At 47.3% G+C, this 57,671-nt stretch carries 49 protein-coding genes and 1 tRNA gene (1 of these 50 running past the window's edge); 37 read left to right on the plus strand and 13 right to left on the minus strand.

The window, feature by feature from the left end:
- Positions 1–234: 234 nt before the first annotated feature.
- From ACTCCX_RS01640 to ACTCCX_RS01660, 5 genes are all read left to right on the plus strand, one after another.
- Positions 235–471, plus strand: a complete 237-nt coding sequence (locus ACTCCX_RS01640) for a FeoA family protein (RefSeq protein WP_200831798.1) — start codon at positions 235–237, stop codon at positions 469–471.
- Positions 471–2,600 (plus strand): ferrous iron transport protein B, encoded by a 2,130-nt coding sequence (feoB, locus tag ACTCCX_RS01645; RefSeq protein ID WP_463274425.1) that lies wholly within the window; start codon positions 471–473, stop codon positions 2,598–2,600. The genes ACTCCX_RS01640 and feoB overlap by 1 nt, the downstream gene beginning before the upstream one ends.
- Before the next feature lie 18 nt (positions 2,601–2,618).
- Entirely contained in the window at positions 2,619–2,882 is a 264-nt protein-coding gene (locus ACTCCX_RS01650; protein WP_463274426.1) for a hypothetical protein, read from the plus strand.
- A 129-nt stretch (positions 2,883–3,011) separates the two neighbouring features.
- The gene (locus tag ACTCCX_RS01655) at positions 3,012–3,389 is read left to right on the plus strand and encodes an SRPBCC family protein (protein ID WP_463274427.1); all 378 of its coding nucleotides are present in this window, start codon (positions 3,012–3,014) and stop codon (positions 3,387–3,389) included.
- 208 nt (positions 3,390–3,597) lie between these two features.
- Positions 3,598–4,092, plus strand: a complete 495-nt coding sequence (locus ACTCCX_RS01660) for an NAD(+) diphosphatase (RefSeq protein WP_463274428.1) — start codon at positions 3,598–3,600, stop codon at positions 4,090–4,092.
- A gap of 181 nt (positions 4,093–4,273) precedes the next feature.
- Here the strand turns inward: ACTCCX_RS01660 and ACTCCX_RS01665 are convergent, their stop codons facing one another.
- From ACTCCX_RS01665 to ACTCCX_RS01695, 7 genes are all read right to left on the minus strand, one after another.
- On the minus strand, positions 4,274–4,870 hold the full coding sequence (locus tag ACTCCX_RS01665; RefSeq protein ID WP_463274429.1) for a 50S ribosomal protein L25: 597 nt from the start codon (positions 4,868–4,870) through the stop codon (positions 4,274–4,276).
- A 398-nt stretch (positions 4,871–5,268) separates the two neighbouring features.
- Positions 5,269–6,243 carry a serine hydrolase gene (locus ACTCCX_RS01670; protein ID WP_463274430.1) on the minus strand — a complete coding sequence of 325 codons (975 nt, stop codon included), beginning with the start codon at positions 6,241–6,243 and terminating at the stop codon, positions 5,269–5,271.
- A 45-nt stretch (positions 6,244–6,288) separates the two neighbouring features.
- Positions 6,289–8,163, minus strand: coding sequence for a carbohydrate-binding domain-containing protein (locus tag ACTCCX_RS01675; RefSeq protein WP_463274431.1), 1,875 nt, complete (start codon positions 8,161–8,163; stop codon positions 6,289–6,291).
- A gap of 89 nt (positions 8,164–8,252) precedes the next feature.
- Positions 8,253–8,927 carry a DUF4956 domain-containing protein gene (locus ACTCCX_RS01680; RefSeq protein WP_463274432.1) on the minus strand — a complete coding sequence of 225 codons (675 nt, stop codon included), beginning with the start codon at positions 8,925–8,927 and terminating at the stop codon, positions 8,253–8,255.
- 86 nt (positions 8,928–9,013) lie between these two features.
- Positions 9,014–9,700, minus strand: coding sequence for a polyphosphate polymerase domain-containing protein (locus ACTCCX_RS01685; protein WP_463274433.1), 687 nt, complete (start codon positions 9,698–9,700; stop codon positions 9,014–9,016).
- Positions 9,701–9,941: 241 nt separating this feature from the next.
- The gene (locus ACTCCX_RS01690; protein ID WP_463274434.1) at positions 9,942–11,369 is read right to left on the minus strand and encodes a sensor histidine kinase; all 1,428 of its coding nucleotides are present in this window, start codon (positions 11,367–11,369) and stop codon (positions 9,942–9,944) included.
- Positions 11,366–12,067 carry a response regulator transcription factor gene (locus ACTCCX_RS01695; protein ID WP_463274435.1) on the minus strand — a complete coding sequence of 234 codons (702 nt, stop codon included), beginning with the start codon at positions 12,065–12,067 and terminating at the stop codon, positions 11,366–11,368. The genes ACTCCX_RS01690 and ACTCCX_RS01695 overlap by 4 nt, the downstream gene beginning before the upstream one ends.
- A 214-nt stretch (positions 12,068–12,281) precedes the next feature.
- Between ACTCCX_RS01695 and ACTCCX_RS01700 the strand changes: the two genes are divergently transcribed.
- The 3 genes from ACTCCX_RS01700 to ACTCCX_RS01710 all read left to right on the plus strand — a co-directional run bounded on the left by ACTCCX_RS01700 (position 12,282) and on the right by ACTCCX_RS01710 (position 14,845).
- On the plus strand, positions 12,282–12,782 hold the full coding sequence (locus ACTCCX_RS01700; RefSeq protein ID WP_463274436.1) for an N-acetyltransferase family protein: 501 nt from the start codon (positions 12,282–12,284) through the stop codon (positions 12,780–12,782).
- Positions 12,783–12,927: 145 nt separating this feature from the next.
- On the plus strand, positions 12,928–13,821 hold the full coding sequence (locus ACTCCX_RS01705; protein WP_463274437.1) for a GRP family sugar transporter: 894 nt from the start codon (positions 12,928–12,930) through the stop codon (positions 13,819–13,821).
- A 115-nt stretch (positions 13,822–13,936) separates the two neighbouring features.
- A complete protein-coding gene (locus tag ACTCCX_RS01710) occupies positions 13,937–14,845 on the plus strand; it encodes a patatin-like phospholipase family protein (protein WP_463274438.1) in 909 nt (302 codons plus the stop codon).
- A gap of 248 nt (positions 14,846–15,093) precedes the next feature.
- Here ACTCCX_RS01710 and ACTCCX_RS01715 read toward each other — a convergent pair whose 3' ends face one another.
- Both ACTCCX_RS01715 and ACTCCX_RS01720 read right to left on the minus strand, forming a co-directional pair.
- Positions 15,094–16,194 carry a 5-methyltetrahydropteroyltriglutamate--homocysteine S-methyltransferase gene (locus tag ACTCCX_RS01715; protein WP_463274439.1) on the minus strand — a complete coding sequence of 367 codons (1,101 nt, stop codon included), beginning with the start codon at positions 16,192–16,194 and terminating at the stop codon, positions 15,094–15,096.
- A gap of 411 nt (positions 16,195–16,605) precedes the next feature.
- Positions 16,606–17,577, minus strand: a complete 972-nt coding sequence (locus ACTCCX_RS01720; RefSeq protein ID WP_463274440.1) for an aromatic acid exporter family protein — start codon at positions 17,575–17,577, stop codon at positions 16,606–16,608.
- Positions 17,578–17,815: 238 nt separating this feature from the next.
- Between ACTCCX_RS01720 and ACTCCX_RS01725 the strand changes: the two genes are divergently transcribed.
- From ACTCCX_RS01725 to ACTCCX_RS01755, 7 genes are all read left to right on the plus strand, one after another.
- On the plus strand, positions 17,816–18,490 hold the full coding sequence (locus ACTCCX_RS01725; protein ID WP_463274496.1) for a deoxynucleoside kinase: 675 nt from the start codon (positions 17,816–17,818) through the stop codon (positions 18,488–18,490).
- A gap of 170 nt (positions 18,491–18,660) precedes the next feature.
- Positions 18,661–19,251: an Ada metal-binding domain-containing protein gene (locus tag ACTCCX_RS01730; RefSeq protein ID WP_463274441.1), complete on the plus strand. Its 591-nt coding sequence runs from the start codon at positions 18,661–18,663 to the stop codon at positions 19,249–19,251.
- Between the two features lie 161 nt (positions 19,252–19,412).
- Entirely contained in the window at positions 19,413–19,877 is a 465-nt protein-coding gene (locus ACTCCX_RS01735; RefSeq protein ID WP_463274442.1) for a CopY/TcrY family copper transport repressor, read from the plus strand.
- A 1-nt stretch (position 19,878) separates the two neighbouring features.
- Positions 19,879–22,344 carry a heavy metal translocating P-type ATPase gene (locus ACTCCX_RS01740; RefSeq protein WP_463274443.1) on the plus strand — a complete coding sequence of 822 codons (2,466 nt, stop codon included), beginning with the start codon at positions 19,879–19,881 and terminating at the stop codon, positions 22,342–22,344.
- Positions 22,345–22,375: 31 nt separating this feature from the next.
- A complete protein-coding gene (locus ACTCCX_RS01745) occupies positions 22,376–22,585 on the plus strand; it encodes a heavy-metal-associated domain-containing protein (protein ID WP_463274444.1) in 210 nt (69 codons plus the stop codon).
- Between the two features lie 474 nt (positions 22,586–23,059).
- Positions 23,060–23,130 (plus strand) — tRNA-Gly (locus ACTCCX_RS01750).
- Positions 23,131–23,631: 501 nt separating this feature from the next.
- Positions 23,632–24,426, plus strand: a complete 795-nt coding sequence (locus ACTCCX_RS01755) for a cell wall hydrolase (RefSeq protein WP_463274445.1) — start codon at positions 23,632–23,634, stop codon at positions 24,424–24,426.
- Positions 24,427–24,665: 239 nt separating this feature from the next.
- Here the strand turns inward: ACTCCX_RS01755 and ACTCCX_RS01760 are convergent, their stop codons facing one another.
- Positions 24,666–25,196, minus strand: a complete 531-nt coding sequence (locus ACTCCX_RS01760) for an HD domain-containing protein (RefSeq protein WP_463274497.1) — start codon at positions 25,194–25,196, stop codon at positions 24,666–24,668.
- Between the two features lie 246 nt (positions 25,197–25,442).
- Between ACTCCX_RS01760 and ACTCCX_RS01765 the strand changes: the two genes are divergently transcribed.
- From ACTCCX_RS01765 to ACTCCX_RS01860, 20 genes are all read left to right on the plus strand, one after another.
- The gene (locus tag ACTCCX_RS01765) at positions 25,443–26,264 is read left to right on the plus strand and encodes an aminotransferase class IV (RefSeq protein ID WP_463274498.1); all 822 of its coding nucleotides are present in this window, start codon (positions 25,443–25,445) and stop codon (positions 26,262–26,264) included.
- A 128-nt stretch (positions 26,265–26,392) separates the two neighbouring features.
- Positions 26,393–27,385 (plus strand): biotin--[acetyl-CoA-carboxylase] ligase, encoded by a 993-nt coding sequence (locus ACTCCX_RS01770; RefSeq protein ID WP_463274446.1) that lies wholly within the window; start codon positions 26,393–26,395, stop codon positions 27,383–27,385.
- Position 27,386: 1 nt separating this feature from the next.
- On the plus strand, positions 27,387–27,914 hold the full coding sequence (locus tag ACTCCX_RS01775) for a biotin transporter BioY (protein WP_463274447.1): 528 nt from the start codon (positions 27,387–27,389) through the stop codon (positions 27,912–27,914).
- A 316-nt stretch (positions 27,915–28,230) separates the two neighbouring features.
- Positions 28,231–28,788: an NADPH-dependent FMN reductase gene (locus ACTCCX_RS01780; RefSeq protein ID WP_463274448.1), complete on the plus strand. Its 558-nt coding sequence runs from the start codon at positions 28,231–28,233 to the stop codon at positions 28,786–28,788.
- Between the two features lie 197 nt (positions 28,789–28,985).
- On the plus strand, positions 28,986–29,672 hold the full coding sequence (locus ACTCCX_RS01785; protein ID WP_463274449.1) for a DUF554 domain-containing protein: 687 nt from the start codon (positions 28,986–28,988) through the stop codon (positions 29,670–29,672).
- A gap of 101 nt (positions 29,673–29,773) precedes the next feature.
- Positions 29,774–30,349 carry an SOS response-associated peptidase gene (locus ACTCCX_RS01790; RefSeq protein ID WP_463274450.1) on the plus strand — a complete coding sequence of 192 codons (576 nt, stop codon included), beginning with the start codon at positions 29,774–29,776 and terminating at the stop codon, positions 30,347–30,349.
- A gap of 275 nt (positions 30,350–30,624) precedes the next feature.
- On the plus strand, positions 30,625–31,623 hold the full coding sequence (locus ACTCCX_RS01795) for an ABC transporter substrate binding protein (RefSeq protein ID WP_463274499.1): 999 nt from the start codon (positions 30,625–30,627) through the stop codon (positions 31,621–31,623).
- Positions 31,624–32,157: 534 nt separating this feature from the next.
- Positions 32,158–33,714: a 2-isopropylmalate synthase gene (locus tag ACTCCX_RS01800; RefSeq protein ID WP_463274451.1), complete on the plus strand. Its 1,557-nt coding sequence runs from the start codon at positions 32,158–32,160 to the stop codon at positions 33,712–33,714.
- Between the two features lie 18 nt (positions 33,715–33,732).
- The gene (gene leuB, locus ACTCCX_RS01805) at positions 33,733–34,779 is read left to right on the plus strand and encodes a 3-isopropylmalate dehydrogenase (protein WP_463274452.1); all 1,047 of its coding nucleotides are present in this window, start codon (positions 33,733–33,735) and stop codon (positions 34,777–34,779) included.
- Between the two features lie 15 nt (positions 34,780–34,794).
- A complete protein-coding gene (leuC, locus tag ACTCCX_RS01810) occupies positions 34,795–36,183 on the plus strand; it encodes a 3-isopropylmalate dehydratase large subunit (RefSeq protein WP_463274453.1) in 1,389 nt (462 codons plus the stop codon).
- Positions 36,170–36,757: a 3-isopropylmalate dehydratase small subunit gene (gene leuD / locus ACTCCX_RS01815; RefSeq protein WP_463274454.1), complete on the plus strand. Its 588-nt coding sequence runs from the start codon at positions 36,170–36,172 to the stop codon at positions 36,755–36,757. The genes leuC and leuD overlap by 14 nt, the downstream gene beginning before the upstream one ends.
- Before the next feature lie 349 nt (positions 36,758–37,106).
- On the plus strand, positions 37,107–38,318 hold the full coding sequence (locus ACTCCX_RS01820; RefSeq protein ID WP_276647900.1) for a saccharopine dehydrogenase family protein: 1,212 nt from the start codon (positions 37,107–37,109) through the stop codon (positions 38,316–38,318).
- A gap of 21 nt (positions 38,319–38,339) precedes the next feature.
- Entirely contained in the window at positions 38,340–39,467 is a 1,128-nt protein-coding gene (gene nspC / locus ACTCCX_RS01825) for a carboxynorspermidine decarboxylase (RefSeq protein WP_463274500.1), read from the plus strand.
- Positions 39,468–39,804: 337 nt separating this feature from the next.
- Complete coding sequence (locus ACTCCX_RS01830; RefSeq protein ID WP_463274455.1) at positions 39,805–40,983, plus strand: CapA family protein; 1,179 nt, start codon at positions 39,805–39,807, stop codon at positions 40,981–40,983.
- Between the two features lie 847 nt (positions 40,984–41,830).
- A complete protein-coding gene (locus ACTCCX_RS01835) occupies positions 41,831–46,699 on the plus strand; it encodes a SpaH/EbpB family LPXTG-anchored major pilin (protein ID WP_463274456.1) in 4,869 nt (1,622 codons plus the stop codon).
- A gap of 256 nt (positions 46,700–46,955) precedes the next feature.
- A complete protein-coding gene (locus ACTCCX_RS01840; protein ID WP_463274457.1) occupies positions 46,956–47,852 on the plus strand; it encodes a class C sortase in 897 nt (298 codons plus the stop codon).
- A gap of 48 nt (positions 47,853–47,900) precedes the next feature.
- The gene (locus ACTCCX_RS01845; protein WP_463274458.1) at positions 47,901–48,743 is read left to right on the plus strand and encodes a class C sortase; all 843 of its coding nucleotides are present in this window, start codon (positions 47,901–47,903) and stop codon (positions 48,741–48,743) included.
- Positions 48,744–48,787: 44 nt separating this feature from the next.
- Complete coding sequence (locus ACTCCX_RS01850) at positions 48,788–49,885, plus strand: sortase (RefSeq protein WP_463274459.1); 1,098 nt, start codon at positions 48,788–48,790, stop codon at positions 49,883–49,885.
- 35 nt (positions 49,886–49,920) lie between these two features.
- Positions 49,921–50,031: an LPXTG cell wall anchor domain-containing protein gene (locus ACTCCX_RS01855; RefSeq protein ID WP_160117068.1), complete on the plus strand. Its 111-nt coding sequence runs from the start codon at positions 49,921–49,923 to the stop codon at positions 50,029–50,031.
- Between the two features lie 179 nt (positions 50,032–50,210).
- Entirely contained in the window at positions 50,211–50,870 is a 660-nt protein-coding gene (locus ACTCCX_RS01860; RefSeq protein ID WP_463274460.1) for a hypothetical protein, read from the plus strand.
- Between the two features lie 81 nt (positions 50,871–50,951).
- Here ACTCCX_RS01860 and ACTCCX_RS01865 read toward each other — a convergent pair whose 3' ends face one another.
- The gene (locus ACTCCX_RS01865) at positions 50,952–51,575 is read right to left on the minus strand and encodes an HAD family hydrolase (protein WP_463274461.1); all 624 of its coding nucleotides are present in this window, start codon (positions 51,573–51,575) and stop codon (positions 50,952–50,954) included.
- Between the two features lie 223 nt (positions 51,576–51,798).
- Between ACTCCX_RS01865 and ACTCCX_RS01870 the strand changes: the two genes are divergently transcribed.
- On the plus strand, positions 51,799–52,929 hold the full coding sequence (locus ACTCCX_RS01870; protein WP_463274462.1) for a carbohydrate kinase: 1,131 nt from the start codon (positions 51,799–51,801) through the stop codon (positions 52,927–52,929).
- A 218-nt stretch (positions 52,930–53,147) separates the two neighbouring features.
- On the plus strand, positions 53,148–53,561 hold the full coding sequence (locus tag ACTCCX_RS01875) for a universal stress protein (protein WP_463274463.1): 414 nt from the start codon (positions 53,148–53,150) through the stop codon (positions 53,559–53,561).
- Positions 53,562–53,637: 76 nt separating this feature from the next.
- Here the strand turns inward: ACTCCX_RS01875 and ACTCCX_RS01880 are convergent, their stop codons facing one another.
- On the minus strand, positions 53,638–56,697 hold the full coding sequence (locus ACTCCX_RS01880) for an AAA family ATPase (protein WP_463274464.1): 3,060 nt from the start codon (positions 56,695–56,697) through the stop codon (positions 53,638–53,640).
- On the minus strand, positions 56,698–57,671 hold the 3' portion of the coding sequence (locus tag ACTCCX_RS01885) for an exonuclease SbcCD subunit D (protein ID WP_463274465.1). 157 nt of this gene lie beyond the right edge of the window; 974 of the gene's 1,131 nt are visible here — the last part of the coding sequence; its start codon lies off the right edge, out of view; the stop codon is at positions 56,698–56,700.

Here is a 57,671-nt window from a genome sequence, read left to right on the forward strand (position 1 = left end):
TAGATACCCCTTATACTTTTGGTTTGGTTGCTAACAAGTATATCGTATCTACATGATTTTTTCGTTTATTTCCTTATGCATTTCATTTTACAATTTACCGATATATAAAAATAAGTTAAAATGCACGAATTTTCTTGACCTGAAGGCGTCTATGCCTTAAGCTATGACTTAATGAGAATGGTTCTCAATTAGTGGTGGGAAATTACTGAATCTGAAGGAATGGAGGGGACGATTTTGACGAATGTAAGGGATTTGCCGATCGGTGTATCGGCAATTGTGAACAAAATAACAGGCCAAGGTGCTACCCGCAGAAGGCTGATGGACATGGGAATCACGAAAGGCACTGCCATTTATGTCAGAAAAGTCGCTCCATTGGGAGATCCTATCCAAGTGATGGTGCGTGGATATGAATTATCGATACGCAAAAAAGATGCCGAGATGATCGAAGTTACGTTCGGGGAGGAAAAATGATGGGGAAAACCATAGCACTGGTCGGAAATCCCAACAGCGGGAAAACGACCTTATTCAACCATTTGACAGGTTCCACCCAACGTGTCGGCAACTGGCCTGGGGTGACAGTCGAACAGAAGGCCGGGACTTTGCTGCATGACGGCGAGACACAGGTCATCGATCTGCCCGGCATCTATTCGTTATCCCCTTATACAATTGAGGAAATCGTCACGCGCGATTATCTGACGCTGGATGCGCCAGATCTGATCATCAATATCGTCGATGCCTCCAACCTGGAGCGGAACCTTTACCTGACGACCCAATTGATGGAATTGCACCTGCCGATCGTGGTCGTCCTGAACATGATGGACATCGTCGAAAAAAGGGGCGATCGACTGGACGTTGCTGGCTTGTCGCGCGCGTTCGGTATGCCGTTCGTGACGATTTCGGCTCTGAAGGAAAGCGGATTGGAAGAGTTGTTCAAGGCCATCGCTGAACCTACATCTGTAGTAGAACCGATTACGTACAGTATCGTCGTGGAAAGCATCCTTGATACGATCGAAGAGATTATTGCGCCATTGGTTCCGAAAAAATTGCGGTGCTATTACAGCATCAGGCTTTTCGAAAGGGACGGACAAACGAGCGGAAAGCTTGCGGTTTCTGAGGAAGGACTGGCTGTCATAGAAGGGCTGCTCAGCCGTTATGAAACGGAATTGGACGACGATTCCGAAGCGATCTTGATCAATGAACGCTATAAATTCGTTACAAAAATTACCCGGCAAGTGCTCGTGAAGAATAGCGACAAAGCGTCTTTCTCGGTGCTGATCGATCACATCGTAACGAACCGTTGGCTTGGGCTACCGATTTTTGTCCTGATCATGTATGCAGTCTACTACTTCGCCATCACGACGGTAGGGACTTGGGGGACCGATTGGGTCAACGATGTGTTGTTCGGGAGCATTGTGCCAGGAGCCGTTCAAAGTTTCTTCGACAGCATCGATATCCATCCTGCAGTCAGCAGCCTTGTGATCGATGGCGCCATCGGAGGGGTTGGGGCAGTGTTGGGCTTCTTGCCGCAAATGGCCGCTTTGTTCCTCTGCTTGACCTTGTTGGAGGACAGCGGATACATGGCCCGGGTCGCCTTCGTGATGGACAGGGTTTTCCGCGGCTTCGGCTTGTCGGGTAAATCGTTCATTCCGTTGCTGATCGGTTCCGGCTGTTCGGTCCCGGGCATCCAGGCTTCCCGGACGATCGAGAATCTGCAGGACCGCCGCATGACGATCCTGACAACTTCTTTCATCCCGTGTGGAGCGAAACTGCCGGTCATCGCCCTGATCGCCAATGCCATCTTTGGCGGCGCATCTTGGGTTGCTTTGTCGATGTACCTGTTGGGGATTGCGACGGTCATCTTTTCCGGCGTGCTGCTGCGTAAAACAGCCATTTTTTCCGGGGAAGCATCGCCATTCGTCATGGAATTACCCATGTATCACTGGCCACAGTGGAAAAGTATTTTCCGCGCGGTTGCCACCCGCTGCATGGCTTTCGTGAAAAATGCGGGGACTGTCATTTTCCTCAGCTCTAGTTTCATCTGGTTTTTATCTTCTTTCAATTGGCAGCTGCGGATGACTGCCGAAAGCGATCAAAGCATCTTGGCTCAGATCGGCGGTGTGGTTGCTGTTTTCTTCGCACCCTTGGGCTTCGGGTCCTGGCAAGCGACAGTTGCGACCATCCAAGGGCTGATCGCAAAGGAAAATGTTGTAGGCACATTTGGTGTCCTGATGGGGGCGACCGGTTCGGAAACCGAGGTGGCCGCCGCGTTCAGTACGCTGTTCAATCCGGTCAGTGCGGTAGCGTTCCTCGTCTTCAATATGATCTGTATGCCTTGTTTCGCGGCTGTCGGAGCGATGCGCACTGAATTCGGCAGCGCCAAATGGACGCTTTTCGGTGTCTTGTATCAGACGACTTTGGCTTATGTTTTGGCCTTCATCATCAACCAGCTTGGCTCAGTAATCGTGTTGGGTACGCCTTTCGGAGCAGGAGCCAGCATAGCTTCTGCAGTAGCGGCGATATTGGTGTTCCTGGTTGTAAGGCCCGCGCCTAAAACAGCTTCACCGATGTGGGGCAGTTTGGCGAAGCCGATGATCAAATAGGGAGAGGAGGAGTAAGTGATGAATATGCAATCTTGGATCGTTTTGTTGTTGTTTATGAGCCTGATGGGTTACATCTTATTCCGCCAGATCCGTTTGATCGCGAGCGGAAGAAAAAAATGCAACGCCTGCACTGTAACGGTTTGTCCGATGAATGAGCCTGCTTCGGTAGAAGCGGAGGCTGATTGTATTGCCGGTACAGCATTGATGGTGCAATTTGGTGTTGTGAAAGAGGGCGCGACGGCAGAAAAGCACTGCCCGACCTCCCAAATCATCAAAGACTAATAGGAGCAGCAAAAAAGTCGGTGACTCAATCGTTTTTTGATTGAGTCACCGACTTTTTGCCTGAAGAAATAGCGGTATCTCCGGCGTAGAGTGCGTTCATCGGACAAAAGCTGCGAACACAGGAGTATAATGAAGACGAACAGGAAAAGTGTCCGAATTTCCGAACCGGAAAGCGTCAGCGGAAAAGGTGAGGTGGGCACCATCGTCAAATCGAGCTATTCCATGATGGGAATCCATTTCCCAATCATCATCGAAGTAACGGAGAGCCAGCTAACAGATGAGGGCGCAATCTGGAAAGGGAACATCACCGGGAGTTTTCCGACCGAGCAAACCAGCCGCTACGTCGCCAAAGATAACGGAACGGAGTTGACGTTTGATATCGACAGCGTCCCGCCTGAAACCTTATTCACGAAAATCCTCGACAAACTCGTAACGGATAAGATGGAAGAAAACTCAACCCAGCATACACTGGAAAACATCAAAGCCATCTGTGAATCAGCGCAGTAAAAAGAGACAAGCTATCACTGATGAATCAAACCCGAATGGCTAGCATTTTTTTTCGGATGTTCACTATTCGGGTTATTTTTGTCCAATCAGCATGAAAGATAAAGATGGCGTGCTATAATATTCCATATTGTCCTATGAGTTTTGCAGTGGGGTAACAGCTTTGACGGAAGTGAACGGAATCAGAATCTTAATAAGGGGTACTAAACAGATGAATTATTGCATGGAATGCGGAACAGAACTGGAAGCGAAACATCTGGAAAATGAAGGAAATATCCCTTATTGCAATAGTTGTGAGGGGTATCGATTCCCAGTGTTCAACACGGCAGTAAGCATGGTCATATTGAACAAGGAGCAAAACAAAATTTTGTTGATCAAGCAATATGGCAGAACGGATTATATTCTCTGTGCGGGATACGTCAACAAAGGTGAAGACGCAGAACAGGCAGCCGCTCGTGAAATCGCCGAAGAGCTCGGGCTGCAAACAGTTGGATTGCGCTACAATAAAAGTGAATATTTCGAAGGAAGTAATACGCTGATGCTGAATTTTTCCTGCATCGTCGCGAGCGAGTGCCTCGCTGGCATGACGGATGAAGTGGATCAGGCGGAATGGTTTTCCATCGAAGCTGCGCAGGCTAACATCAAAAAAGACAGTTTGGCTCAACGCTTCCTGGAAAACTACTTGGAAAAAAGCCACGGGTTATAGTCATTTACTGCTTTGAAGATTTCTAAGCAGCAGGGTTCAGATAGTTATTTTGTAAACAAAAAAGTTTCGGTTTTTGACGTTCAAAACCGAAACTTTTTTTGTTTTGTTGTGTAGGTAAGTCTAAACTTGATGAAACCTGCAAGAGTGCCAATCAAGGTTTTAAGCTTAGCTGATTTAAAAATTACTCAGTGACTTTTTCAGCTTCTTCGGTTGGAGCTTCTTCCTCTTTTGCTATTTCTGCAGCAGGTGCTGCTAAGATGACGACTGCTGCTTCTGGATCCGTAAGGACCGAAACACCGGCATCGACTTTGATATCGGCAACCGCTAGCGTATCACCAATGGTCATTTCATTCACAGCGATTTGGAATTCGGTTGGAACGTGCGTCGCATCGGTTTCAATTTCCAATTCGTTCAAAGTTTGGGTCAAGACACCTTCTTTGACGTCTTCGCTGCCGACTAAGTGAATCGGAACTGTCATCGTCAATTTTTGACCTTTTGTGATCACTTGCAATGCCACGTTTTGGATCTGGTTCTTCAGGGAAGCCTGTTGGATGTCCTTGACGATGACTTGCGTCGTTTTCCCGCCGGATAGGCTGACTTCGAATATCGCGTTTTTGCCTAGTTGCTTGAGCACCTCGTCAAAATCTTTTGCGTCAAGTAATACTGGAGTGGCTTCAAAATCTTTACCATAGATGACTGCAGTGAGTTTCTTGTCCATGCGTGCACGCTTCGCTGCAGATGTCCCAACTTTTTCGCGTTTCTCTACTTGTAATTTCATGTGTTTTCCTCCTGAAAGGTTACTTGTACTGCCTTGGATTTGAGCTGGCTATAAATAATATAACGTCAGCAAATGGATAGTACCTCTATACCTTACCGCAAATCCGGAACGATTGCCAACGATAAGCCTTTTGCTGCTTTGATACATTGCTGAATCACGGATAAAACCACTGAAAGTAACGGGTATTTCCGCGAATTCCGGTTAACGGAGGCTTCGCCGGAGAACAAGCCTAAATTTACCGGTGTCCTACGGCGAGTGGAGCCCCGCCGGAGCTGCGGACGGATTCCGGCGCTGTCCTCCGACGAGCGGTCACCACCAACTGGCAGAGAGGCTGAAGCTGTGTCGGATGAACAAAAACAGGAAGTGCTGTCTCGGCTAGAGGCAGCACTTCCTGTGCCTTATTGTGCGTACAAATAGGTCATAACAGCTGATCCGACTGCTTCGAAGACTGGTGTGGCGTCATCGGTTGCGTCCTGCCAGCCATCCGTCAAGACGGCCACGATATAATTCTGGCCGTCCATCGACAGGATGCCCGCATCATGGGATACGTCAGTCAACAAGCCGGTTTTATGGGCAAAGCTTACTTCATCATTCAGTCCTGTGTTCAATGCATAGACAAGTTGCTGATCGCCCAACAGTCCCAGAAAGTAAGCGGTGCTGGATTCTGAGAGTAATTCGCCATCCAACAGGCGTTCCAACAAGAAGGCCACTTCGGCGGGGGTTGTCTCCAAATCGCCGTTGTAATAAACGCCGTCGGATTCCAAGTAAGGGTTAAAACTCGTTGAGACGAATCCCTGATCATGGATGAAGGTTTCGATGTTTTCCCATCCAATCAAATAGGCGAGTTCTTTGGCCGTTTCATTTGCCGAAACGGTGATGGTGCTGGTCAGATAAGCATCTATGGTTGCACCGTCAGCCATTTGATCTTCCAATGAGAGACTGCCGGCATCGACTTGCGTGAGGATGGCATACGTCAAAAATAGTTTGTAGAGGCTTGCGCTGGTGAAGACGCGTGATTCATTGGTCGTAATGGTTTCTCCAGTCTGCTCGTTGATGAGGACAAAACCAAGCTGATCAGGATAAGCTGTGTTCAGCTCTGCCACATCTGCCGCTAAGTCTTCGCCGGATTCGGATAAAATCGTACTGCTCTGGAGAATCGCATTGGCTTCAGCCAGACTATCCTGATCTACTACTCCCTGAACTTCTTCATCAAGCGGGTTTGCGACATCTGTCATCAATGTCTGCGCAGATGCGGAACTTTCTCCTTCTTGGGAATTGCCTAAGTCCCACAGAAGGAGTGTGACGCAGCCTACAAGGAAAAGGGTGGACAGGAAAAGCGCATATTTTTTCTTCAATTTTTTTCTTTTTTTCATTTCAAATCCCTCGTTTATCGCTAATGAATGGTGTTGAGCTGTGCCTTATTTTACGGATGCACCGGATACGGGCATGGAATTACCGCCTATGGATCCGCCCATCTGTCCGCCGCTCGCTTCAGTCGTTGCGCTGATTTCAAAGGTGGAGGATCCGCCGCTGAAGGACGAATCTTCATAAATGCCGGTAGTGGAGTCGCCGGAAACCGTGCCGCCGGTCGTGATCGTGTACGCAGAGCCGTTGACCAAGTCAGGGCTGGAGAATACTAGGGATTGGGCGGTTGTCGAGGCTTCAAAGGTCAGGATTACTTCTCCATCTGGACCTGTGATCTGGATGGCCTCATCCGCCGACAGCGGAAGCGAAGAAGTGAACAGGAAGCTTTGTGCGGAGCTTGAAGAAGGAGTCATCGCCATTCCGGAGCTGCCGACCCCAATCAGGGTGCCGCCATTGATGTTGAAGGTGCTGTCGTAATCCAAAGTTCCGTTCATACTGTCGGTCGGGCCGTTGACGATTACAGTGCCATCGTTCATTTCGATGCTTCCGTTGCTGTCGAGGCCGTCACCGCTCGCATTCACGACCAGTGTACCGCCGTTGATGGTCACGAGTCCTGCACCTTCAGCAGTGGAAGAAAAGGTGTTTTCGCCAGGGCGTCCGCTCACGGCTGACGCATCGTTTCCACCTGCAGCATTGAGGCCGTCATCTGAGGATGTCAAAGTGATGTCCCCGCCGTTCAGCGTGATTTCGGTCGCTTCGATGCCTTCATAACTTTGGTTGATGTTAATGGTTCCTTCATCGATTCTCAAAGAATTATCGGCATGAATACCATCGTCCCCTGATGCGATTGTAAAGTCGCCGCCTGTGATTTGGATCGTATCATTCGTATGGATGGAATCATCGGATGTGTCCAATAAGAAAGTACCGCCGGAAATCGCTATTGAACCTGTCGCTTTCAACCCTTTGGCACTGGTTGTTTCCTCAGTGGTAGTGGTTGCTTCTTCAGTAGGAGCTGCCCAAGTTCCCCATGCCTCGCTCGCTGTACTGCTGTTCGCACTGCCGCCGCCGGTTGTGATCGTGAAGTCGCCTCCAAGGATCTGCAGGTCGGTTGCGGCTTGGATACCGTCAGAAGCTGCAGTGATTGCAAAGGTTCCGGATTCGATCGTCAAGGTACCTTTGCCTTCTTCCTCCTCATTTGTGGACTGCAGTCCGTCGCCTCCAGCATCAATTGTGTAGGTACCAGAACTGATGAAGAGCGAATCGCTACCTTTGATGGCATCGCCGACAGAAGTGATCTCATAGGTTCCTTCTGCGATGGTCACATCATCCTTGCCTTTGATGCCATGGGCATAATTGGCATCGATGACCAACGTTCCCGTTCCGTTCAGGATGAGGTCGGATTTGCTGAACAGAGTCGCGTTCGGCTCATCTTCGCTGTCTTCGAAGGTATAGGTTTCTCCGTCGCTCAGCGTATTGATCGTTCCTTCAGCAAGTGTAATGGTCGCAGAGTTGGCGCTCTTGACGAAGATGGCGGCTCCTGTGGAATTCGTGATGGTAGCCCCGTCGAGAACGATTTGGACATCAGCTTCATCGGCTGTTTCGACACGGACTTGTCCGTCGCTCAAGGTTCCGGACAAAATATACGTACCTGGCTGGGTGATGGTCAGGATCGAACCGTCTGCAGTTGCACCGGAGCCATCGACTGTGATCGCTTGATCGGAAAAACTGACAGCAGTACTGTTGCTTTCTGAATAGCTGGAATCTGATACGAGGGAGGATGCAACGGTAGCCTCTATGGTTGAGCCGTCACTGGATGCTGTAGTGGTGCTTGCTTCAGTCGAGCAAGCGGTCAATAAGGCAAGGGTGCCTGACAAGGCGAGCATTTGATTCAGAGGTTTATTCTTTAGGTTTATTATAGTATTTTTCATGGTTTTTTTCTCCTATTCGCTTTTGTTTTTTAGTTCCTGTTTATTGTCAGTAGGTGGTTTCAGAACGGAACGAACCCGTTCAGCTTTTCTTATCCGGCTTGGTTGCCGTTGTAGCTTACCAACGTGGCGTTCTGGACGCCTTCGATGGCGCTCAATTCGTTCATGAAGCTCGTTTCGTTGTTTTTTACTTTAACTTCATAGATCAATTCCGGTTGGCCGTCCGTGATGCTCTTGGATTTTACGATGACTTTTCCGAAACGGTTTTTGATGATTTCGGTTGCCTGCAACTCGGCATTTTCATTCTCAAGCTGGAGCATCAAAATGTAAGGTGCCGATGAATCGACTTTTCCTGTCAGAACGAGCAGGATGACTGTTATGAAGAGTGAGCCCAGGAAGGCCAAGGAATACAAGCCAGCGCCCAGGATGATGCCGACGCTGATTGACCAGAAAAGGAACACCAGATCAAGAGGCTCCTTGATGGCGGTACGGAAGCGGACGATGGAAAGAGCACCGACCATCCCCAGGGAAAGGACTACGTTCGAGGTCACAGCCAAGATGACGAAAGTGGTCAGAACCGTCAGCAGCACCAAAGAGGTATTGAAGGGTTTTGAATACATAACGCCGGCATAAGTTTTTTTATAGATGAAGAAGATGAACAGGCCGATGAAGAGGGCCGATAGCAGGGAAACGGCAGCTGCCGCGATGGAAAAATCGGACGTTTCCTCCAAAAAACTGTTTTTTAAGATGTCTGTAAATGTTGTCATTTCAATATTCCTCCTGGATATGTTTTAAAATAATATTTTTTTCTTAATATGATGGCCAGCTTCAAGGGTAAGCCGTGAAGCTTTTCTTATATTTGGTTTAAGTGTCTTCCGATGACGTATTTGGAATGCGAGGTGCTGGTTGTTTCTTCTGTCTGCACCAGGCTTTGAATCCATTCCGGCAGATAGTTGTCGAATTTGACTTCGAGCACACAGTCGATTCCGGGCTCCCTTATGCCGATACGTCCATCATGGAAGAAAGAGGATACCTGGGTGCTGGCGTGCATATCAAAATCCAAGGTGATGCGTGTATTGCCGGGGCCATAGGCGAAGGCTTCCCGTTCGTAGGTGATGATCACTTTCGGTTCCATGCATTGGCTTTTGCACTTCGCGTAGAACTCCTGGAGCAGGGGATGCGTCGCTTCAGCCAGACAGTCATATTTTTTTTGGATGAGTTGATCGGCCATTTCTTTCGTGATGCAGGCACTTTGTTTGTATCCGACTGCGCCATCCTTGACTTTTTTTTCGAGACGGATAAAGGATGAATCATTGTTGTAGTAACGAATACGGAATTTTTCGCGGTAGCTTTGGCCATCTTCCTTCTCCCAGTAAGCATCGTCATAAATCGTGTCAAAATAGAGACTCCTGATGCTGTAACTGTTGCCTACTGAATTCTCGTCATGCTTCAGGAACTTTCGCAATCGGCTTGTGAGGATGACTTTATTCTTTTGGGAAATTTCGTGTTTGAATTCATTTCGGTAGCAGATTTCGCTCATAACGCTCGACCTCGTTTCTTGTTTGTTGTTTTACTTGATGTCCTTATTCTATGCCGATTCTGGTAACAATTCTCCGTAAACAGGGCAGAGAGTTGTTGCAAAAATGGAGCAAAGTGAGCGTAAAGATGCGTAAAGATGCCTAAAGATTCGAAAAGCTGAAAGAATGCCACTTCCAACCGCAAAAAAAGACTGAAACGCTGGTCTATAGGGCGGTCAGCGTTTCAGTCTTGGGATCGCATATTCAATTAGCGGGTTGTTGCGGCAGGATGATCGTGAAAGTCGTGCCTTTCGTGGAGGACATGACTTCTATGCGCCCGCCGTAGGACTGCACAATCGATTGGACGATGGAAAGTCCGATGCCATGCACGCCTTTATTGCCTTTGTAGAAGCGGTCGAAAATATGAGGCAGGTCAGCCTTTGAAATCGGTTCGCCATCATTGTGGATGGTGATCATGATCCGGTTGTCTATCTCTTTGCAACCCAGACGGATGATGCCTTTAGCGTAACGCAAGGCATTGGAGATAAGATTCTGGAAGGCTCGTTCAAAATCCTTCTCGTCATAATGGAACAGGACCGGTTTTTTCTGGAAATCGAAGAGCACCTGCAGATTTTTTTGATCGCTGACGCTAGCGTAGCGTTCAGCAGTGTAGGCCAAGGTCTCGCGGATATCATTTGTGGCCACCAAGCGGTCCGTGGAACGGGTCTCCAGTCGCGACAAGTAAAGGATATCCTCCACGAGTGTGCCCAGTTTGTCGGTCTCGTTTTTGATGGCGATGGCGCCTTTTTTGTCATCGATGATGCCGACTTCTATGCCTTCCGCATTGGTCTTGATGATCTGCAACGGAGTCCGCAGTTCATGGGAAGCATTCTGGAAGAATGTGCGTTGATCGGCGTCGTACAGCTTGAGCTTTTTGGTGGTTTCGTTCATGGTTGTCTTGAGTTCATGGAGCTCCAGGTCGACGAACTCCTCATCGATTGTCTGATAGTTTCCTTCTCCGATTTCATTTGCGAACAGCGCCAACGTCTGCAAAGGCTTCGTGATCCTTGAAACGATCAGGTAGGTGATAGTGGCAATGGTCACCAATCCAATCAGCATGATGATCAAAAGGATTTGATTCAGGTTCTGCTCGAAGACAAACAGATCGGACATGTTCAGGAAGAATACTGCGTAGGTCCCTTCTTCCTCGGCATTGGGCGCAATCGAGTAGTAGTAAAGGTTGTCATCCAATTCCAACTTCCCGTCGGCTGTCAATGCCAACGTGATGTCGGAATTTTCCAGTCCGGAAACGAAATTCGTCAAAGCATCATCATCACTGAAACCCGTATCCTGAATCTGCGGGAACAGGATTTCGAAATCTTCGGATATGATCGTTTTCTGGACACTGGATGCGAAGGCCGTATGCGGCTCCGGATTTTTGTCCCGCGGCTCATCGATAGCCGTTGTATCCGATCCAGCCGGGTCCGGTTCTAATTTTTTGTCTTCATCGAAAGGCCGTTCGATATAATTTTGCCTCGCTTCGGCTAACAAGGAGTCGGCCGTCGTTTCGATGTACTGGGTAAAGAAAAAATTAAAAACCAGGTAAATGAAGGCGAAGACAGCCGCCAGCAGCAACGTGATAGTCGTCAGGAGCCGAATCTTCAAACTTTTTTTCGAAGTCTTCATCTTCATTCTGCAGACGACTCCTTCACGGTAAATCCGAATCCCCAAACAGTCTCGATCTCAACTGTTGAGCCGGCCAGTTTTTTGCGCAGGCGCCGGACTGTATCGTCGCAAGCACGCGTCTCGATATCCTTGCCATAGCCCCAGATCGAATCCAAAAGCTCGTCCCTGGAAACGGCACGATTTTTGTTTTCTATCAGATAGACGAACACATTGTATTCATTCGGTGTCAGGTTAAGAGGGAGTCCATTTTGTTTAACGGACATGGCAGCCAGATCGATTTCGATATCTCCAATCTGTAATAGTGCTTCTTCCTGACGGGCCGGCAAACGTTCCTGATCCATCTTGATGCGGCGCAGCATCGCCTTCACGCGCATATTCAGGGCGATGGCGCTGAAAGGTTTCGTGAAATAATCATCACTGCCGAGGTTGATGCCCGTCGCGTAATCCATATCACTGTCTTTTGCGGTCAGGATGATGATCGGCACCGAGCTGATGTCACGGATTTTTTTGGTGATTTCGAAGCCGCTTGATCCGGGCATCATCACATCCAAGATGACCAAGTCCGGCTGCTTGCTGAGGAAGGCCTCGAAAAGCAGGTCGCCATTGGGAAAGTCGGAGACCAGATAGCCCTCGCTCTCCAGAAACGTCTTCACCGTCAAACGGATGCCATCTTCATCTTCTGCAATATATATTTCTTCATTCATAATGTTATCCACCCCATTCTTATTTTCAGTATAACCGATTTTCATTGGGAAATTTACGAAAAACTGCGGCAATCCTGCAGAAATTGCAACAGCCACACATGATTTGTGCGCTCTTCAGAAAATAGATGGCACACAGCCGTGACAAACTGGTAAAATAGCGTATAGTCCTTCGAGAAGTCGGGCTGTGAATTTTGGATTTTTGGAGGAATAAACGATGACCCTTACACATAGAAACGCAACTTTGGACGATGTCGAAGAGATTGTCGCCATCTACAATCAGACGATCCCCAGCCGGATGGTGACGGCCGACTTGGAACCGGTGACCGTCAAACAAAAAATGGGCTGGTTTTTGGACCATTCACCCAGTTACAGACCAATCTGGGTTTTTGAAATGGACGGGAAAGTTTGTGCTTGGCTGAGCTTTCAGGCTTTCCATGAGCGCGCAGCCTATGACAAGACTGCAGAGTTGAGCATCTACATCCATGAAGACTACCGCGGTAAAAAATTGGGCAGCCAGATTATGGAAAACGCTTTGGCGGCCTGCGAAGAGCTGGACATCACGAATCTTGTCTGTCTCATCTTCGGACACAATGCACCAAGCATCGGACTGATGAAAAAATTTGGCTTCGAACAGTGGGGATATTTACCTAGAGTAGCTGAACTCGATGGCATTGAACGCGACCTCGTCTATATGGGCAAAAGAGTGCGCGATTGACTTTTTCAGCGACAATATTGCATGCGACTTACGATAAGTCTATCAACATATTGATAACATTGCGTTATTTTTATTGCGGCATCCATCCTTTTAGTATAATTAGTAAGCAAGTTTTCGAAATTATTTTATAAAGGATGGATGGAGCATGTGGTTTTTATTTGCGATTGTTTCCGTGTTGGCTTGGGGTACAGCGGATTTGTTTTATAAAAAGGGGAGCGATCCGAAAGATAAATACAGTTATCTGAAGATCGTCATCATGGTCGGAGCGGTAATGGGTATCCATGCGGTCTATGTCATGTTGACCTCGGGCGTTGTCTATGATCCGAGCAACATGATCACGTATCTGCCGGTATCGGCCTTGTACATTTTATCGATGGCAGTCGGCTATGCCGGTCTGCGTTTTCTGGAACTGTCGATCTCTTCACCGGTACAGAACTCTTCCGGCGCGGTATCCGGCTTGTTAACTTTTATTTTCCTAGGGCAATCGATGACTGGAATCCAGTTTTTTGCGGTTGGCCTGATCACAATCGGTGTCATCCTGCTGTCGGTGTTCGAGCAACGGCTTGCCGAGGCGGAACGCAAAGAGAATAAGGAAATGGTTGACCGTAAGTATAAATACGGCGCAATCGCTTTGTTGTTCCCGTTGGGGTATGCACTGATTGATTCTCTCGGAACTTTTGCTGATGCATGGGTCTTCGACAGAGGAATGGATGAGATGCAGGCGAACATTTCCTATGAACTGACTTGGCTGATTGTTGCCGTGTTGGCTTGGGTTTATCTGGTTTTGATCAAAAAGGAGACCTTCGCTTTGCGTGATCAGAAAGACCGAGGCTTGGCGGCCATATTTGAAACGTTGGGGCAATTCTTTTATGTTTTTGCGATCAGCGCGAATGCCGTCATCGTAGCACCACTGATTTCTTCCTATAGTATGGTTTCCGTCATTCTCTCGCGCATCTTCCTGAAAGAAAAACTGACCGCCAAACAATATGCGGTCATCGCGATGATCATGGTAGGGATCTTCATCTTGGGATTCGAATAGGATTCAAACTGAAAGCGGCCGGTGGGTCGCTTTTTTGCGTGGTACTTTTTTTGTGGTTTGCGGTAAAATAAGCGATAATGAAAGCAGAAATCCGCTTTGAAGGAAGGGAACGCATATGATATTGCCGCAACAATCAGAAAAAAGAAATGGGTTGTTCGGGCTCAGCCTTGCAGGCGGGGGCTTGAAGTCCTTTTCGCAAATCGCCGTCCTGCAGGATCTGGAGAAGCACCAGGTTAAAATCGATGCCGTCGCCGGCACCTCGATGGGCGCAGTCATCGCGGCTTTGGTGGCCTGCGGGATGACGGCATCAGAAATCGAAGCAACGTTGTTGGATGAAGAGAAGGAATTTGCCGATCGTGGTGTCTTCAGCCGGCCCGCCTATCTGCTCCTTCAGCACGTCCGGGATCACAATAATGGCTTCGTGGAATTGCAGAGTCTGCAGCAGATGGCCTGCCAATTGTTTGAAAAAATCGGTTGCCGGATGCTTTCAGACTGCCGTTTGCCTGTCGCAATCACGACAGTCGATATCCGTACGAGCGAACTGATTGTATTCACGAACCGACCGGAATTTTTCACAAGCACGACCGGGGATTGGCTCATTTACCCTCATGATATCGAATTGGGTAGGGCTGTGGCCGCATCCTGCGCTTTTCCGATGATTTTTTCGACGGCATCCATAGACGGGAGGCAGTTGGTTGATGGCGGGGTCATGATGAATTTGCCGATTCCGCTATTTGACCGTTCCCGTTTCAGCACGCTGCTGTCCGTTTCGATGATCTATGACGCGGTTGACCGTCAACTAGAATCACCGTTCAATGTCGCAATCCAAAGTTTGGATATTCTGATCCGGCAGATGGACCGCCAATTGACGAAGCAGGCGGATATCCAGGTGAACTTTCCGCTTGAACCACAGCTTGTCTTTAAAGTGGGGGCCGGTCAGGAAGTCATCGTGACGGCAAAAGAGATGCTGCGGAATCATCCAATCGACTACAATCTGTTGGAGAAGCATCGACAACAGGTATAATGCGGAATGCAGCTGGGATGAGCAGCCAGCCGGGAGGAGGACCGCAACTCCGGCGAGAGAACTCTTATCGGAGCTCACGACAGTAAGGATTCCTGAACGCCGGTGAACAACGCCTAGCCGGAGGACACAGAAGAAAATCACGCTGACCTCCGGTGAACAGCTACCTCACCGGAGGTCAGCCTCACAGCTGACGCTGCAATAAAAAAACGCACAATCATCAGCTGATTGTGCGTTCTTTTAGTCTGCTTTTAGTCTTCCGGCCAGACTTCTTTGGCGATTTCCACAACGTGGCGCACTTTCGCCCATTGTTCTGCTTCCGTCAGCAAGTTGCCTTCTTCAGTGGAGGCGAATCCGCATTGCGTGCTCAACGCCAACTGATCCAAAGGCACATATTTGCTGGCTTCTTTGATGCGGGCCTTGATTTCTTCTTTGTCTTCCAACTCAGCTGTTTTCGAAGTAACCAGCCCTAAGACGATGCGGCCTTTGCCTTTGAAGTAGGCAAGTGGTTCAAAACCGCCTGAACGATCGGTATCATACTCCAGGAAGTACCCGTCGAAGTTTGTTTGTCCGAATAATTCTTCTGCAATCGGATCATAAGGGCCTTCCAATGAGTGGTGGGACTTGTAGTTGCCGCGACAGACATGTGTCGTCAAGACAAGGTCGGCAGGTTTGGCATCGATGATGGCCTGTACATTTTCAGCGGCAATCCGTTTGTCAGCTTTGTATTCTTCTGTGTCGCTCACAAAGTTGCACAGGAAGCCCCAGTGCACATCGTCCAATTGCAGGTAACGGCAGCCCAGATCGTACAAAGCCTGGACGGTGTCGATGTAGGCTTGCTGTACATCAGCTTGGTAAGCTTCCACCGAAGGATAAATCTCTTCGTTGCGGTAGCCTGGATAGAAAACTTCATTCGGACTAGGGATCGTGAACTTCGCCACGCCTTGGTCACCGACGATTTCGTTCAATGATTTGAAAGCAGCCAGGAAAGGGTGGTTCGGGTTGAAGGAGATTTTGCCGACGTTGCGGAAAGCGTACTTGCGGACTTCAACATCCCCGAAATCGTAGCCATGTTCCGGCACATAGCCTTCAAATCCGTTCAGATTTTCGATGAAATCGATATGCCACCATGAACGACGGAATTCGCCATCAGTAAAACCTTTCAAACCATTTTCCTTTTGATCTTTGACAAGTTTCGTGATTTCTTCCGTTTCCACTTGGTCCAAAGCGGCTGCATCGATTTCTCCGGCTGCAAATTTCAGGCGTGCTTCCTTCAAAGGTTCTGTACGCAAAAAGCTCCCTACGTGGTCGGCTCTGAATGGTAAAGTTGTTGTTTTTTGTGCTGTTGTCATGTTGTTTTCCTTCTTTCCATTTTTATTTTTTGCCAAACAAGATAATACGGTAAAAAAAAATACGCCCCTGCACATTGCTGTGCAAGGACGTATGATTGCTCATCGTGATACCACCTTGGTTCAGGGTATGCTCACGCATGCCCCCTCAGTCAGTACGCAAGACAATCGTTCGGTCTTGTTATACTGCGGCATTGTAACGTATGCTTACGTGGCTTGCTGAGGCCGTATGGCGTTCGCAAACCAATCACTCTAAGACCATTTTCTGGATGACTTTCCTGTCCTCTTTTCAGCTACCGAGGTTCTCTGTGCATTTCCGTTATCCGTACTCTTCTTTTCACCGTGAGGTTGTTTGAAATTAAATACATAATAACAGGACGATTAGTAAGTGTCAAATGATTTCTCACGATAAATTCATTTTTTTGTTTGTATTTCGGTTGCATACTCTTCGTAGAAGTCTTTTTTTGTCTGGATGAAACGTCTGAAGTCATTCAACAACTGGAACAGGATAGCGCGGTTTTCGAACTCCGCTCGAGTGGCCGGCAACTCGCTTTCGCGGAACGTTTGCAATAAAGAATCGATATCATCCATCAGATAGATACCGGTGTTCTGCTCATGCAACTGAGCTGCAGTCAGGAAGAAAAGGCCAGCCAAAATCTTATTTTCTCTTGTCGGCAGGGTGCATAATCTTAGGTTTGCAGCCATATATTTCAGGATGGTGACTTGCTCGCTGCGCATGTCGAAATAGCGGATATTATAGGTTGATTGGTCCAGCAACTGATTGTCGAACTCAGCGTAGACGACTTTTCTGTATTTTTCCAATAAATGATCGAGATCGCCGAGCAGGCTGATTTGATTCTGATCCTCACCTTCCTGGAGGATCTCGCTGAAACTTTGGAGCACGTCTTTCATTTTTGCTTCAACTTGTTCACGCAGAGAGATGATTTGGCTGGCTTTCGAAGGCATATAAAGATTAAACAGAATTGCTACACCGGCTCCGATCATCATCAAGGCGAGCTCGTTCAGAAGCCACGAGAAACTCGTTTGCTTTTCAAGCAACAGATGCGTCACCAGCACTGAGCAAGGTGCGATGCCGGACTGAAGGGTAAAGCGGTAGGCCAACGGTACGTAGAACAGTAGATAAATACCGAACACGATGATATGGAATCCGAAAAGACGGAACAGGATCGTCGCGATTGTCAGTGCCAGCACAGTGGAAGCAATCCGCTGCAGGGCTGTAAGAACGGAGGATTTTTTTGTGTCCAGCACACTCAGGATCGCGATGATCCCGGCTGAAACGGAATAATCCAACTGGAAAAATTGCGCGATCAGAATCGCGATAACGGTCGCGAATGCGATTTTGATGGTGCGGTGGCTCAATGTCAAGGGCTTCCCTCCTTTATTTCTAGCATAGTGCATTTGAGGGGTTTTGACTAGTGTTTTTGGGAGCAGAAACCAGTGATCGGTTTTGCGCTGATAATGGATTTTCTAATCAAAAAAACACTATATCTCGTTTACTCGCCGTGGTATGATACTAAATGTTGTTCCGTTAGTAAGCGGATCGGGAGTTGCATAAAAATATGGAAATAATCAGATAACACCAAAGGAAGGGATATGATTGAGCGTGCTGGTAATGGCAGGAATGATAGGTGCAGGGAAATCGACTTATACCGAAATGATTTCAAGAAGATTGGGGACGGAGGCCTTTTTCGAAAGTGTCGATTATAACCCAATCCTGGATAAGTTTTACGACAACCCGCAGAAATGGGCGTTCAGCCTTCAAATATATTTTTTGAATACGCGTTTCCGCAGCATCAAGGCTGCATTGACTGACGACAATAATGTCTTGGATCGTTCGATTTATGAAGATGCTTTATTCACGCGGGTCAACCATCTGCAAGGCAATATTTCAAAAGAAGAGATGGATATCTACAACGACCTGTTGGCCAACATGATGGAAGAACTGGAAGGCATGCCCAAAAAAGCGCCAGATTTGCTGATTTATCTGGATGGTTCTTTCGAGAAGATTTTGGAACACATCCGCAAACGCGGCCGCGAATTCGAACAGATCGAAGACGATCCGGAGCTGTTGGCGTACTATGAATTGCTTTACAATAACTATGAACAGTGGTTCCAGGAATATGACCAAAGTGCCAAAATAAAAATCGATATAGATGCGTTCGACATCGTCAATAATCTCGGGGACGAAGAGAATGTCATGGCCATCATCGAAGCAGCCCTGCTGGAAGTGCGCGGTGAAGGGGCTGGGTTGACTTGTGCCGGAAGCAGCAACGGGTAAGTGAAATAAGAGATGAGCCATCATCCAAAAGCAGCAGTGCCGGTGCAGGTGCTGCTGCTTTTTGCATACAACAGCCTGAAGTTTTTGTGGCAAGCTAAAGCAAATCCAGCTTTTCTGTACTATAATAGTAAGCGGATATAAATGACGGTTGAAGAGGATGGAACCAAACAATGGCGGCGGATAAGGCAGAACAAACGGTGAATGTGGAGCAATGGCAAGCAATAAATGAACGGGATACGTTTTTTGATGGAGAATTCTATTACGCGGACAGGAATACGCAATTGTATTGCAAGCCGTCCTGTCCTTCCAGACTGCCGAAATTTAATCAGGTCTGCATCTTTACTTCAGCCGAGGCTGCGGAGGAGTATGGCTGTAGTCCTTGCCGCAGATGCCGGCCGAACGGTAGGGAAGTTACGGATCTGGAGTGGGCCGGTCAAGCCGAGCGCTTTATCAACAGCCATTACCAAAATCCCTTGAGCCTGAATCGGATTGCCGAATCCTGTCACGGCTCCTCATCGGAACTGCAGCAGATTTTCATCCGGATCTACGGCGTTTCGTTGATGGACTACCTCGACCGCGTTCGGATGGATCAAGCGCGCTATTTGCTGATGCATTCGGGACGCTTCATCAAGCAAATTTCCGAATTGGTGGGAATGCCCTCCGTTTCTGAGTTTTCCCGCAAATTTAAGGAAAAGGAAGGTATGACACCGACTTTATATCGCCGACGCGTGCGTAAGCGTGAACGAAACCAACAATCCTGACGATATACTGAAGAACAGAAAAAATAATTCCGTGCAAAACAGCAGGTTCACCGTTCAACGGTAGCGGCTGTTTTTTTTTTGATGAAAATCATTTGACATAAATCGTCTACAAATGTAAACTATGTTTAGAAGCAAGAATCAACAACGAAAGGGTGAAAGAAATGACCGAACTGGCACAGAAGAAGATCACCGATGCCGAATGGGAAGTCATGCGCGTCGTCTGGACAAACGGGAAAGCGACCAGCCGGGAAATCTTTTCGGTTCTGCAGGAAAAAATGGATTGGAAACAAGCCACCGTCAAAACTCTGATCGGAAGACTCGTCGATAAAGGTTTGTTGGAGACAGAACCGATCGGCAATAAATTCATCTACAGCGCAATCGTAACCGAACAGGAAAGCGTCGGCGGTGCTACTGAAGATCTTTTGGCGCATGTCTGCACAAAAAAAGTCGGCCGCACGATAGCAGAACTGATCGAAAGGGCTACGTTGAGCCATGCGGATGTGGCGCTGTTGGAAAAGGTGATTGCCGCCAAAAAGCTGATGGCAGTCGCCGAAGTGAAGTGCATGTGTACGCCAGGACAATGCAACTGCAAGCAGACCGGTTGCTTACATGAGGAGGAATCGTAAGATGGAAAATAAAAGTTATGACATAGAAGGCATGAGTTGCGCCTCGTGCTCGCAAGCCGTGGAAAAAGCGGCCGCCAAAGTCGCAGGCGTCAAGGAAGCGACAGTCAATTTGGCTACCGAGAAACTGACGGTCGCTGTCGATGGGAACCATTTTTCCGAAGAAATTCTGAAAAAGGCAGTCGATGATGCTGGCTATGTTTTGGTGGCAAACAAGAAAGAAAAGACGTTTCTGATCGAAGGCATGAGCTGCGCCTCATGTTCCCAAACCGTGGAAAAAGTGACCCGGGCAGTTGCCGGTGTATCCGATGCATCGGTGAACCTGGCAACCGAAAAGATGGTTGTTTCCTACGATCCGACAGTGCTTCATGCGGGCGATATCGAAAAAGTCGTGGCTGAAGCCGGCTACAAGGCGATCGAAGAGAACGCTACAATAGAAGAAAGCGACCAAAACCAAGCAAAGAAAGAACAGCACATCAAAAATATGTGGCGGCGCTTCTGGCTCTCGGCTGTATTCACAGTTCCGCTTCTGTACCTCGCGATGGGTCACATGTTGGGATTGCCGTTGCCGATGAGCCTTCATCCGGATATGCATCCCGTCACATTCGCGCTCACGCAGCTTGTGTTGACGATCCCGGTGATGATACTCGGGACGAAATTTTTCACTGTCGGCTTCAAGTCCCTGTTCAAAGGACACCCGAATATGGATTCGCTGGTGGCTTTGGGAACAAGCGCGGCCTTTCTGTATAGCCTGTATGGCACATTTGCAGCAATCGGAGGGAACAACGAGCTTGTCATGAATTTGTATTACGAATCGGCAGCCGTGATTCTTACCCTGATTACCTTAGGGAAGTACTTCGAGGCCGTCTCAAAAGGCAAGACTTCGGAGGCCATCAAAAAATTGATGGGCTTGGCACCTAAGACAGCCCGCGTCATCCGTGACGGCAATGAGCAGGAAATCAAACTGGATGCCGTCATGGTCGGGGACATTTTGGTTGTCCGTCCCGGCGAAAAAATGGCGGTTGATGGAAAAGTCACGGAAGGCCTGACGTCCGTCGATGAATCGATGCTGACAGGAGAGAGCATGCCGGTGGAGAAAAAGGCGGGCGATGCCATTATCGGTGGCAGCATCAATAAAAACGGCACCATCCAGTACCGGGCAGAGAAAGTCGGGAAAGATACGGCGCTCGCTCAAATCATCAAATTGGTTGAAGATGCACAAGGGTCAAAAGCGCCGATTGCCAAGCTGGCTGACACGATTTCGGGCTACTTCGTTCCGATCGTTATCGTGCTCGCTGTTTTGGCTGGACTGGCTTGGTACTTCTTGGGACAAGAATCCTGGATTTTCGCGCTCACCATCACGATCTCTGTTTTGGTTATCGCCTGTCCTTGTGCTTTGGGTTTGGCAACACCGACCGCCATCATGGTGGGTACAGGCAAGGGTGCCGAGAACGGTGTGCTGATCAAAAGCGGAACGGCTCTGGAAGTGACACATAAAATTGAGACAATTGTTTTCGACAAGACTGGAACAATCACCGAAGGCAAGCCTAAAGTGACGGACGTGCTGGTACGTGATGGGATCGATCCGGATGAACTGCTGCTGTTGGCGGCTTCGGCCGAAAAAGGGTCGGAGCATCCGCTTGGAGAAGCCATCGTCCGCGATGCTGAGGAAAAAGGGTTGTCTTTATCGAAACCATCCGCTTTCAATGCGCTGCCCGGTTTCGGTATTGCTGTCACAATCGATGGGAAAGAGTTGCTTTTGGGAAATGAAAAGTTGATGCTGAACCATGCAATCGGACTCGGTTCATTTGCCGAAACTTCTCACTCGCTGGCTGAACAAGGAAAAACACCGATGTACATCGCAATGGATGGGCAACTGGCCGGAATCATTGCTGTTGCCGATACGGTGAAAGCAAGCAGTGCCGCTGCAATCAAAAAATTGCGTAGTATGGGCATCGAAATCGCGATGATCACAGGCGACAACAAACGTACCGCACAAGCCATCGCCAATCAGGTGGGCATCGACCGTGTCCTGAGCGAAGTGTTGCCTGAAGACAAAGCGGCTGAAGTGAAGAAGCTTCAGAAGGATGGCCGCAAAGTAGCTATGGTCGGAGACGGCGTCAATGATGCACCAGCATTGGCCCAAGCTGATATCGGCATCGCTATCGGATCGGGAACGGACGTAGCAATCGAGTCGGCGGATATCGTTTTGATGAAGAGTGACTTGATGGCGGTTGCCACAGCCGTCGAACTCAGCAAGGCCACCATCAAGAACATAAAGGAAAATCTGTTCTGGGCATTCGCCTATAATGTCCTGGGCATCCCTGTTGCGATGGGCATCCTGCACGTCTTCGGAGGCCCTTTGTTGAATCCGATGATTGCTGGAGCAGCGATGAGCTTCAGCTCGGTGTCGGTTGTGCTGAATGCATTACGTCTGAAAGGGTTCAAACCCTCCGTTTCAAAACGGTAAGGGAATATCATACAGAAAAGAGGAAAAGATAATGGAAAAAGAATTGATGTTAGAAGGAATGAAGTGCGATGGTTGCGTAGCAACAGTCCAGGAGAGATTTTCTGCGATTGCAGGAGTGGAAAAGGTAACTGTTGATTTAGAAGGAAAGAAAGCGACAGTCCAAATGAACCAAGATATTCCCGAGGCAGCTTTTAATGAAGCGCTAGCCGACACGAAGTTCAAAGTAACCGGCAGCAAGTAAGCGAAAAAAATAGCGCGACTCCTTCAATAGCGCTCAATGTCATTAACTTCAGCAACTTTACAACTGTAAAAAAGCGTGGATGCATGATGCATTCCCGCTTTTTTTGAGTGTGAGGCCAAATCGTTGAATGTTCCTTAGCTATTCGATGATTTTGGTTCGTCATGAAGTCGAATTATTGGATGTTTCTGGACATTCGATAATCTCGGCTTAATCGGGAATCAAATTGTCGGATCTACCTCATCTATTCGGCAGTGTTGGCCACTGGGTTGAGCAGTTCTTCTGAACTCTGATCGCTAATCTCCTCTGATTTCCACCTGTCCTTTGTTTGTCAATGCCATCAAGCTAATGAGATTGAGTAAGCTCTGAGGGAGCTTTCCTCATATATATATTTGTACATTTTTTCTGTTTAGCTATTGTCTTGAACACAATTTAGGAGTAAAATGGTACATGCAGTCCGGTTGAAAAGACCGATATGCGGGCGTAGTTTAGTGGTAAAATGCGACCTTCCCAAGGTCATGTCGCGGGTCCGATTCCCGTCGCCCGCTTTCTATAGTGCATGTATCTTAACCTTACCGATAAATTCGGCAAGGTTTTTTTTTATGTTTACAACAAGCAAATGTTTTGTAACAATCTTTGGCCAGTATTATCAGGGTTGAGCGGTAACGATTGAGAAATGACACATATTGATTGGAATGTTACAGCGTAAATCGTTTATAAATCAAAGATTTACATACTTTTTGACACAGACTTTGTGAAAAAACACATCTGTCGTGCTAATTGTTACAAGTTGATTTTCTATATTACGACAGTGTAATATTTGACTTATGTTTGTAAGATAAACAGTTATTTGAGACAGTGACGTTAAGATGGAATAACAAAGAAGGGATTTTTAACTTTACCGGTTTGATTCGTGTTAGGATTGTCTCTGTTGAAAGAACTCCAATCGAGACCTGGATAAATACTTCATTTATCAAATAAAAAAGGTCATGAAGAGTATAAATTGCAATACGGAAACATTGCGAAGAGAAGAAAGGGACAAAACACACATGAAAAACTTCAAATCTAGATTATTCGTAACGAGCGCAACTTTAGCAGCCATCGGTTTTATGGCAACAGCGAATCCTACACAAGCACAGGCAACAGAATATACTTCATCCACTTGGACAGCACGTACGGCAGATCAAATCAAAGCGGATATCCAAAACTTGGAGAACGGCAGCAAATATACTTTCCAATGGGGCGACACTTTATCCGCAATCGCATTGGCGACTGACGTATCAGTGAATGCCTTAGTTGATGTCAACAGCATCGGAAATGCAGACATGATCATTGCAGGAAACTCGATCGTATTGTCAGCCGACCACAACATCGTGACTGTTGAACAAGGCTCAGAAGTGAAGAGCTACGATGTCAGCTCTGAAGAAGTTGTTGAAGTCGAAACACCTGTGGAAGTAGTTGAAGAAGTTCAAGCAGCTGCACCAGTTGTAGAAACCTATGTTGAGCCGGCTCCAGTAGCGCAAGCGTCATCAACGACTTACCAAGCCAGCTACTTCTTGTATCAAGTAGTCCAAGCTGAAGCAGGTCCAAGCTACCAAGAAAAATTGAATGTTGCTTCTGTTATTATGAACCGCGTTGAATCCGGAATCTGGGGCGGAACGACAATCGATGCTGTCTTGTATGCACCGTATCAGTTCTCGGTAGTTTCGAACGGAGCTGCAGCAGCAGAAGTGCCTACTGCTGACACGATCCAAGCTGTAAACGAAGTATTGAATGGTTACCGTTCAACATCAGCTCAAAGCTTCCGTGCTTCAGGTGATGGCGTAACAAACGTCTTCTACTAAAAAAATACAAACTGTAGGAATAGTACAAACAAAAAACTGGGCCCATGACGGGCTCAGTTTTTTTGATGAGATCCTGTAAATGGCAGCCCCGAGCAGGCATAGCTCCGAGGATGTCGGATAACCCGGAAGTATCCGACATCCAGCTCTTATTAATTTCTTTTGGCATTCTCCAACGAACCGAAAAATGAAAAAAAGCAAAGAAGAGGCTACCTCATTTTGGAGGCAGCCTCTTCTTTGCTTTAAATGTTGATGTTCAGGTTTACTGGGCTCAATTTGGAAACCAGACCGCGTAGGCGAGCACCTGCGATTTCTTTTATCGGCTCGACGACCTCTCTGATTGCGACATATTTGTCCACGTAGGTTACAACAAAACTTTCTTTGTAACGCGGCAGGCCACAACGGCTTACTAGGAACATGTGCTTAAGGATGATGTCGCGCTCCAAAGAGCTGATTTCAGTTATACGGCAAGCATTTTCACAGGCAATTTTTGGATGGGCATCTGCATGAGAACCGATTTTCAGCTGCGCGACAGCATCGCGGTCTTCATGGAAGAAGTCATGCAACAATCCGGCACGTGCAGTGGATCGGGCGTCTAGATTCCATTTTTTGGCAAGTTGATAACTCTTATAGGATACGCGGATAGAATGCTCCAAACGATTGGTGAAGTGGTGGTGGGTAATGGTCTCCATATGCAATAATTCTTCGTGATAGATGAGATCTTCGACCAAAGCAACATATTCAACATCATTTTTCCAATGGGATTGTGGCATCTGCATGCTTATTCTATCATCCTTTATGTAAGTAGATTTGTTTGTATTTTTCATGATGCCCATACTATACACCCACCGCAGAAAAAAGGGAAGGGAGTCGTTGTGTTTTTTTACCTTTTACAAATTTTTAAATTGTTTGTCATTTTGCTGTCACATCCGCTCTTTTGCGAATTGGCGTGTACTTCTTGGGATTACGGAGTAAAATAGGGGATATAAGAACAGGAAGGAGCGATGAATTTGGAGATAGTGGAAGGACCTTACTATTTATTGAATGAGGAACTCATCAAGAATGAGGATGGCGGAAAACATCCGGAATTTGAAGGTCGAACGGTATACGAAGTCATCCGTGTTCAAGATGGGATTGCGATATTTTTGGAGGATCATCTGGATCGTTTTTTCCGGTCCGCGGCTTACTTGGATTTGCCGTTGCCTGCTACTGCTGAAATGATCGAGGACCGCGTCTATCGCCTGATAGCCGCCAATCAGGTTGGGGAGCAGAACCTTAAGTTCATCCTTGGCAAAACGGCTGAGGGCGAGAGTGTGTTATGGATCTTTTTCGCCCAGAGCCTCTACCCTCCAAACAGCTACTATGAAGAGGGTATCGCGACGAGCCTGTTCCATATCGAACGGTTGGACCCGAACATCAAGCTTGTCCGCTCGGATTATCAAAAAGCGGTCCTGCAGGAACGGGCGGATAAAGGGGTCTATGAACTGCTGCTTGTGGATGCAAATGAGGAGATCACGGAAGGCAGCCGCACGAATGTCTTTTTTGTGAAAGGGAATGAGTTGTATACTCCGCCAGCAAAGGCAGTCCTGTTGGGCATCGTCCGCAAGAAAGTGTTCGAAATCTGCGCAAACCGGAAGATTCCGATCAATGAAACGGCCATCCCTGTCGCGTGGATAAAGGATGCTGAAGGAGCATTCGTTTCCGGTACTGGTAATAATGTGCTGCCGATTTCGAAAATCGGCTCGGTTGCGATTCCAACGATGGATAATCCAATTGTGCAGACCATCATGGCAGATTATGCCGAAATGGTCAAAGCTTATAAGCAAGAAAGAAAACACTAGAAAATTTGTTACCCTAATTTTTATTAAGGTTGACAAAGGGCGAACCAACAGTTAAACTGAATACAGCATTGAGACCATCGCTTCGGTTCAAGCGGTGGTTTTTTTATAGAAGAGAATGGAGGTAAAGGATGTCAACAAAAGAGAAAGTTCTGCAGTATCTGGAGCAGCATAAAGGGGAAAGTGTTTCCGGTCAGGATTTGGCTGATCAATTGGAAGTTTCCAGAACATCTGTATGGAAAGCAATCAATAGACTAAAAAAGGAAGGCTATCAAATAGAAGCGACTACGAATAAAGGGTATCAGTTATCCATTGAAACTGACCTGTTATCGGAGGCGGCCATCGTGCCCCAGTTGTCGGAAGCGCTGAAAAATCACCGGATTATCGCGCACAAAACGATCGATTCGACCAATCTGGAGGCCAAACGGATCGTCAATGAAGATCCGACTTTCGAAGGTGTGATCTTATCTGAAGAACAGACAAAGGGAAGGGGACGCTTGGGAAGAGTTTTCTACTCGCCGAGCGAATCGGGGCTGTACATGAGTTTGGTTTTGAAGCCGGTTGCTGATCTGGATAACGCAACGCTGATCACGACAGCAGCCGCCGTCGCTGTCTGCCAGGCGATCGAGACATTGACGGGCAAAAATCCGCAAATCAAATGGGTGAACGACATCTTCCTGGATGGCAGGAAAGTCTGCGGTATCCTGACCGAAGGGATCATGGATATGGAATCGCGGACAATCGGAACGATCATTTTAGGGATCGGCTTGAATTTCCGGGCACCTGAAACGGATTTTCCTGATGAAATCCAGTCAATCGCCGGCACGTTGTTCGATTCAAAAAATGCCATGGTGACACGGAACCAAATGGCCGCTGAAATACTCAATCGTTTTTATGTCCTTTACCCGGAATTGGCTTCTCGGTCTTACCTGGAAGAGTACCGCAAACGCTGTTATGTCTTGGGAGAACAAGTCACTTTCCCGCAAGGGAGCGAAACGATCGAAGCCAAAGCGATCGCAATCGATGATGACGGCGGACTGGTTGTAGCCTTGCCGAATGGGGAAACAAAAACGCTGACCTATGGCGAAATCAGCATCAAAATCAAAAAGAGAGAAGGAAAATAACATGAAATTATCAACAAGAGATCTGACCCAAATCAGCATATTCGCGGCTTTGACCTTTGTCAGTGGGTTCCTGAGCATCCCCATCGGACCCGTTCCAATCACTTTGCAGACACTGTTGGTACTGATGACCGGTTTCTTATTGCGTCCGAAAGCTGCTTTCTTCGCGCAATTGCTGCATCTGTTGCTTAAATTATTGCTTGGCGGATTCCAATCCTTATTGTCGCCCAGCTTCGGCTTTGTGTTTGGATTTGTTGCAGCCGCAACTTTGATTTCTTATCTCGTACACAAAAAAGAGGGCGGCTTCTTGAATTACGGAATCGCTGCTGTCGCCGGCACCATCGTGATGTACGCAATCGGCCTGCCTTACATGGCAGCAATCCTGAACGGCGTTATGGGAAATCAATTCGGCTTGGCCGAAATTTTCCAGATGGGTATGATTATGTTTATCCCTGGGGATATCGCAAAAGCTTTGTTGGCGATCATCCTGGCCGACCGTTTAAAAAGTCGAGCCCGCGTATTTCAGCACTGATTTCAATTTTTGAAAAAAATAAATGACTTAAAAAGCATGCAAAACCGCTAACCAGTGGGATTGCATGCTTTTTTTTTAAAAAGCTTTAAAAAAATATCTCGAATTCGTGAATATATATCTTGAAATAAATTCCGGGATGTGGCATAATAATATCAAGCTTACGAAATGTAAGAGAGGTGAGGGAGAGTCCTTCATTGAAAAACAAGTGCATGGAGGAAAAAAATTGGAAAACACATCTATAATATCTCGAATTAGTAATGCTTTGTTTGGAAGTAAAAATACATCAATAACAACAGACGAAAAGGGGAAAACAACTATGAAAATCGGAATTATCTCAGGAAGCGTACGTGAAGGAAGAAACTCAGCAGCTGTATCAGAATGGATTCATGAATTTGCCCAAAAACGCAATGACGGCGGCATTGAATACGAAGTTGTCGCTTTAGCAGACTATGACTTGCCTTTACTGGGTGCTAAATTACCGGAAGACCGTCAAGCAGCAGCTGGCGCAGCAATCCAAGCTTGGTCGGAAAAAATGGCTTCATTTGATGGATATGTATTTGTGACACCTGAATACAACCATGCAGTCGGTGGTGCATTGAAGAATGCGTTGGATTTCCTGAAACCAGAAGTTGCCGATAAAGCAGCTGGGTTTGTAGGCTACGGAAGCTTGGGCGGGGCCCGCGCACATGAAAACATGCGTGTTATCCTAGGGGAATTGAGCGTAGCGACAGTGCACACAACAGTGAACTTCTCGTTGATGACTGATTTCGAGAACATGAGCAAATTTGTTCCGAATGATTACCATGCAAACAATGCGACAGCAATGTTCGATGAATTAATCAAATGGTCCGGCGCTTTGAAAACAATCCGTTAAAATAGGAAGAATAGTGATGCGAAAAGATCGCCGTGCATGCATGGCGATCTTTTCGCATTTGTTGAGACAGGCATCTTTCATATTTCATCCATTGATTTTCTGAAAGCGAGCGTCTATACTGATACCTACTGAGCTTGTAAACAAGCATTCGAATTAAGTGATCAGCATATAAGCAAAAGTCAGTCGGAGGGGATAATTTGGTTTTATTGGGAAGTTTGGTCAACGGGGCTGCTATTGTGTTGGGAGGCAGTGTCGGCCTAGTTTTGAAGAAAGGTTTATCGGATAGGATAGCCAAAGCTGTGATGAACGCTCTGGCACTCTGCGTCCTGTACATCGGAGTGAGCGGTATGCTGAAGGGCGAAAATGTTCTCATTACCATTTTGTCGATGGTGTTTGGCACTTTGGTCGGAGAATGGATTGATTTGGATGAAAAAATCAATCAATTAGGAGATGCAATCGAACAGAAAGTTTCTTCGCCTGGTGAAAAAGTTTCTGTTTCAAAAGGGTTTGTGACGGCAAGTCTGCTGTTCTGTGTCGGTGCGATGGCAATCGTCGGCGCTCTCCAGAGCGGTTTGACCGGCAATCATGATACGCTTTTCGCGAAGTCGCTGATCGACGGGATTGCGGCCATTGTGATGGCATCCAGCTTGGGCATTGGCGTGTTGTTTTCAGCCGGCCTGATCCTCGTTTATGAAGGCGGGATTACGCTTTTTGCCAATGTCTTGGCGCCGCTTTTGACCGATTCTGTAATCAATGAGATGACTTGCGTCGGCTCATTGCTGATTGTCGGTCTGGCGTTGAACATGTTGAAATTAACGAATCTTAAAATCATGAATTATGCGCCTGCTGTGTTTTTCCCGATTCTGTTCGGATATTTTATGTAACAGCAGAAAAAGACGTTCCCCAGCGGACGTCTTTTTTGTATTACGCCTCTGCCGCTATTATAATCGGTATCAGGGAAAGTGAACTCGAGAGGATGAGGACAATGTGCGGACGGTATGCACTTGAAGCTACAAAAAGGGAATTATGGGAAAGGTATCTGTTGGGGGAGATGGCAGAAGACGTCGAAGCGCGTGCGGAAATATTTCCGACCAACAGCACACCGTTGATCATGCCGGGCAACGAGCTAGTCCATCACAGATGGGGATTTATTGAGCCTTTCGCTAGGCGTCCTTTGATCAATGCCAGAGCGGAAACCATCCTCGAAAAACCGACATTCAGCCAGCCTTTCCGGTCAGCGCGTTGTTTGGTGCCGGCGACTGCATTTTTTGAATGGGAGAAAGTCGGCGAAGAAAAGTTGAAACGGAAAATAGCCGTATCCGGTATTCCGATTTTTTCGATGGCCGGTATAATGAAAGCCTATCATGATGAGGATGGAAAACTTTTTACGGCTTTTTCAATCATTACGACTGCCGCCAACGACCAGATGCGCGCCATCCACGATCGGATGCCTGTAATACTGGAACCGGCGGATGAAGCTTTTTATCTGGACCAGCAGGCTGATCCAAAGCAGGTTTGGGAGTTACTGAAACCGACGGCCCATCGACTGCTGATCAGATAATCAAGCGCCAGATTGTAAAATGAGAAAGCACTCATGTTAATTTAATTTAATCGTTGACATCCTTATTTGATTCTTATAAACTGAAATCAATTAATAAATGACGTGCGAGAGTACTTATGCAAACGCAACCAACAGGCCGGATGCCTTTCATCAACTCTTTGCAAAAGCCCATTTGGATAAACGCATCTGAATGGGTTTTTGCGTACAGGAGAAGGCCTGCTTGCATAGTTAGATTCCGCATAAATTAAAAAAAAGGGGGAATTGAAATGATGGGAATGGATTGGAAAAAGAAAGTAACGACAAGCTTGGCATTGGCTTCTGCCGTATTGCTTGGTGCATGCGCCGGAGGAACGGAGGAAGCGACGGATTCTTCAGCAGCAAGCTCAACCGCCTCAACGGAGGCTGTGCAAATCGGGATTCTGCAGATTCTTGAGCATGAGTCCTTATCTGCTGCACGCAAAGGATTTTTGGATGTTTTGGAGGAAGCCGGGTATGTTGAAGGCGACAATCTGATTGTGGATTACCAGAATGCTCAAGGTGATCAAGCCAACCTTCAGAGCATGGCCGAGCGTTTGGCCGGCAACAATGATCTCATTTTAGCGATATCGACTCCGGCTTCGCAAGCAATCGCGAACGCTGAGCAAGAAAATGCAGTCCTGTTCACTGCCGTAACCGATCCAATCGATGCCGGACTGGTGGCAAGTGCGGAAGAACCTGGCGCGAATATCACCGGAACAAGCGACCAAGCACCGATGGATAAACAAATCGAGCTGTTACTGTCAATCGTACCTACTGCAGAAACAGTCGGCATCATCTTTAACTCCAGTGAAATGAATTCAGTCGTCCAAAGTGACCAAGCGAAAGCTTTGTTGGAAGCTGCCGGTGTCAATGTTGAAGTCATGACTGTAACTTCAACGAACGATGTCCAACAAGTGATGGAATCGTTGGTACAGAAAGTGGATGCAATCTATATTCCTACCGATAATACTTTATCCAGCACAATGGCTACTGTCGGCCAAATCGCTATGGAAGCTAAAATCCCTGTCATTCCTGGTGCAACGGATATGGTGGAAGTTGGAGGATTGGCGACTTACGGAATCGACTTCGAAGAGTTGGGGCGTCAGACAGGCGAAATGGCCTTGCAGATTTTGGAAGAAGGTAAGCTTCCTTCCGAATTGCCTGTCCAATTCCCTGAGACACTTCAATTGGTCATCAACGAAGAGATGGCTGAAGCACTGGGCATCGATCCGGACAGCATCAAATTACCTGAATAATCTAGGCATAAAAGACGAGGCTGTCCGCGAGTTGGCAACCTCGTCTTTTTGTGACGTCCAGGCTTCCCGAGTGCTGTTACGGCGAGATGGCGTTTACCGGAGCTGCGAACGCGATCAGATCTACCACGATCCTCCAATTCCTGCACACGATCACATGATTTTGTAAGGAAACTGCAAAAGGGGTTGACAAAAGAAGACACATTGCATAAAATGAGAATACGATAATAAAACTTAGTGAAAAATTAGAAGGCTACAAAAAAGAGGAGGGGATCGTCATGGAAGATGCAAACGTATCAGTCAACGTAATCATGGGGACTACCCCTTCTTTTAACGGCTTATTATTATAGCAGGGCTTGGACACTGAAATATCAGTCGTTTGAGCCCTGCTTGGCATTGACAAATAATGGGGCTGAAGCGATTATTTATTGACCTTCGAAATGCATCCATTATTTGTGGATGCATTTTTTTTCGAAATTTACTCTTATGTATTTCTAATCAAACAAAAAACGAAAAAATGAACCGGAGGATAAGACAATGACCGAAAAACAGTACATTCAATTCTTTGATACGACCCTGCGTGATGGGGAACAGACACCTGGTGTGAACTTCAATACGAAGGAAAAGGTGCAAATCGCTTTGCAGATGGAAAAGTGGGGAATCGATGTTATTGAAGCGGGCTTTCCGATTTCTTCAGAGGGCGACTTCGAAGCGGTAAAGGCGATTGCCGGTGCTGTCAAAAATATGACGGTTGCAGGACTTGCGCGTTGCAATGAGAAAGACATCGATGCCGCCTATGATGCTTTGAGAGATGCAGTCGATCCGCAAATCCATATTTTCATAGCGACCAGTCCCGTACATATGGAATACAAATTGAAAATGAGTAAAGAAGAAGTGTTGGCCTCGGTTGCACACCATGTGGCCTACGCTAAATCAAAATTTGAAAAAGTTCAGTTCTCTCCTGAGGATGCGACCAGAAGCGATTGGGACTTCCTTGTCGAAGTAGTCAATCTTGCCATCGAAAAGGGCGCAACGGTCATCAATATTCCTGATACGGTAGGCTATACCAATCCAACCGAATTCGGCAACCTGTTCAAATACCTGAAGCAAAACGTAACCCGCTTTGATGACGTCATCTTCTCATCCCATTGCCACGACGATCTGGGTATGGCAACGGCAAACGCGTTGGCTGCAGTCGAAAATGGTGCTCTTAGGGTAGAAGGCACCATCAACGGCATCGGAGAGCGCGCCGGCAATACCGCGCTGGAGGAAGTTGCGGTCGCTTTGCACATCCGCAAAGATTATTACAAAAAAGAAATCGGAGTTGTTCTGAAGGAAACGAAGCGCACAAGTGATTTGGTCAGCCGTCTTTCCGGCATGCCGATACCGCGCAACAAAGCCGTCATCGGTGGCAATGCCTACGCACACGAGTCCGGGATCCATCAGGATGGTGTGCTGAAGAATCCTGAAACCTACGAAATCATCACACCGCAATTGGTCGGTGTAGAACACAACTCATTGCCGCTTGGAAAACTTTCCGGTCGTCACGCTTTCGTGGATCGGATTGCGCAAATGGGGTATGAAATCTCCGATCCGGCTGAAATCAAAATACTGTTCGCACGCTTCAAAGAGTTGGCTGACAAGAAGAAGAACGTGACTGAAGAGGACATCCATGCGTTGATGGTCGGCAAGTCCATCGAGGATGAATCGGCTTTTGAGCTGAAACGGCTGCAAGTGCAGTTTGTGAAGGATGGCATTCAAGCGGCCATTGTCGGCATCCAGGACAAGAACAACAAAGATACGAAGATGCAGGATTCGGCGACTGGATCAGGAAGCATCGAAGCAATCTATAACACCATCAACCGTATCCTTGAGCAAGAAATCATTCTGAAGGAATACAATATCGAAGCTATCACGGGCGGGAAGGATGCGCAAGCAGAAGTGCACGTGGTCGTTGAGGATGAGGATGGCAAGAGCTATAACGGCACAGGCATCGACTTCGACGTCCTGACTGCATCCGCTAAAGCCTATATTCAAGCCAGCGGGAAAGCAAAAAACAAACAGACAATAGAAAAAGTATCAGCACATTTCTGATGAGGGGGAAAAAGTAAGATGAATTATACGATTGCAGCATTGCCGGGAGATGGCATTGGACCAGAAATAATGGAAAGCGGATTGATTTTGCTGGAAGCAATAGGCAAAAAATTTCAACATGATTTCAACGTAACGGTTTACCCATTCGGAGGAGCCGGCATCGATGAAACCGGAGATCCGATTCCGCCGCAAACAATCAAGGGCTGTTCCGAAGCTGACGCGATCCTTTTGGCCGCAATAGGCGGACCGAAATGGGAAAAAGCTGAAAAGACACCGGAAGATGGTCTATTGCAATTGCGTAAGACATTGGGACTTTTCTCAAACATCCGCCCAATTGCAGTGAGCGACAGCATCGCCCACCTGTCCCCGTTGAAGACGGAACGAGTAAAAGGCACCGACTTCATCGTGGTCCGTGAATTGACTGGCGGGCTCTATTTTGGCCAGCCGAAGCATTGGGACGATGAGGAAGCGACTGATACTTTATTCTATAAAAAGAGCGAAATCGATCGGATCGTCCGCCAGGCTTTTGACATCGCGATGACGCGCGGCAAAAAACTGACTTCCGTCGATAAAGCCAACGTATTGGCCAGCAGCAAATTATGGCGCAAAACCGTGAATGAAATCGCGACAGAATATCCGGAAGTGACAGTGGATCATTTGTATGTCGATGCGGCTTCGATGAAAATTATCCAAGATCCGACCTCATTCGATGTCATCGTGACGGAAAACATGTTCGGTGACATCCTGAGCGACGAAGCATCCGTCATCACAGGCTCACTGGGGATGTTGCCTTCCGGAAGCCATGCGGTATCCGGTCCTTCGTTATACGAACCGATCCATGGGTCTGCACCGGATATTGCCGGTAAAAACATCGCCAATCCGATGTCGATGATCCTGTCCGTAGCCATGATGCTGCGCCAAAGTTTCCAGCTGCATGAAGAGGCGGAGGCGCTTGAAAAAGCGGCTTCCGAGGTGATGGATGCCGGTTTCCTTACGGCCGATCTGGGCGGCACGACTACAACGACAGTATTTACTGAACAAGTGAAAGCCATTTTGGAAAAGTGAAGGGGAGTAGATAGTATGAGCAGAACGCTTTTTGATAAACTATGGGACAGACACGTCATTACAGGACCAGAAGGTGAACCACAATTGTTGTATGTGGACCTGCACCTGATCCATGAAGTCACTTCACCACAAGGTTTTGATGGCTTGCGCGAAACCAACCGCCAAGTCCGCCGCCCCGACAAAACAATCGCAACGGTCGACCACAACGTGCCGACCGAAGATATCTTCAATATCAAGGATCTTATTTCGAAGAAACAGATCGAAGCACTGCAGAAGAATTGCGCGGAATTCAACATCCCCTTGATGGACATCGGCACTGCCAACCAAGGAATCGTGCACATGGTCGGTCCGGAATTAGGCGCAACCCAACCAGGCAAGATTGTCGTCTGCGGAGATTCGCATACGGCTACACACGGCGCTTTCGGAGCGATGGCTTTCGGTATCGGCAGTTCGGAAGTCGAGCACGTTTTTGCGACACAATCGATCTGGCAAAAGAAACCAAAATCGATGGGGGTCAAAATCAGCGGAAAGCTGCAACCTGGCGTCTACGCGAAAGACATCATCCTGCACCTGATCGCTACTTATGGAGCAGCTTTCGGGAGCGGCTATGCGATTGAATTTTACGGCGATACTGTCGAAGCATTGACGATGGAAGAACGGATGACGATTTGTAACATGTCCATCGAATTCGGGGCTAAAATCGGCATGATGGCGCCGGATCAGACTACCTATGACTATCTGCGCGGCCGCCGATATGCACCGGAAAATATGGAAAAAGCGATTGCTGATTGGGAGACCTTGAAGAGCGATCCGGATGCTGTCTACGACACTGACATCGCAATCGACGTTTCCGAATTGGCGCCTTATGTAACTTGGGGAACGAACCCCGGAATGGGCGTGCCTTTCGGCGAGAAATTCCCTGAAATCAAGGATAAAAATGACGAACGCGCCTACAACTACATGGATCTGCAACCCGGTCAAACGGCTGAAGAAATTCCCTTGGGCTTTGTCTTCATCGGTTCTTGTACGAATGCGCGTCTGTCCGATTTGATTGAAGCAGCGAAGTACGTTAAGGGCGGAAAAGTTCCTTCTCATATCCAGGCTATGGTTGTTCCGGGCAGCCGGACTGTCCGTGATGCTGCCGCGGAATTGGGCTTGGACAAGATCTTCATCGATGCAGGATTTGAATGGCGCGAACCAGGCTGTTCGGCTTGTTTGGGAATGAACCCGGATAAAGTCCCTGCAGGCGTACACTGCGCTTCGACTTCCAACCGTAACTTTGAAGGCCGTCAAGGCAAGGGTTCCCGTACCCACTTGGTCAGCCCGGCAATGGCTGGAGCTGCCGCAGTGAACGGAAAATTTGTGGACATCAGAAAGGAAGCAGTGACTTATGGAGCCAATTAAAGTACATGACGGCAAAACCGTTGCCTTGATGAACAACAACATCGATACCGACCAAATCATCCCGAAAGTGTTCCTGAAACGGATCGAAAAAACCGGCTTCGGTGCTTTCGTATTCGACGAATGGCGTTTCCTGAAAAACGGCGACCCGAATCCGGAATTTCCTTTGAACGATGCCGACCGCCAAGAAGCGACGATCCTCGTGACAGGGGATAACTTCGGTTGCGGCTCTTCCCGTGAACATGCCGCATGGGCATTGAAGGATTATCGCTTCCGTGTCATCATCGCCGGCAGCTACAGCGATATCTTCTACATGAACTCCTTGAAGAACGGCCTGTTGTTGATCGAGTTGCCGCAAGAACAACGCGACGCTTTGGCACAATTGCCTGCGGATGAGACCATCCAGATCGATTTGCCGAATCAAGTGGTCAGAACCAGAACAGCCGAGTATCCGTTCGCTATCGATCCGACCTGGAAGCACAAACTGGAGAATGGTATAGACGACATCACCGAAACGATGGCATATGCAGACCAGATTGATGCGTACGAGGCTAAATGGGACAATATTTACGCATAGATTGAAAAGTGGAACGGGTTCGTTCAGCCCTGATTAAGGGAACACTTTGAGAGTACTTCAAATACCTAGAGTGATGCATTTTACATTTATAAAAAGTTTATTGGATAAGCGAGAAATTTCCTTCAATTGGAGGGAATTTCTCGCTTGTTTTTTTGAGTTGTTGTAAGATGGAGTTGCGTCAAGGTCTATCTAATATGACGATATGTTGTCGTTGTCGCTAAAAAAACATTATCCTATACGCCTTTGTGTTATAATATCTTGTCTGTCGTTAAGCACCTATTTGAGGATATTTGCAGAAAAGGCCCGCAGGATGGATGAATTAAATTTCCCTACAGGAGGAATGAATAAGATGAGTAGAGCTTTAATTATTGGTGCCGGTGGCGTTTCCAACGTCGTATGCCATAAATGTGCCCAAAATTCAGAAGTGTTCGAAGAATTTATGATTGCCAGTCGTACAAAGTCAAAATGCGATGAAATCAAAGATCGGATCGAAAGCGGCATTTATGCTGGGCGTTCCAAAATCACGACTGCCCAAGTGGATGCGAACAATGTTCCTGAATTAGTGGCGCTGATCAATGAATACAAACCGGATATCGTGATTAATGTGGCTTTGCCATACCAAGACTTGACCATCATGGATGCTTGTCTTGAGACCAAAACCGACTATGTCGACACAGCGAACTATGAACCGGAAGATACAGCTAAATTTGAATACAAATGGCAATGGGATTACCGCGAGCGTTTCGAGAAAGCCGGTATCACCGCTTTATTGGGATCAGGCTTTGACCCGGGCGTAACGAGCGTATTCTCTGCCTATGCCCAAAAACACCATTTCGATGAAATCCACACGATCGATATCCTCGACTGCAACGGCGGCGACCATGGCTATCCTTTCGCAACCAACTTCAATCCGGAGATCAACATCCGTGAAGTGACCGCGAACGGCAGCTATTGGGAAAACGGCGAATGGATCGAAACGGAACCGATGGAAATCAAACGTGAGTACAATTTCGACCAAGTCGGCAAGAAAGATATGTACTTGCTGCACCACGAAGAAATCGAATCTTTGGCTTTGAACATCAAAGGCATCAAACGCATCCGTTTCTTCATGACTTTCGGCGAAAGCTATCTGACGCATCTGAAAGTGTTGGAGAACGTCGGTATGACTTCCATCGAGCCGATCGAATTCGAAGGCAAACAAATCGTGCCATTGCAATTCCTGAAGGCTGTACTGCCTGACCCAGCTTCATTGGGACCGCGCACAAAAGGAAAAACGAACATCGGTAATATCTTCACAGGCATCAAGGACGGCAAAGAGAAGACTTACTATATCTACAACGTCTGCGATCATGAAGAATGCTACAAAGAAGTCGGCTCGCAAGCTGTTTCCTATACAACTGGCGTCCCTGCGATGATTGGGGCAGCTATGGTCTTGACTGGACAATGGAAGAAACCGGGTGTGTACAACATCGAAGAATTCAATCCGGATCCATTCATGGAAGCGTTGAACGTCTACGGCTTGCCTTGGCAAGAGGACTTCAATCCTACCTTGGTCGATTAGGAGGAACAGATGGATACAACAATCGATTTTCAAGCCTTGCCGACTCCCAGCTATGTGGTGGATGAAACTTTATTGCGCCGCAATCTGGAAATCCTGAAATCGGTCAAGGAACAAACGGGCTGCAAGATTTTGCTGGCCCAGAAAGCTTTTTCGATGTACCATTTCTACCCATTGATTGCCGAGTATCTGGACGGTACGACCGCAAGTTCAGTCCACGAGGCGCAACTGGGTCATCAGGAATTCGGCAAGGAGACACACGTCTTTGCGCCGGCTTTCAAAAAGGAAGAAATGGAGGCGTTGCTCCCTATCGTGGATCACATCGTCTTCAATTCCCCTAACCAAGTGAAGCTATATGCCGAAATGGTGAAAAACAGTCCGCGTCCGATCGAAATCGGCTTGCGCGTCAATCCGGAGCTTTCAACGCAGGATCATGCACTTTATGATCCTGCCAGCCCGTTTTCGCGTTTGGGGACGACAGCCATCAATTTTGATGAGAGCCAAGTCGAACTTTTGGACGGCCTGCATTTCCATACCCTTTGCGAACAGGGGTCCGATGCTTTGGAAGCGACATTGGTCGCATTCGAGGAAAAATTCGGGAAATATCTGCACGGCATGAAATGGGTGAACTTCGGCGGCGGGCACCACATCACCAAAGAAGGCTACGATATCGCCAAATTGGTTAAGATCGTCAACTACATCAAAGAAAAATACGCGGTGCAGGTCTACTTGGAACCTGGCGAAGCGATCGCGCTGAATGCGGGCTTCCTAGTCGCAAGCGTGCTGGAGACTACCTACAACCAGATGAATTTGGCCATTCTGGATACATCAGCGACTTGCCATATGCCTGACGTATTGGAAATGCCATACCGTCCGTTCATCATCGGTTCCGGTGAAGCGGGCGAAAAGGCGCACACGTACCGTTTGGGCGGGCAGACTTGCCTGGCTGGTGACGTCATCGGGGATTATTCCTTCGATGAACCGCTGCAGCCCGGCGATCGCCTGATCTTTACGGACATGGCCATCTATTCGATGGTGAAGAACACGACTTTCAACGGCATCCAACTGCCGGCCATCGCGGCCCATACCGTCAAGGACGGCACGAAAGTCATCAAGACTTTCGGATACGAAGATTTCAAATCACGACTGTAAAAGTTTTTGAATAGTGGAGCTGTCTCTTATGAGGCAGCTTTTTTGCTGTTCTCCGGCGTGGGGGGCTTGGCCGGAGTTGAGGACCGCATTCTGATGGTCTCCTCCTGTGGGCAGAAGCCTCCTCGGAGAAGAGACCAAATATTACCATTCTGCTCCGGCGAAAGAAGCCTCGCCGGAGGAACGGGACATTTTGCACTGTAGTTTTCCAGCGAAAATATGCATATCCATAAAAAACAATAGGACTGCGAAGAATTTGCCTCAAGTGACAAAGACGATAGGGTCCGGTATAATCAAATTGTCGAATATTGCGAAAAATCCTTCGGAAAAGGGGAACAAAATGAGAAAAGAAACGTTTGTGATGTCGTTGGCTGTGCTGGGATTATGGGGGTGCGCGGATGAACCGGATACGGTTCATGAAGTTGCATCCGTGGACACCGCTTCTGAACAAAATGATACAGTTTCCGAAAACGAGGAGGAAAAAGTCATTTCCTTCATCGGAGTCGGGGATAATCTGATCCATGATTCCATTTTCCGGGATGCGGAATTGCCGGACGGAACCTATGATTTCAAGTTCATCTACGAGAATGTGGCAGAGGATATTGAAGAGGCGGATATCGCTTTTTTGAATCAAGAGACGATCAGCGCGGGGGGAGATTATCCTTATTCGGGCTACCCAGCGTTCAATACGCCGCCCGAAATCGCTCAGGATATGAAAGACCTAGGCTTTGATTTGGTCAACGGCGCAACGAACCATGCCTTGGATTATGATTACCCAGGCGCCCTCAATTCCCTGGCAGTATGGAATGAAGTGGATGATGTCATCTACACAGGTATTTATGAGAGTCAAGCGGACCGGGATGAAATCCGGACAATCGAAAGAGAAGGCGTCTCGTTCGCTTTTTTGACCTACACTTACGGCACGAACGGTATTGAGCCGGACACCTCTTATCGGGTAGCCTATTTTGACGAAGAGCAGATTCGCCAGGATGTTGCCAATGCCAAAAGCGTCAGCGATGCTGTCATCGTTTCGGCGCACTGGGGTGACGAAAATACGCAGGAAATCAACGAGATGCAACGTACTTATGCACAATTATTCGCCGATCTGGAGGTCGATGTCGTCATCGGAACCCACCCACACATTCTGCAACCGATTGAGTGGGTGACAGGCGTAAATCAAAATAAAACCCTTGTAGTCTATTCTCTGGGGAATTTTATTGCCCACTCGCTGACGGATTATAACACGCTCGGAGGCATGGTGACTTTTGATTTTGTTGTTGCTGATGATGGGACGGTGAGTATCGAAAACGTCCAATTCGAGCCTACAGTTTCGCACTATGTGGCAGATCCGGAAAATGTTGAGAATTCACGGCGGGATTTTAAAATTTACAAGTTGGAAAATTACTCGGAAGAGTTAGCCTTGGAGCATGGGTTGAACGGTTATGAAGACCTGGAAATAACGCCGAATAACTATCTTTCCCTCGTGAAGAACGTTATACCTGCAGAAATGTTGGAGTAACGGAAAAATACAATAATGCTTTTTTTTTGAAGGCATCGGTAATCAGCGGTACAGCAAGCGTTTCTTGAAAAGAAACAAATCTGAAACCGAGGCCTTCCGAAAATTGCTTACTAATGATTGACGAAATCGCTTATTTATACTATATTGTAGGCAGATGGAAAATCTTATCGCGATATTCTATCCACACCAGAAAAACTCCCGATTGAAATATCAGTGATAACGTCAGCGTACCACCAAAAATACACCCTCCGCTCAAACAAATGAGCAAACCACCCAAATACTTTCACAACTAGATCTCTTGGAATCAAACAAAAGTAATTCCGGTAAACTTACGTTCGTTTTAAAATCCTTTCACAAATCATCCAGTAGACCCCACCAGCACAACAGACCCGATTTCATTCTTCGCTTACCCATTTTTAAAATAGATCCGATGGAAAACAACACGGAGCAATCAGCTTATTTGGAATGCCGATAAACCTTTGAACATACAGGTGGTTGAATGCTTAATCGCAGTTGAGCTAATAATAGGTAGGTTGTTTCAACAAACTGATTTAGTATGCCCAAAATCTTTATTTTGATATATGCATTTGGATGGTTGGCTGCCAGTAATATTAAGTTAACTGTTTCTCTGTGATGCATTCTCCGAAAATACCACGTTTTATATCCCTCCCTTTGATTATTCCCTGTTCTCGATAGATTCGTTTTGAGTAAAGGCGTTTGTCGCTTCGTATTGTATCGGTCCTTCACAGCGCTTGGATTGATTAACTTGCGTGATTCAAAGCAGCTTCAATCCATTACGTCAGCCACTTGTACCGTCGCTTTCAAAATAAAGAGGAGATGGAGGAATATGAGAAAAAAGCGTTTTGTATTGTTCGACAGAATTGTTTTTTGGCTGATAACCTTGATAACCCTGATGCCATCATTTTTGTCAGCCTATACCGCAATCGATGTATTAGCCGCAGAAATCGGAACAGTCCAAACGGCCTTACCGATGGATGATGGGACTGCGAGCGCAACCGGAACAGTCAACGGATCAGGAACTGCTGTTGATTGGGTTGTGACCGTAACGAAATTTGATTCTGAGGACGAACGGGCTCCGAAACTGGAACTTGAATATAGCAGCGGCCTAGGCACGCCGTATAATATTAGTACGAATGTTCAACAAATCAATCGTACGGATATCGGTGCGGTGACAGTCTTAAAAGGATACACATACAGCACCGCCGCAGAAACACTCACCATGACTTTCACCACCGACATTACAGACTCCATTTCCGAAACAGTTTCCATCAAAATGCTGGCAGGCACTGTCAGCGAAGCAGAATCCGGGAGCGTAAGCATCTTTGATTCTGGTAATACAAGAACATTGTCTCTCGTCAATCCGATCGCCCAAGCGGAGGCGGAAGCAGCAGCCCAAGCAGAAGCGGAAGCAGCAGCCCAAGCGGAAGCGGAAGCAGCAGCCCAGGCAGAAGCAGCAGCCCAAGCGGAAGCGGAAGCAGCAGCCCAAGCGGAAGCGGAAGCAGCAGCCCAAGCAGAAGCGGAAGCAGCAGCCCAAGCAACACCGGAAACGGCGCCCGTCGTTGGAGAAGCGGAAGTTGTAGAAGAGTCACAAGATGTGCCAGTTGTGGAACCACCAGTAGTTCAAGACACAGCTGAGCCCGTAACAGAAGAAGCTATTCCTGAATCTTCAGCACCTACACCTCAGGAAGCAACCATTGCTGAAGAGCCGTGGATCAAATCCGACTTAGATGATTACCCTCCCGGGGGCCTAGTCACATTAACCGGAGCTGGTTGGATTGAAGATGTAGAAATCCGAATAACGGTTGATGACGTTTCAACCATTCCTCAATCTTGGCGATTAGAAGAGACAATCGCTGTGAATGAAGATGGCACCCTCGAATTCAGCTTCAATCTCCCCGATTGGTTCGTAGCCAATTATAAAGTCACCGCTACCGGAGTCACAACCGGAACTGTCGCTGTTACGGAATTTACCGATTCGGCGGGCAGTTACAGCATCGACTACTCCGCCTATAACCCGATTTCCTATGATTTTAAATTTCCAATCAATTATACAAGTAATAAACCAGTAGGAAGAGCAAGTAATCCCATGCCGAACACAAATAGCGGCCAGACGATGGAATCACTGAATCCGAAAGACCTTGCTTTAGGTCAGATTGTTCCTTTTGAAGCAAGAATCACTGTCAACGGCAGCACTGCTCCAGAAAACGGTACAATCAACATGACATTCTCCTGGGAAACGGTAACAGGGAGTGGTTCTAATTTTGGGTTCGATCCGAATTATAAAGTTTTTGCTGCATTTGTGGATTATGGAGATGCTGGGAATGTCGATTCTGAACAAGATGCGACCGTCACAAATATCACCAATTCGGCCCTTAATGGAACAAAGATTCAGGAAACGATTACAGTTTCAGGTTTGGATAATGGAGACACCATTATTGTTGAAATATGGGTTGTCCTCAAAAACGTACTTCCTCCAAGCGTAAATGGGAATGTTCAAACACAATTAGTGTCGGCTGATACCGTCGCAACACCACCGGCAAATATCACTAAATCGGCCCAGACGGTTCCACTTAATCAAGTAAAGGATTTCGAAGCTGCTAAGGTTGATGTTCAAATTCAAAAAACAGATTCTCCGGATCCAGTTTACCCAGGACAAACTCTAACGTACACCATCACCGTCAGAAACAACACACCTGACGTGGTCGCCAATGGAATCGTCGTAACGGACACCCTGGATCCCAATGTGACATTTGTCAGTGCAAGTGATGGCGGAACGCACAACGGAGGCCTAGTAACCTGGCTACCATTCGCATTAGAACCACTAGCGACTAAAATTTTTACACTTACGACAACTGTCAATCTGAATGCCCCTACAGCTTATGATGGCACGCTACCGGACAACCGAGGCAGTAACTTCATAGCAACAACTCCCCTCATTACCCCTGCTCCGGATCTATTGAATACGGTCCGAATCGCTTCTATAATCACCTCAGACACCAATCTTAATAATGACGCTTGGCGCGAACCTACAAATGTCATGCCTTTGAAGGCTGTAACAGCCTATAAAGTATGGTCTGGCGGGCCCGAAAGCGATCATGTTCCCGTAATAATGGCTTTATACCGACAAGTCGGAACGGGCACACCTGAATTAGTGACTGGTGTATCACCTACCATTACTCCGACAACGGGACCAGCTGATTTGTTCACCTACAATTGGACGGGATTGCCGACTTACAGTCCGACTTTAGAGCCTTACATTTACACTGTGGATGAAGTGAACGCGCTCGGTGAATCGATTTCGATCCCAAATTATGTCAAATCGTTCTCCACGGATCGATTGACTATCACCAATACTTATCAAAGTCCGGATACAGATATCAATACGATCAAACGTTGGGTGAACGGTCCGGAAGATAAACCAACTGTTTATTTCCAACTTTATCGCAAAGCTGGTGAAACCGGAACGGAAGAAGCGGTTGGAACACCGCAACTGATTGCGGATGTTGACCAAACAGGAACTTATGATGTTCCCGTACCATTCGGTTTGCAGGATGCAACGAACGCGGCGGGGATTGCTTACATCTATTACGTGGATGAAGTGGATGCATCAGGTACCCGCGTATCTATCACAGGATTCACAAAAACGATTTCTGAAGACGGCTTGACGGTCACGAACACATTCAAGCCATCGTTGGAGTTGACGAAAGTCGATATCGATGGCGAGACGCCTCTGTCCGGCGCCACGTTTGTCATCTACAGCGGTGACGCGAACGGGCCAACCGGAGATCCGATCCAAGCGGAACAAACTACAGACGCATCCGGTAAAGTGATCTTTGCAGCTCTGGAAGACGGTACGTACTGGATCGCTGAAACACAACCACCTTCCGGTTATAACTGGCTTTCGCAACCCATTGGTCCATTCATCGTAGCTGAAGGAGTCATTACAGGTCCGGAAGCCTATGCACCGGTGCAACTGATGGATGAAACGACGGGTCTATTCACAGGAAATTACGGAATCACGGTAGAAAACAGGCCTTTGACCGAATTACCGCAAGCCGGCGGATTCGGCATAGCACCCTTCATTGGCTTGGGAATCGGTTTGATGGCTTTGGGTATCTATACAGAACAAAAGAACAAAAAAAGAGGAAAAGTCGAGGAGGAAAAGAAGATGGGTAGAATGAGAAGCATTATCAGCCGGATAGTATCCTTTTTAATGTTTTTGACGGTGGTGCTGCCGGTTATGGCAAGCGCGTCGGAACTCAACTCAGTAGCACCGGCCGGGCCGCCAACGCCACCTGCTACGACGGCTGTCACCATCCATAAGATTGTTGGTACAGGAGGATTCATTCTCCGAGATCATGACGGCTTGCCACTGACAGCTGAAGAGATAGCAGCACTCGGAACAGGTGCAGTCGAGAACAATACCGGAGTCAGCTTCTCGGTTTGGAAATTGACTGACATCACAAATGTGACACTCGCAAACGGGTTGGATGGCACTGAAAAAGGTATTATCGGAGCATTAACAGATGGCCAATTGACTACAAACTTCGGAGCACCAACAGTAGTAAACGCAGGGGTATCAACTAATTTTGGATCCGGATACTACTATGTGAGAGAAACGACCAAACCAGCAACCTTGGAATCTCAGACCGGTGTGCCGTTCTTCATGGAACTGCCGGTTTTGAATGAGGCAGGGGATGCCTACCTTACGAGGCTTGACCTTTATCCGAAAAACACGATCGAAGATGACATGCCAGTCATTGACAAAGACGTTGAGGTTAAAGACCAAAATGATGCTGGATACGATGTGGGAGAAGATTTCGATTACCTGATCTATCCGAAAGTTCCGCAAGGTATCGAAGACTACACACTATTCAATATCACGGACAATTTGGATTCGCAATTGACGTACTTGGGTGGAGTGACTGTCACTTACAATGGTGTAACCTTCATCCCAGTTACCGACTACGTCTTGGATCAAACGTTGACAAACGGCTTCAGCATCACTTTCACAGCAGCTGGACTGGATAAACTCGCAGCCAACAGACCGGAAACTGAAACTCTGAAGGATCTTGAAATCAAATATCAGGCTGAAATCAACAACACAGCCGTTATGGGAAGGGACATCTATAACGACGCCACACTGGATTACAACAATGGCTACATCACAACTGCTCAGACAACTGTTCCTTTAGCTAATCAGCCGAAAGTCCACACAGGCGGCCGTCAATTCATCAAGGTGGATAACGTCACTGGACAATTCAATTCAGCTTTGGCTACGGCAAAATTTATAATCGAAAATTCTGAAGGGAAATTTATGGTAAAGGACAGCACTACTGGTCACATTAGTTGGGTAGCTGCTCAAGATGACGCAACTCAACTATCAGTAGATGGAACGACAGGTGCTTTCGAAATTAAAGGTCTGGCGTACGGAGACTTGGGTGCAACCTTCACTTATAGATTAATAGAGGTCGTAACACCAACAGGTTATGTAACAATGAAACCAGTTTCGTTCGACATTAACGCAACTTCATATGGTGATGGAACGATCACAACCGACAACCAAATCATCCGCAATGCGAAACGTCCTATGATTCCTCAAACCGGCGGAATGGGAACAATCCTCTTCACTGTCGCAGGATTGGCAATGATGACTGTCGCAGTTGTCGCGTTGAAGAAAAAAGAAGAAGCCTAACCGAATAAACTGATCCGGAAATGGGCGAGAGCAATCTCGCCTATTTCCATTTTCAATGATATACCCTGCTAATAAAATGAAAGTGGCTAGGGTCGGGTTGATTCGAATGCGCTTTCTTGTATGGTATAATGCTATTATAAAAACAACTTAAATTGCATTGAATTTATTTCAAATCATTGTAGGAATCGTCAGTTAAGTCATCAACTTGATCCGATAAAACGGTGCTGCATACATCATAAAGAAAGGTGGGATTTTGATGGAAGAGAAGAAGCAGTCAGTAAAAAAGAAAAAGGGCGGACTCTGGAAAATGCTCATCCTGGTGATGTTATTCACCGTAGGGCTGGGCCTCTTCGCCTATCCCATCGTCAGCAATTACCTGTATGAACGGGCAACTGATAGTGTCAATAATGACTTTGATAATTCGGTAGCTAAAATAACAGACTCGGAAGTGGAGGAGCGGCTTAAGTTGGCGGAAGCCTACAATGCCCTCCTATCGGGGGATTCGGATTCGGCCGCACTGGCGGACCCCTATACGCAAGAGCAGATGGATGCCGGGTTGCAGGAATATGCACGAATGCTCGAAGTCAGTGAGCAGATCGGCCATGTCGTCATCCCGAAACTCGCCTTGGATGTACCGATTTACGCCGGAACTTCCGAAGCTGTATTGCAGAAAGGCATCGGGCATATGGAAGGGACATCGCTCCCAATCGGTGGCAACAATACACACGCAGTCCTGACAGGACACAGAGGTTTGCCTGAAGCCGAGTTGTTCACTGAATTGGATGAACTCGAGATTGGGGATAAATTCTACATCAAATACATCGGCGGTACGCTGGCTTATCAAGTCGATCAGATAAAAGTTGTTGAACCCACCGATTTGAGCGAACTGAGCGTCGTCCAAGGGCATGACTACCTCACTTTGTTGACATGTACCCCCTATATGGTGAATTCCCACCGTTTACTCGTGAGGGCACATCGTATTGATTATGTGGAAGCAGTCGAAGAGAATGAAATCAAGGAAAGTCAAGAAAATTACCTGTACCGGAATCTGTTCTATGCAACCTTGGCTGTATTGCTCCTGGTGCTGTTGTGGCTGTTGCTTCACTATTTGAGGAACAGGAAAATACGGAAACAAAAAGATTTACCGGAATAGGACGTATCGACTCTGAGTGGCCTAGCATTTTTTTGATAAGGATGGTGGATGATGAACAAACGACCGATGAGATTCAGACCGGGAATATTTATTTTTCTGTTGGGATTGGGTATTTTCGCTTATCCAGCCGTCAGCAATTATGTGTATCAAAGAACAGCGGATACGGTCAACAACGACTTTGATGAAGCCGTTGCTCAAATTGATGACAAAAAAATTCAAGAAAGTCTCAATTTGGCTTATGCGTATAATGTTTTTTTATCGGAAACAACCGGGAACATCACTTTGGAGGACCCTTATACTCAGGAGGAAAAAGAAGCAGGATTGGCGGAATATGCGCGGATGCTGGAGGTCAATGAACAGATGGGGCACGTGCTCATTCCGAAAATTAACCTGGATGCGCCAATCTATGCGGGCACATCCGAAGCGGTCCTGCAGAAAGGCATCGGCCACATGGAAGGCACCTCGCTTCCGGTCGGAGGTGAGGGCACGCATGCAGTCATAACAGGGCATCGAGGCTTGCCGTCTGCGGAGTTGTTCACGGAATTGGATGAATTGGAGATCGGGGACAAATTCTACATCGAGTACATTGGCGGCACTTTGGCTTATGAGGTGGATCAGATCAAAGTCGTTGAACCGACCGATTTCAGTCAGATCACAATCGAAGAGGGGCAGGATTATCTGACATTATTGACCTGCACCCCATACATGGTCAATTCGCATCGTTTGCTGGTCCGTGGGTATCGGATTGAATATGTGGAAGCCATCCAGGAGAAAGAAATCCGCGAGAACCAAATCGGCGGAAACTACCAGGAATTATTCTTCATTGCAGCAGCAGTGCTTGTAGTTGTTTTGTCCTTGGCCGGAGTAAAATTGTATTTATCTAAGAAGTAAGAGCCATCGTCGGAAACGGAATAAGCGGGGAAGGGGCATAAGAAATGCGCAGAGAAAAAACAAAAGGAAATACTCGCTACATTTTGCTTTTTCTGGTGGGTATGATGGTGTTTCTGTATCCGCTCTTCTCGAATCTTTATTATGATTACTATGTGTTGGACTTGCAACGCGACGAGGAGCTGGCTTTTGCTAATTTGGAATTGGACGAAGATGCCACCCTCGATGACGCCGATTTGGTTACGATCGCAACGGATCCGGAAATGACGCCTTTGTTGGATAAGAATCAGGATTACCTTTCGACATACAATGAATCTCTCTGGAATCAGTCCCTTTCCACAGTCGATCCTTTCGGTGAAGGTGAAATCACAGAGGATACGGTTCCGAAAGTCAGCGCTGATTACAGTTCGATTTTTGCATATATAGATATCCCTAAAATTAATCAGACACTTCCTATTTATCTGGGGGCGACAGATGAGCATCTTGCGGTTGGGGCAGCTGTGATTCAAGGGACGAGCTTGCCAATCGGGGGAAATAATACGAACTCCGTCATTTCCGGGCATACTGGGTTGGTTCAGAAGTTCTTCACGGATTTGCCGGAATTGGCTATCGGGGACACAATCAACATCACGAATCGGTGGGAAACACTCCATTACCGGGTCACCGGCAACATTCTGATTTGGCCGGATCAAAGTGAGTATCTTGCGGTAGTGCCAGGAAAAGATATGATCACGTTGTTGACCTGTTATGACGGTACTGCCGCAAATGATCGCTTTTTGATATTTGCGGAAAGATGGTATCCGGAAGGCACGGTGCAGACTGCAGGTGAACAAAAAGAACAAGCCTCACCGGAATCTGACGAGTCGGAAACGCAAATCGCTGCTGCCGATGAAACTGTCGATCCGTCAGAATTCAATTCGGAAACAACTGCTGATCCGACAAATTCGGAAACCGTGACAGATGCCGAGCTAACTACAGAAACAGATGGCGACACAAGCCCGGATACTGCTCCGAGCTACATCACTACTGTCGAAGTTCAAGTCAAGCCTTGGTATATGAAACTGGAAACTTATACGATTTCTGTTGCGGCATTGCTAGTGATAGTGCTGATACTGAATGTACGAAAGCGATTCAAAAAAAAATAAAAGCCTGACCAACAAGAAAGATGGAGGAGAAGGATATGGAATTAGTCATGCCTGACACAGGCGGTATCGGCACAACCTTATTTTTAGTGGTAGGACTGGGTATGATGCTGGCTGCGTTATTTCTGCTACGTAAAAGTAAAAAATAATCTTTTCTTAAGGACAAAGACGACTGAAGAAGGCTAGCAGGTGCAATCCGATAAGGAAGCATCGGCTAGCCTCTCTTTTGTTTTCAAGGTTATCGTTATCCTTTGTGAAACCATCTGATTGATGTTAAGATGGTGGTGAAAGCGATAACAATTTCTTTGTGAAGCAAGGGGGATGCGTTATGGATAAGGATATTCATCAACTGATCGAAATCGCTGAAATTGCCATGCAAGCGAACGATTTTGCTCATGCTGAGAAAAAATACATCGATGCTTTATATTTATTGGAGGATCCGAAATCTGATGAATATCAAAAAGTAGTAAACAAGTTGGCCAAATGCTATGCTGCGCAGAAAAATTTTGCTGGAGCCAAAGAATGTCTCGAGGAACTGTTGTTTTACGCAAAAAAAAATAAAGACTTGGAGAAGCAAGCTGAGTGTCTGCATGCCTTGGCGGTGAATACCCGCAACATGGAAGAATACGATTTGGCGGCACTGATGTGTGAGGAGGAGATCACTTTCCGACTGACACATTTTTCGGATGATTATTGCGGGTTGGCAAGAAGCTACTGCGAAGCGGCCATGTTGTCGTTGCTGCAAAGAAATCCGATGAAGGGCAAGATAAATCTGGACAAAGCGAAACAATATGCCGACAAGTCCGAAGACGAAGATTGTCAAGCCGGGATCATGCGTGGACTGGGAGATTATCATTTCACCCTCAATGAATTGGACAGTGCCCGGGATGCCTATCTGGAAAGCCATGCATTATACATGCAAAATAAAAATGAAGAAGCGGCAGATGAATTACTGGCAAGACTGAAACGTGTAGAGGACGTACGGTAAGAATCCAACTAGGCCATTTTGGATCGCACAGAGCCCTTCTCAAATGAAAAAAGCAACCCATTTCCAGGTCGCTTTGATTTTCTATAAAATCGATAAGATATCCGAGGGTGTCTTGAAGATGTGATCTGCTTCGAAGCCTTCTGACGTGTGGGATCCCCATTCCGCCAAACCGAAAGCGACTGTGGCATTGCGTGCGCATTGATTGTCGTAAATGGAGTCGCCGATGTAGATGGCTTCATTTTCAGAAACGCCCAGTCTCCGTAGGCACTCCGTCAAAGGTTGACCGGATGGCTTATGTTCTTCGGTATCGCTGGATGTGATGATGACGTCGAAATATTCATCCAAACCGTATGGTGTGATATTCAGCTCGTAGCTCTCTTTTGTCTTGGAGGTGACAATGCCTAGTAGGTGACTGTTTTCTTTCAAATGACGCAGCGTATCTTCCATTTCGGCAAAGATACTAACGCTGTCCGCATATGTTTTAGACTGTGCACTCCACTTTGGATGCAGTTCTGCAGCTTGTTCAGGTGTAAAGCCCAATAGTTGCAGTCCTTCCATGCCCGGGATGCCGAAAATCGTACGCATATCTTCCGGCGTTGCAGGTCGGCCGGCATGTTCCTGAAGGACATCATCCAGACCTCTGAAGATTGAATATTCGGTATCGACAATCGTACCATCGACGTCAAAAATAAATGTATGAATCATATGTGCAGCTCCCTTGAAATGTTTCTTGTCATTATAGCACAGCTCGCAACAGTAATAAAATACCCCCGAATGATGCAAACGCATTAAAAAAAGGTTACAATGTGCCGTGTTCGTTTGGAAATGGCGGCCATTGGTTATATACTGTACCTTTAGGAGCATAAAATGTTGCTAAAAGAATAAGGTCGGCTTTGCCGGGTTTTTATAGAGTAAGGGGAATTGAAACATGGCTTTAAACGAGAAAGAATCAAAAATACTGAGCTACATAAAGGAAAATCCTTTCATTTCGCAGCAAGATTTAGCTACAAAGATTGGCTTGTCACGTCCCGCGGTGGCAAACATCATTTCCGGCTTAGTGAGACGGGGATACCTTTTGGGGAAAGCCTATGTCATCAATGACACGCGACCTATCGTCTGTATCGGTGCTGCCTGCATCGATCGCCGCTATTTTGTTGAAGGGGGTCTGGTTCACGGACAATCGAACAATGTCACTTCGCAGACTTCAATTGGAGGGGTTGCGCTCAGTATCGCCGAAAATCTGGGAAGATTGCAGGAAGATGTCGTGATGCTTTCTCTGGTAGGCGACGATGCGGAATGGCATACGATTGAAGAATCCATGCGTCCTTTGATGAAGACAACCGAGGTGGAAATGGTCCCTGGCTTTTCAACAGGCACTTTCATGGAAGTCATCGATGAATCGGGCAAGATGATCATCGGATTGGCGGAGATGGATATCTATGAATACATGCAACCAAAATGGCTGCTGAAGCATCTTTCCACCCTGAAACGGGCGAAATCGATCATCATCGATTCGAATTGTCCGAAAGAAAGCGTAGAGCACTTGCTTGAAATCGGAGCGAAATATAGCATTCCTGTCGCATTGGTCTGCGCATCCGTGTTGAAACTGTACAACATTCCGGATAACCTTAAAGGCTTGAAGCTGCTGATCACTAAGCACGACGAGTCCGAAAAGCATTTCGGTTTCGAAATCAATGATGATGCTTCTTTGAGGAAAGCTTTGCAACTTTGGTTGGATAAAGGAGTACAGCATGTCATCATCACCAAAAATAGTCAATCTGTCGGCTATGCCAGCGAAAAATACGGCATGCACGTCTATGACCTGAAGAATAGCGACAAAGAAAGCGACACCTACATCTGGGGAACCAACGAAGCCCTTTGTGCTGGTATCGTCTACGCATACTTACGGACAGACGATATCACGGAGATGATCCAGACTGGCTTGGTTAACGCCGTCATGTCATCAAAATCAGCCTACAAAGTCCGGCCGAACCTTTCGCAAGCGGTGTTGCGTAAGGATGTTAAAGAAATCGGCAAGTTGGAAAGCAGAGAAATTTAAATAGTCAAGAGCTTAGAATCCTAGTAAATACCGGTATCCATCTAGGTGATACTCATTTTAGCGATCAAATAACCAAAAAGAGCCTGGTCTCCAGGCTCTTTTTGGTTTGTAAAATTATCAACCGAAGCACCGCCAATCTTTTGTTTCTTTCGTAAGTATAGTAAAATAAGAATAAGGAAAGCGTTTTCTGGTTGATTATTCCAAAGGAGTGGGTTTGAATGGTTCAGTATAAAAACATCTTGATCCCAGTGGACGGATCAGAGGCTTCGATCAAGGCGTTCAAACAGGCGGTCCATATCGCTGAAAGGAACGATGCCGCGCTTTATCTTGTTGCGATACTGGATAAAAAAGACAACGCCGAAGAAGCTGCCCAGCTGCAGCACGATAAGGATTCTTTATTCGATGAATTGGACAGATATGCGCGGGCGAACGGAGTCGCAGTGCATAAAGAAATGCGCTCGGGGAACGCCAAGGAAATGATTGCGAAGACGCTTGTGGAAGAATGGAAGTGTGACTTGATTGTAATGGGTGCGACAGGTAAGGGCACCATCGCTAAATTGGTGGTCGGTTCGGTTACGAACCATGTCATCAAACATGCACCCTGTGATGTATTAATCGTAAGGAAAAATTAATCAGACGCTTTTGAACAAACGAATCAGGAGACGCAAAAAAGTCCAACTACGACAATGTAGCTGGACTTTCCTTTTTCTATAAAATGATTTTTGCAGTACTGCCTTCTGCGGTGCGGTCGACTTCGATGTGGACGGGAATCCGTGTCTTCAGTTCTTCAACGTGCGAGATGATGCCGACCAAACGGCCGCTGCTGTTCAGTGAGAAGAGTGCTTCGATTGCGGTATCCAATGATTCAGGATCCAGCGAACCGAAACCTTCATCGATGAACAGCGTATCGATCTGGATACCGCCGCTGCGGCTCTGCATCACATCACTTAAACCCAACGCCAGCGCAAGAGATGCTTTGAAGCTTTCTCCGCCCGATAAAGTTTTGACGCTGCGGGTTTGGCCGGTATAATGATCGAATACATTCAGGTCAAGCCCCTTGGCTCCGGAACCTTTGCCTTTGTCTTCCTTCCGCAACAACAGGTAGCGGTTGTTCGTCATCTGTTGGAAGCGAAGATTGGCGGCTTCGATGATTTCTTCATAGTAGATCGCCAGCACGTAGCGTTCGAAGGAAATATAGTCGGTTTCTTTGGTGCCGTTGGCGATGTCCGACAATGTTCTGAATTTTTGGTAATCAGCAATAATCTGCTGTTGCTTTTTGTAGATTGCAGTGATTTCTTGTGCCGCTTTCTTTAGCATTTGGATGTCGCCTGCGAGTTGACCTTTCTGCTCTTCCGATTCACGGATTCTGTTTTCCAGAAGCAATTTTTGATTGGTGCAGGAGTCGATCGTCTGATCTGCTGACAATGCCGCTGCGATTTTTCTTAGCTCGCGCAAGCGGGTCAATGTGACATTCAGCTCATCTTCATGGCAGCGGATTTTTTTCTGCAGCTCCAGATGCAGGGTCTGATCCAGAATCAGATGGGCAAAAGGCTCTTCCAGACCGGCAGCAGCCAACGCGCTTGTGTAGGCTGTTTCTGCCTCCAGCAAAGCTGTCGTGGATTCTTCGACTTGAGTCGCATAGCTGGTCCGGTTGGCCAGACAGACTGCGGTATTTTTCTCGAGCTCCGCTAGCTCTTTATTCAGTTTAGTGTAGTCGCTCGTGCAAGTCTCAATGGTTTCGTTGAGCCGCAGAATCTCTTGCTGCACGTTTGCGATTTTTTTGTCGCCCAAAACTTGTTTTTCCTGGGCGATGTCTGCCAACAAGTCACGGGAAAGTGTCTCATTCAACAGTAAAGTCTGTTGGAGCGCAAGACTGTTCTGGTCGATTTCCTGGAGTTTCACCTCGACGTTATTCAGCTCCTTGACGAGCGTATCTTCCTCGGTAAGCACCTTCTGCAGGAGTTCCATCTCCAGCAACAGAGATTTCTCTGATGCGATCTCTGTATTGCGATTGACTTCCTGTTCCTGTTTGTAGGCTGCGAACGCTTCAGCCGGAACGGCGAATTCATTGTAAAGATCAGCCAATTGTTTTCGGATGCCGGAAAGTTCGGCAGTTGCCTGCTGGTAATCCGCATAGGCCTGATTCCGTTTTTTCTCAAGCTGTTCCCGCTCCTGATCGGAGAGAGTCTCCGCCATTTTTTGTGCGGGTGCGGGATGGTCGATTGAACCGCAGACAAGACAAGCTTCTCCATCAATCAGTTGTTCGGCTAAGATGCCGGCGATGTTACGGTTGTGGAGGAGAGTTTCATCCTTGAACTGTTGATCAAGCCAGACATATTCTTTTTCAAGAATCAGAAAATGCTCAGATTTGACCGTCTGCTCAGTCAACAATTTTTCGGTTTGGCTGATCCTTTTCTGAAGCTGTTCTGATCGCTGCAGGCTCATTTTGCATGCGTTCAATTGCTCTTGAAGGATTGCCGCATCCTTTTGAGCTTGTTTCACTGCTGCAAGTTTTTGCTGGCACTGTTCCTGATTTTCCCTCTGCGTCTGTTTGGAATCGGCATGTTTCTGCAGTTCTTTGGTGACGTCGTGGCAAGCTTTCTGGCAACCGGCTAGTTCTTTCTCCTTTTTCGCCAGTGCGATAAGCTGTTTTTCCTGTCCTTTTAAGGTGTCGATCTGCTCACGCAAGCCCGGAATCAGGGAAAGGGCAAGTTCAGCTGCTTCGAACGCTGGTTTTTTATCGCGTGAAGCCTGAGTCAATTGGTCCAAGAGCGCATCATTTTGTTTGGCTTGTTCCTGTTTTGCAACTTGGATTGTGGAGGCTGCAACGCACAGCAACCTTTTTTCCTCGGCCTTGACGGCTTGCACATGGCGTTCGAGTTGCCGTTTCCAATCGTCAACGGCGGTCTCCTCTTCCAATAGTGCGAGTTGCTTCGTTTCCAACTGCATGATTTCCTCGAGCAGTTTGATTGTGTCGGAAGCAGATTGGCTTTGGGAACGTAAGGCTGTGAGCTGCTGTTCTTTGGTGGCGCGGTCTTTTTCAAGTGCTGCTAACAGTTCTGTAATCCGCACAAGAATTCGCTTGGTATCCTGCAAAGTGAGGGCTGCCTGAAGACCTTCATCGTTGATTCCCGAGGCAAAGGAGTAGGCTGTCAGCAGCGAATCCTGGGCGGAAGTCGCTTGGCTCTGGAGCGCTTTTGCTTTCTCCTTCAGTTGCTCCTGGAAATTTTTCAGGATTTCAGTACCGAAGATGTTCCGGAAGATAGTCTCTTTTTCGTTGCTGTTCGATTCGAGCAATTTCTTGAACTCACCTTGCGGCAGCATAACGATCTGCTTGAACTGCTCGTAATTCAGGGAAAGCAGCTGCTCTATTTCAGCATTGGCATCGCGTGCTTTTGTCGTGACGGTGCCGTCGTGAAAGAAGGCCACGTCAGCTTTCAGATCGATGATTTTTCCGCTCTTGCCGGGACCCGTCTGGGCAGGGGAGCGTCTCACGCGGTAAGTCTTTCCGTTGTATTCGAATTCCAGATCGACGTAACAGACCGACTCTTCCGTTGCGAACTGCGACTTGAAGGTGTCCTTTTCCCGGCTGCTGCCGCTGGCGACGTCGTAAAGAGCGTAGGCGATGGCATCGAAAATTGTGGTTTTGCCGGCACCCGTAGGCCCGCTGACAAGAAACAGCGTTTGGTTCTGGAATTTCGTGAAGTCCAATACGATCTTTTCTTTGTAAGGACCGAAGGCGTTCATCTCTAATTTTAAGGGTCTCATCTAATCTTTCCTTCCCAAAGCGGAAAAGATATCCGCAACGATTTTTTGACTGGAATCATCCAATTCTATGGCGCGGTATTGTTCATAGAAATCCTTGAACAGGTCAGGATAAGAGAGCTGCTGCAGATCATCCCGGTTATGCTGGAGGGCCACTGATTCGGTTTCCCTCCGGCTGACGTACTCGAGCCCCATCGCCTGTGGATAGCGGCGGCGCAATTGGTTCATTGCGTCAAGTACATATTCCGTATCCTCCAGTTCAAAGAACAAGTAATCTTCGGATTGGCCTTTCATCAGCTCGGTAAATGTGCTCCTGATTGTGCGCATATCGCGTAAAGGCTTGATGCGGAGCGGTTCGATCTCCAGTTTGCCTTTTTCTATCGTTACGATACTCGTTTGCTTCTGGTGCGGGGTTTCCGATTTGGAATACTTGAGGATCGAACCGCTGTAGCGGACTCTGTCATCTTTGACTTTCTGGGCCTTGTGCAGATGTCCTAAAGCTACGTAATCGAAATCTGTGAACAAAGACACATCTACGTACTCGGAAGTGCCGATGCTGAGGGGACGTTCGGAATCGGATGGTTCGCTGGTGTCGTTTCCTGACTGGATCACATAGCCGTGCGCAATCAGGATGTTCACTTCATCCAGGTTCATCGTTGCTTTGACGGTCGCCAACTGCGCACGGATGGCGTCCTCCATATTTTTGATGCTGTCATCCTTGAGCGTTTCCCGGACATAGACATGATCCGCAAAGGGCAGCAGATAAAAATTGGTTCCTTGGAAGGAAACTTTGCGGATGACCTCCTTCATGGTTCCTTCTATGTAGAGGCGGCTGTCGGCCAACAGGTCGGCGGCGTATTCGATCCGTTCGTTGCTGTCGTGGTTGCCGGCGATGACGAAGACGGGCACGCCCAATTCCTTCACCATCCGGGTCAGTGCCTGATTGGCCAGCGCCACAGCTTCTTTTGGCGGCAATG

It is taken from the genome of Trichococcus sp. (assembly GCF_055118575.1).

Coding starts and splice junctions, on each gene's coding strand:
- ACTCCX_RS01710 (WP_463274438.1), top strand. CDS start 13,937: ATGATATTGCCGCAACAATCAGAAAAAAGAAATGGGTTGTTCGGGCTC.
- ACTCCX_RS01700 (WP_463274436.1), top strand. CDS start 12,282: ATGACCCTTACACATAGAAACGCAACTTTGGACGATGTCGAAGAGATT.
- ACTCCX_RS01680 (WP_463274432.1), bottom strand. CDS start 8,927: ATGACAACATTTACAGACATCTTAAAAAACAGTTTTTTGGAGGAAACG.
- ACTCCX_RS01835 (WP_463274456.1), top strand. CDS start 41,831: ATGAGAAAAAAGCGTTTTGTATTGTTCGACAGAATTGTTTTTTGGCTG.
- ACTCCX_RS01775 (WP_463274447.1), top strand. CDS start 27,387: ATGAAATTATCAACAAGAGATCTGACCCAAATCAGCATATTCGCGGCT.
- ACTCCX_RS01880 (WP_463274464.1), bottom strand. CDS start 56,697: ATGAGACCCTTAAAATTAGAGATGAACGCCTTCGGTCCTTACAAAGAA.
- ACTCCX_RS01685 (WP_463274433.1), bottom strand. CDS start 9,700: ATGAGCGAAATCTGCTACCGAAATGAATTCAAACACGAAATTTCCCAA.
- ACTCCX_RS01770 (WP_463274446.1), top strand. CDS start 26,393: ATGTCAACAAAAGAGAAAGTTCTGCAGTATCTGGAGCAGCATAAAGGG.
- ACTCCX_RS01840 (WP_463274457.1), top strand. CDS start 46,956: ATGGAAGAGAAGAAGCAGTCAGTAAAAAAGAAAAAGGGCGGACTCTGG.
- ACTCCX_RS01760 (WP_463274497.1), bottom strand. CDS start 25,196: ATGCCACAATCCCATTGGAAAAATGATGTTGAATATGTTGCTTTGGTC.
- ACTCCX_RS01695 (WP_463274435.1), bottom strand. CDS start 12,067: ATGAATGAAGAAATATATATTGCAGAAGATGAAGATGGCATCCGTTTG.
- ACTCCX_RS01790 (WP_463274450.1), top strand. CDS start 29,774: ATGTGCGGACGGTATGCACTTGAAGCTACAAAAAGGGAATTATGGGAA.
- ACTCCX_RS01865 (WP_463274461.1), bottom strand. CDS start 51,575: ATGATTCATACATTTATTTTTGACGTCGATGGTACGATTGTCGATACC.
- ACTCCX_RS01855 (WP_160117068.1), top strand. CDS start 49,921: ATGGAATTAGTCATGCCTGACACAGGCGGTATCGGCACAACCTTATTT.
- ACTCCX_RS01875 (WP_463274463.1), top strand. CDS start 53,148: ATGGTTCAGTATAAAAACATCTTGATCCCAGTGGACGGATCAGAGGCT.
- ACTCCX_RS01690 (WP_463274434.1), bottom strand. CDS start 11,369: ATGAAGATGAAGACTTCGAAAAAAAGTTTGAAGATTCGGCTCCTGACG.
- ACTCCX_RS01860 (WP_463274460.1), top strand. CDS start 50,211: ATGGATAAGGATATTCATCAACTGATCGAAATCGCTGAAATTGCCATG.
- ACTCCX_RS01755 (WP_463274445.1), top strand. CDS start 23,632: ATGAAAAACTTCAAATCTAGATTATTCGTAACGAGCGCAACTTTAGCA.
- ACTCCX_RS01745 (WP_463274444.1), top strand. CDS start 22,376: ATGGAAAAAGAATTGATGTTAGAAGGAATGAAGTGCGATGGTTGCGTA.
- ACTCCX_RS01780 (WP_463274448.1), top strand. CDS start 28,231: ATGAAAATCGGAATTATCTCAGGAAGCGTACGTGAAGGAAGAAACTCA.
- ACTCCX_RS01870 (WP_463274462.1), top strand. CDS start 51,799: ATGGCTTTAAACGAGAAAGAATCAAAAATACTGAGCTACATAAAGGAA.
- ACTCCX_RS01735 (WP_463274442.1), top strand. CDS start 19,413: ATGACCGAACTGGCACAGAAGAAGATCACCGATGCCGAATGGGAAGTC.
- ACTCCX_RS01675 (WP_463274431.1), bottom strand. CDS start 8,163: ATGAAAAATACTATAATAAACCTAAAGAATAAACCTCTGAATCAAATG.
- leuB (WP_463274452.1), top strand. CDS start 33,733: ATGAATTATACGATTGCAGCATTGCCGGGAGATGGCATTGGACCAGAA.
- ACTCCX_RS01830 (WP_463274455.1), top strand. CDS start 39,805: ATGAGAAAAGAAACGTTTGTGATGTCGTTGGCTGTGCTGGGATTATGG.
- ACTCCX_RS01655 (WP_463274427.1), top strand. CDS start 3,012: ATGAAGACGAACAGGAAAAGTGTCCGAATTTCCGAACCGGAAAGCGTC.
- leuD (WP_463274454.1), top strand. CDS start 36,170: ATGGAGCCAATTAAAGTACATGACGGCAAAACCGTTGCCTTGATGAAC.
- ACTCCX_RS01820 (WP_276647900.1), top strand. CDS start 37,107: ATGAGTAGAGCTTTAATTATTGGTGCCGGTGGCGTTTCCAACGTCGTA.
- ACTCCX_RS01650 (WP_463274426.1), top strand. CDS start 2,619: ATGAATATGCAATCTTGGATCGTTTTGTTGTTGTTTATGAGCCTGATG.
- ACTCCX_RS01845 (WP_463274458.1), top strand. CDS start 47,901: ATGATGAACAAACGACCGATGAGATTCAGACCGGGAATATTTATTTTT.
- ACTCCX_RS01670 (WP_463274430.1), bottom strand. CDS start 6,243: ATGAAAAAAAGAAAAAAATTGAAGAAAAAATATGCGCTTTTCCTGTCC.
- ACTCCX_RS01800 (WP_463274451.1), top strand. CDS start 32,158: ATGACCGAAAAACAGTACATTCAATTCTTTGATACGACCCTGCGTGAT.
- ACTCCX_RS01740 (WP_463274443.1), top strand. CDS start 19,879: ATGGAAAATAAAAGTTATGACATAGAAGGCATGAGTTGCGCCTCGTGC.
- feoB (WP_463274425.1), top strand. CDS start 471: ATGGGGAAAACCATAGCACTGGTCGGAAATCCCAACAGCGGGAAAACG.
- ACTCCX_RS01730 (WP_463274441.1), top strand. CDS start 18,661: ATGGCGGCGGATAAGGCAGAACAAACGGTGAATGTGGAGCAATGGCAA.
- leuC (WP_463274453.1), top strand. CDS start 34,795: ATGAGCAGAACGCTTTTTGATAAACTATGGGACAGACACGTCATTACA.
- ACTCCX_RS01665 (WP_463274429.1), bottom strand. CDS start 4,870: ATGAAATTACAAGTAGAGAAACGCGAAAAAGTTGGGACATCTGCAGCG.
- ACTCCX_RS01660 (WP_463274428.1), top strand. CDS start 3,598: ATGAATTATTGCATGGAATGCGGAACAGAACTGGAAGCGAAACATCTG.
- ACTCCX_RS01705 (WP_463274437.1), top strand. CDS start 12,928: ATGTGGTTTTTATTTGCGATTGTTTCCGTGTTGGCTTGGGGTACAGCG.
- ACTCCX_RS01795 (WP_463274499.1), top strand. CDS start 30,625: ATGGATTGGAAAAAGAAAGTAACGACAAGCTTGGCATTGGCTTCTGCC.
- ACTCCX_RS01715 (WP_463274439.1), bottom strand. CDS start 16,194: ATGACAACAGCACAAAAAACAACAACTTTACCATTCAGAGCCGACCAC.
- ACTCCX_RS01850 (WP_463274459.1), top strand. CDS start 48,788: ATGCGCAGAGAAAAAACAAAAGGAAATACTCGCTACATTTTGCTTTTT.